This window comes from Natronococcus roseus (genome assembly GCF_043677095.1).
Taxonomy (GTDB): domain Archaea; phylum Halobacteriota; class Halobacteria; order Halobacteriales; family Natrialbaceae; genus Natronococcus; species Natronococcus roseus.
This window is the reverse complement of record NZ_JBHLJR010000004.1, coordinates 55,515-108,960: the sequence shown is the minus strand read 5'-3', so window position 1 is coordinate 108,960 and position 53,446 is coordinate 55,515. Positions and strand designations below refer to the sequence as shown.

The following is a 53,446-nucleotide window of genomic DNA, read 5'->3' as shown; positions in this document are numbered from 1 at the left end:
GCAGCCACACATCACCTCGAGGCCGTGGGCGCGGGCGGTGTGGATCATTCGCTTCGCCTCACGGAGGCCGCCACACTTCATCAGTTTGAGGTTCGCGATGTCACAGCGGTCGGCGATCTGCGGAACGTCCTCGACGGTGAGACAGGACTCGTCGGCGGCAATCGGCAGCGACGAGCGCTCGTAGACGAACCGCAGCCCCTCCGGGTCCTCGGCGGCGACTGGCTGTTCGACGAACTCGAGGTCGAACTCGGCGAGGCGGTCGATTTTCGACACCGCCTCGCGGGGCGTCCAGGCCTCGTTGGCGTCGACGAACAGGTCGACGTCGGGCGCGACCGAGCGGATCGTCCGGACGATCTCGACGTCGCGGTCGGTGCCGAGCTTGACCTTCAGGCGCCCGTGGCCGCGCTCGAGGGCCGTCTCGGTCTTCTCGCGCATCGTCTCCGGGTCGTCGAGCCCGATCGTGTAGGAGGTCTCGAGCGTTCGGTCGGGATCGAGTCCCCAATAGCGATAGAGGGGTTCTCCTAGGCGCTTGGCGGCGAGATCGTGGAGCGCGACGCTGACCGCACAGCGGGCCGCCGGATTTCGGTTGACGGTCTCGCGCATGCGGCGCTCGATCCGCTCGAGGGCGTGGGGGTCGCCGACATCCTCGACGACCGCGAGCAGCTCCGGCAGCACGGCGGCGACGGTGTCGGGCGTCTCGCCGTAGTGGGGGGAGGGGCCCGCGCCGCCGACGCCGACGGTGCCGTCAGCGTCTTCGATTCGAACGGTGACGACCTCAGCCTCGGTCGCCGTCCCACGGGAGATTCCAAAGGGGAACTCGAGGGGAAGACTGTGGCGTTCGAACGCGGTCTCGAGGCTCATTCGAGCAGTTCCTCCAGCAGGTCGTCCGTGCCGAACCGGATGACGTCGCTGGCGGGCGCGCCGAGCTCCTCGACGTACTCGTCGACGGCCCGTCTCGCCTCGTCGTCCGCGAGGTGGCTCGTGTTGAGCGCGCCCGCAGTGATCGTCGCGTCGGCGACCGGCTCGGCGAGGTCCTCGTAGAGGTCGACGTACGCCTGAATCGAGGGGAGCTCGAACGACTCGTAGCCGTGGATCGCCTCCTTGCCGGCCTCGTGACAGAGCACGAGCTGGTCGGCCATCGAGCCGTGGAGGATGCCGCAGGTGACCGCCGAGTACGCCGGGTGGACGATGCTCCCCTGGCCCTCGACGAAGAGGTAGTCGTGCTCGTCGCCCTTCTCGAGGATCATCTCCTCGACGGCGCCCGCGGTGAAGTCGGAGACGACGCGGTCGATCGGGTTCCCCCAGCCCTCGATCATGATCCCCGTCTGGCCCGTCGGGATCACAGCGGCGTCGTAGCCGGCCTCGCGGGCGTCGCGAGCGAGCTCCATCGAGACGGTCATCTTGCCGACCGAACAGTCGGTGCCGACGGTGAGGATGACCTCGGCGTCGACGTCCCCGGCGACGCCGTCGGCGACCGTCAGCTCGTCGTGGGGCTTCCGGACGTCCCAGAGCTCGCAGTCGTTCTCCTCGGCGAGCGCGGCGAACTCCTCGTCGTCCTCGAGGAAGAAGTGAAGTCCGGAGATGACGTCACAGCCGTTCTCGAGGGCCGTGCGAACGTCCCCGCGCCAGCTCTCGTCGAAGCCGCCGCCGATGGGGGCGATCCCGATCAGCAGGGCGTCGACGTCCCCGACATCGTCCATCCCCTCGACGATCGGGGCGTCCTGGACGTCTGACACGCGATCGGCGACGCGGTCGCCGGCGCTGTCGCGGTCGAGGACGGCCTCGACGTCGTAGTCGGCGTACCGTAGCACTCCCAGGGCCGTCTTGGCCCGGTCCGGGAACTTCTCGTGGGCGAGAATCGCGATCTGCATACGGAGCCATCTGACGAGCGATCACTTAACGGTAGACATCTCGTCGACGGACTGGCAGTCCGGTGACAGCACGCAGCGTGCGGACTCGGACGGATCGGCGTCTCATACGGTTTACTGTCCGTCAGTTCCGACGCAACCGCGACCCGGGCAGCGGTTGCGCCGGGAAATCGGTACAGCAATCCGCCTCAGTCGTCGGGACGACTCGAGGAGTCGGCGTCGACCCGCGTCGGTCGGCCCTCGCCAACCTCGAGGGGGAACGTCCGATCGCCGTCGGCGTCGGAATCGCCGGGGGCGAGTTCGGCCTCGACCTTCTCGACGAGCAGGTCGACGGCCATCCGATTCGCCCCCTCGGGGATGATGATGTCGGCGTTTTTCTTCGTCGGCGCGACGAACTGCTCGTGCATCGGCTTCACGGTCTCTAAGTACTGGTCGATGACGCCCTCGAGCCCCCGCCCGCGGTCGATGACGTCGCGCTCGATCCGCCGGAGGATGCGGACGTCGGCGTCGGTCATCACGTACACCTTCAGGTCGAGCATCTCGAGGACCTGCTCGTCGAACAGCGAGAGGATTCCCTCGAGGACGATCACGTCCGACGGCTCGACGGTGACGCGCTCGTCCTTTCGGTTGTGGACCTCGAAGTCGTACTGGGGCATCTCGACGGGCTGGCCCATCAACAGGCTGTCGAGTTGCTCGCGCAGTAGCTCCCACTCGAAGGCGTCGGGGTGGTCGTAGTTGACCTCGGCGCGCTCCTCGTAGTCGAGGTGGGAGAGGTCCTCGTAATAGTTGTCGAGCGGGATCCGCGTGACGGCCTCGCCGACCGTCTCGGCGACGGTCCGAGAAACCGTCGTCTTGCCGGCCCCCGTGCCGCCGGCGATACCGATGACGAACGACGGGATACTCATCACTCGATTCTCGGACGGCGCGCTAATGAATGCCCTGATGTTCGCCCGTTCGCGGGCTCGACAGGAGAGAGTAGTTCGTCGTTCAGAGTTCGCGTGAAACTCGCGTTCAGCACAGGTGAACGACGTATCAGCTCAGTCCGACCATCCCACCTGTGGTGGCGTGCGCTGTCGACCGAGCGAGCGAAAGCGAGGGCGGTCGACGATGCCGCGCGAGGGACGAACGAGCGAGGCGCGGCGCGTTGCGCCGCGAGAATGCGAACGGCGGCAGCCGTGAGCGCAGCGAGTGAGTCGGCTGGGGAGGGCGTGGCGATCCCCTGTGTTCGTGCGAGCAGGACTGTTACTCGTCGGTATTACCGCGAAAGCCCTGGCCCGCTCGAGGGCTGCGGCTCGCTGTGCTCCTCGGTCACGTTGCTCCCTGCGGTGCTTACTTCGCCTCGCTCCTCGAGCGGGCCAGCCCCTTTCAGTCCCACCCAGCAGTGGTCAGTTAGGGCTGCAGACTTGAGACCGAACGTTCCATCCGTACCTCTAGGTAGCAGTTCGGACAGTTCGGGCTGAATAGCAACAGCGTAACCAACCCGCTGTTAAATCACCGTCAGCGTCGTCGTCCAGAACGACCGGTAGGCGTCCTCGAGCGCCGGCTTCGGATCCCCCGTCGCGTCGACGGCGGCGGTCGCGGCCGGCTCGAGGTCGGCCTCCTCGACGAGTGTATCGACGACGCCGCGCTGGCCGACGACGTAGAGGCGGTCGGCGTCGCGCTCCGCGAGGGCGTCACGGCAGCGCTCGAGGTGGTCGTCGATCTGGTCGTCGCGAATGCGCTCGAAGCGGGCCTGCGAGAACCCACCCTTCGAGTGGTTGCCCTTGACGTCGCTGTCGAAGCCGCGGTAGTCAACCCGCTCGTCGTCCTCGTAGGTTCCGAGCGCGAACAGATCCGCGCGCACGAGCGCGAGCGCGTGGCGGCCGGTCGGCAGGAACCACTCCCGCTCGAGGTCGAAGCGGTCGTCCCAGGTCGCCTCGAGGGACGGCCGGACGGGCGGGTCCAGCGCGACCGAGACGAGGCCGGCGTCGTCGACACAGCACAGACAGGGCGCGGCGTCCTCGAGCAGCGCGACGCGTTCGCCGAGGACGTCCGAGAGATCCTCGCGGACGGAGCCGGGTATCTCCGCTTCGAGACTTGCGGTGAGCGCCCCCTCCGGAGCCGTTCGAAGCGAGCGCAGTCGTTCGAGGACGTCCTCGAGGCGGGCGCCGCGTAGGTCGACGCGCCGGCGAACGGTCGGCCCGCCGTCGTCGGCCTCGACGCGCTCGAGTTCGCCCTCGAGCTGGGCGATGCGGTCCTCGAGCCGGTTCTGTTGCTCCTCGGCTTCCTGACGGGCCGTCGCCGCGTCGGCTCGTCGTTCGGATTCGGCCTCGTAGCGCTCCCGCAGCCGCTCGTTTTCCTCCTCGAGTTCGTCGATGCGCGCCTTCAGGGGGGCGCGGCCGAGCAACTCGTCGAGCATCTGACCGAACACGCGAAGCGGGGGTACTTCTAGGTTCCGGCGTCGGGGTAGTCGTCGGTATCGGGGCCGGAGGGCTCCCAGCCGGCGAAGGAAAGCAGCTGTCGAGCCCGCTCGCGCCGTGCGAGCAACACCTCCTGCAACGAGGGCGGGCTCCGGACGTCGGTGTCCTCAAGCATCGACTGCGGGAGCGCGAGGGTGTTCGTCGGGACGGCCGAATCGCCGTGGACCGGGAAGTGCTGGGACTCGAGTTTCATCACCAGCGGGGCGTCGAGCCGTTCGACGCCCTCGCCGGTCGTGTACACTTCCTCGTTGAGGCGTTCGTGCTGTTCGTCGTGTATGAGGGCGTGTTGCCGGTCGGTCGGGGTCACGTAGAGGCGACCGAGGTAGTAGCTTCCGGAGAACACTTCGAACATGTCACTAGATATCATGGACCGAGGCGGTATAACTTTTCTGTGGGCTGTTTCGTGCGCGTAGTGCAATCGTCAACCGCTCGTTTCGGTCGGTCGGCGGTACCGTCGCGCGATTACAACAGTTCATAACGCCGACGATAAACACGACGAGAACGGCGTCTGACGGCGGTAACTCCCGACTGTCCGGCAGATGAACGGTTTGAACGATCCGGATGAAACCGGATCGTTTCGAGCCGTCGACGACGAGTCACCCGCTACGTACGACCGCTGCAACGCGACTAAAGCCAGTGTAAATCCACCGGGTCTTCCGAACGGCCGAACCGAGGGCGTAAACGGTTCCGAACGAAGGCCCGACTTTTTAGGCCGGTCGACGGTCGAACAGGGTAATGAACTCCACCCGGTCGGCCGCCCTCCTCGCTGCGGTCCTCCTCGTCGGGCTGACGGTCGCCCCCGTTGCCAGCGGGGCCTTCATGAGCGTCGGCGCCGACGATCGGTCGGACGAACAGGACGACGAGCAACACGATTCGGAAGTCGAACGCGGCGTCACCACGTTCATGCAGTCGAGCGCGACCGACACCTCGAGCACGGTCGAATCCGAGATGTTCGAAGCGAAGTACGAAACCGCCGACGACGACGCCCGGGAACGGCTCGTCGACGAGCGAGCGGACGGCCTGGAAGCGCAATTCGAGAGCCTCGAGCACGAGCGCGACGAACTCCGCGAACACGGCGACGAGCTCTCGACGCCACAGTACCAGGCCCGGATGACCCGGCTAACCGTCGAGATCGTGGCCCTGGAGCGGGCGATCGAGCAGACCATCCCGTTCGCGGACGACAAGGAGGTCGGCGTCGACCGCCTCGAGGCCCTCGAGGAGAACGTCGTCGACCTCGGCAGCGAACAGATCGCGGCCGTCGCGACGGAGCTGCTGGGCTTCGAGGGCTACCTCGAGGGAGAACCGATCGGTGACGACAGCGACGAGACGGACGCTGCGGACGGCGGGGGGTAACTGCGATCCGCGGGACCGAGCGACCCGCTGAGAAGACACGCTTTTCAGCGGCGCCACCCAAACGCTGCTACGAATGGACTCCGCCGCCCTGTTGGACCTCCTCGGGAACGAAAACCGGAGACGCATCCTCCGATTGCTCGCGCGAAAACCCTGCTACGTGACCGAGATCTCGGAGTACCTCGGCGTGAGTCCCAAGGCGGTGATTGAACACCTGCGCAAGCTCGAGGAGGCCGGCCTGATCGAGAGCCGGATCGACGACCAGCGCCGGAAGTACTTCCACATCGCCCGCAACCTTCGCCTCGAGGTAAGCCTCTCGCCGTACGGCTACGTGAGCAAGAGCGCCTACCCGGCGAACAGCAGCTTCGACATCGCGACCTGTCGCCACCTCGAGATCGACGTCTCCTGGGACGACACCGACGACCTGGAGGAACTCCTGGCGACCTTAGAGCAGCTCGAGCAGCTCGAAAACGAGCTGTCGCTGGCCCAGCGGTGGGTCCAGCGCCACGTCTGTGACGTGCTCGATCGGATCTCCGAGACGGTCGGCACCGGTCCCGAGAGCCGGATCTACGCCGACGTCCTCGCGAGCATTCGCTCCGAGCCCAAATCGGTCTCCGAGCTGGGCGAGGACGTCGACGCGCCCCGCGAGGTCGTCGCCGAGATCCTCGAGCTGATGGCCGACGAGGGGATGGTCCGACGGACGAGACGCGGCTGGGAGCTCGTTCCCGAGCCCGAGGAGTCCTGACGTCGGCTCACGGCTACCGACGTCGGCGCTCTCCGCTCCCGTGTAGTCGGTGGCCTTACTCGACAAGCAAGTCGTACAGCATTAGCGCTCCAGTGGCGAGGAAAACGACGCCGCCAGCGAGAGCGAACGTTCCGGCGTCGAGCAGCAGGTAGTACCCAGCAAAGCCGAGGACGATTACGGCCCCGATGGCCCGTGCGGTCCGGGTTCCCCAGGCGTCGACCAGCTGCCGTGTGAGCGTAGACACGATCGAACGATCTGTCATCGATCCACAAAATAGTTTCTAGCGGCTGAGCCGTACGTGATCAGCAGAACCGACTCGGACGATGTGGTCCCAGTAGCGAGCCGGGCTCCTCGACTGTCCCTATTCGATCTCCTGAAACAGCCCGTTTCGAAGGTCCCGGCCGAGGTAGTAGCCGACGAGACAGGCGACCAGCCCGGCCGTCACGCCGACGGCCAGCACCGCCCGTCCCGACCCGGCGACCGCGAGCACCGCGTTGCTCACCACCGCGGCGATCCCGCCGACCGAGGCGCCGGCCGTCCCCACCTCGAGGTAGCGCCGTTTCGACGTGGCGAGCCCGATCGCGAACGCGACGGCGAACATGCCGACGATCTGGCCGGCGATCGGAATCGTTAGCTCGCCGGCGAAGAAGCCGACCCCGACGGCGAGGACGAGCGCGAGAAACGCCTTGGGGGAGAACGCCGTTTCGAGCGAGGGGCGGGGAAGCGACGGCAGGCGCGACCGGAGCGAGGTGCCCTCGGTCGCGTTCGCCTCCGCTTCCGTCTCGGGCGAGGCCGCGGGGGGCGCGTCAGCGCTCGAGCCCGCGTCGACCTCCGCGTCGGAGCCCGAGAGCAGTCGCTCCGTCTCCTCGAGGAGCTCGTCGGTCGAACGCTCCCCGCGGTCGGCCTCGACGAACTCGTCCGAACGATCGCCCATACGTGAGTCGAAGCGTTCCGAGACCATGGCCTTTTCCCACGGTCGACGGGCGTTCTTTTTACCCTCCCCGACGTACTGGGTGGCAGTGACTACCGAGCTGATCGTCTTCGGGGTGATCTCGATCGCTCTCGGGGGAGGGTTGCTGTACGCCGGACGCCACCTCTACCCGCGGCTCGATCTCACCCGTGAGGCGCTGAGTACCGTCCGCCTGCTGACGGCGGTCATCGCCGGCGTGCTCCTCCTGATGGGGATGGGGCTCGTCGCGGTCGGTCTGGTTACCTAGACTCGACGCCGAAAGAGTGCCTTCAAGTCCGGCGCCGCGCAACGGAGAGGTATGAATCCAGGCGACCGCGTTCGCGTCGATCGCGCGGACCGCAGCTACGAGGGCGTCCTGTTGCCCTCGAGTACGGACGAGCAGCTCGTGGTGAAACTCGAGGGCGGCTACAACGTCGGAATCGACCGCGAGGACGCCGCGGTCGACGTGCTCGAGGAGGACGTCTACGAGATCGACGGCTCCAGTTCCGACGACGAGGGCGGGTCGGCGGTCGAGTTCGACGCCGAGCTGCCGACGATCGCGCTGATCTCGACGGGGGGAACGATCGCCTCGACGGTCGACTACCGCACCGGCGCGGTAACCGCGCAGTTCGACGCCGAGGACGTCCTGCGTGCGGTCCCCGACCTGGCGGGCCGGGCGAACTACAGGGGGAGAGTCGTCGCCAACATCCTCTCGGAGAACATGGAGCCACCGATCTGGCAGGACCTCGCCCGTGCGGTCCGCGAGGAGATTGAAGACGGCGCCGACGGCGTCGTCGTCATGCACGGCACCGACACGATGCAGTACTCCGCGTCGGCGCTCGCCTTTATGCTCGAGACGCCCGTCCCCATCGTCTTTACGGGCAGCCAGCGCTCGGCGGATCGGCCCTCCTCCGACAACGTGATGAACGCCGTCTGTGCCGTCGAGGCCGCCAAAAGCGACTGCGCGGAGGTTATGGTCTGTATGCACGCCTCCGAGAGCGACGACCGCTGTGCGCTCCACCGCGGGACTCGAGTGCGGAAGAACCACACCTCACGCCGGGACGCCTTCGAGACGATCGGTGCCGAGCCGCTGGGCGAGGTCGACTACGACTCCGAGGCGGTCTCGTTTCGCCGGGACTACCAGCGGCGAGACGAGAGCGAGGTGGACCTCGAGCTCGAGGCCGACCTGGAGGAAGACGTCGAACTGCTGAAGTTCACCCCCGGGATGGACCCGGCATTCCTCGACGTCGTCGAGGGAAGCGAGGGACTGGTCCTCGAGGGCACCGGACTCGGCCACGTCCACACCGATCTCATCCCCCGCATCGAGGAGCTGATCGAGGACGGCACGACGGTCGTCATGACCAGCCAGTGTCTCGAGGGACGGGTCTGTGACCGCGTCTACGACACGGGTCGGGACCTGCTCGAGGCCGGCGTGATCGAGGCCGGCGACACCCTGCCGGGAACGGCGAAGGTCAAGCTGATGTGGACACTCGCGAACGCCGACTCGGTCCCGGAGGCGATGGAGACGTCGCTGGCCGGCGAACTGCAGGAGCGGTCGACCCCCTGGGAGTGATCGAATGTCAGTCGGAATCACCATTCGGCGAGCGACGCACGACGACTACGAGGGCGTCAAGGCGTTCACCGAGGACCTTTGGGCGGATCGTGGCGGCGACTACATCCCCGAGATCTACCACGACTGGCTCGAGGACGGCGACGAGCGAAAGAAGACGTTCCTCGCCGACGCCGGCGACGAGGTCGCGGGGATCGTTCAGGCCGTGATGCTCTCGGACGACGAGGCCTGGTTCCAGGGGATGCGGGTCAACCCCGCCTACCAGCGCCAGGGGCTGAGCGGTCGGCTCAACGAGGCCTGCTTCGAGTGGGCCCGCGAGCAGGGGGCGACCGTCGGGCGGATTATGATCTTCTCGTGGAACGCCGCCTCCCTCGGAGCGGCACGAACGGGCGGGTTCGAGCCCCTGACCGAGTTTCGCTTCGCTCACCCCGAGCCCGATTCGGACGCCTCGAGTCCGGACTCGGTCTCGAGCGATCCCCGACGCGCCTGGCGCTACTGGACTCACAGCGACGCCCGCGACCACCTGCGGGGACTGGGTTTTGCCCCCGAGGAGTCGTGGGCGATGCGCGAACTTGCGCGAGAGGACTTCGAGCGTCTCGCCGACGAAACGGCCGTCTTCGCCGTCGAACGGGAGTCGGCCCCGGTTGGGGCGTCCTACCGCGCCCGAACGTACGACCGCGAGGGCGACGACGGCGAACCCGAAACGTGGGCCGAGTACGGGGTCGGCGTCTGGGACGACGTCGACGCCGCCCGGTCGCTGTTCGGCGCGATCGCCCGGGACGCCGCCGAACTCGGCGCGGACCGAACGCGGGTTCTGATCCCCGAAACCGCCGGGTACGTCAGCGACGCCTCCTACGCGGGCGCGGAGATCTCGGAGGAGCCGGACTTCGTGCTCGGGATCGAGCTCTGATACGGTCTACTGGAAGTCATCGCCGGTACAACCGCGACCGCCCTGCGGTTGTACCGGTAAATCGTTACCAGTAGTTGGTAGTACGATTTCTTTATTCAGAGGCACCCGTGAAACTCGCGTTACGTACAGCGAACTTTTTTACCGAGGGCATCGGCTGACGCCGAGGCGTCAGCCTCAACCCCCGGCAAAAAACTTCGATGAAAAAAGGCCGACGGCTCGCCCACGGGGCTCGCCGTCGGTGAAACGCCTCGCTTCGCTCGGCGTATTCCTCTCCGTTCCATACGCAGACGTAGTTACCGGAGCGCTCGAGCACCGGAACCGACGCCGATCCTCGAGCACCCCGTCTCAGTCGCCTTCGACCGTGAGCGACAGCCGGCGACGGTCCGTCTCGAACCCGTGTCGCTCGTAGACGGCGATCGCTCGCTCGTTGTCGACGTCGACCTCGAGGGAGAGTGCTTCGCAGCCGACCGCTCGAGCCCGCTCCACGGCGCGCTCGAGGAGGGCGTCGACGAGGCCCGTTCCGCGATAGGACTCGCGGACGTAGAGATCGCCGACCGTCAGCCGGTCGGGTCGGTCGAAAACGGCGGGGGACTCGTCGACGTCGGTAGTGACGAACCCCGCGAGGTCGCCGTCGCTATCGGGGCGAAACACCGGGTCGGTCGATCCGTCGGCGTCGAGTCCGTCGACGGCGATCCACGTCCGATGGCCGTCGGCCGCGAGTCGCTTGAGCCGGTATGCGACCTCCGCGGCGACGAGATCGACGTCGGCGGCGAGTGCGTGGCCCTCGACAATCGACTCGAGTTCGCGGCGGTACGGAAGCCACAGCTCTTCGACGTAGTGACGGACGGCCGCCTCGTCGGGTCGAAGGCGCCGGAACTCCATCAGCCGCCGCTGACCGGCGGGAACAGCGCTAGCTCGTCTCCCTCCTCGAGTTCGGTCTCGAGACCCTCCTCCTCGACTAAGACGTTCGTGCCGTTTCGTAACACGTTGATCTGGGAGCGCAGTTCGCCGTCCTCGAGGACGCGGTCCTCGAGTTCGGGGCGTCCCTCGAGGAGCTCCTCGAGGGCGTCGCCGACGGTGTCGCCGGCGTCGGCCTCGACCGCGACGTGTTTGTCGCCCGCTCGTTCGGCGAGATCCGCGAACAGCTTCCACTCGGTCATGGATGGCGCTATCCGCGCCGCGGGCAAGTAGCTACCGCTCCGGGAGCCGACGGAGGGCCTCCGGACGGCCGAGCACGTACGCGACGTCGCCGGCGGCGAGACGGAGATCGTCGGGCGGGAGCGCGACGGCGTCGTCACCGTCCCGGTCGACCGCGAGCACCAGCGCCGGCAGCGAGTCGACGGTCGTCCCGTCGAGGGAGCCGCCGGCGTCGACGGCCAGCGCGGTGACCGTCTCGTCGGCCGCACGGAGCGCGGACACCAGCTCCCGTTCCGCGTCGGGCGTTCCCGGAAGCGTGACGAGCCGGTACGGGCGGTCGGCGTCGAACGCGCCGACGTCGTCGGCGTCGACGGCGACGGTCGCCGCGTCGGCGGCCGTTCCCCGCAGTTCGCCGACCGCGAGCGGTCGGGCTCCGTCGTCGCTGGTCCAGATCTGGACGGCGTCGCCCGGGCTGGCGTCCGCAGCAGGATCCGCACGAACCGAGAGGGCGACGGTGCCGGGAGCCAGCGTCGGCCCGATTCCCGCCGGTCGGCTCCCCAGTCCGAGGTACTCGATCTCGCCGTCGGCCCCGAGCTCGACGTCGACGTGACCGATCCCGTAGTCGCGCTCGAGGCGCGCGGTCAGCCGAGCGCGTAGCTGTCCGACGGGCAGGTGTCGCGGGAAGAGAAACGTCTCGCCGGCGAGATCCGCCTTCGTCTCAGCGTCGACCGGATCGTAGCCATCGACGTCCTCGATCGTCTCCGGGAGCTCCACCGCGGTCACGCGGCCGGCCGAGCGGACGAGCTGTCCCACGTCGTCGATCGTCCGCGGCGCGGCGAGCGCGAACACGTCCCGGCCGAGGTAATCCCCGACCCGTCGCCCGCCGTCGGCGGCGATCGCGCTCGTCGCGAAGACGACGACGGTGTACACCGCGGTCTCGATCTCGAGCAGCGGCGTCGTCCCGATGATCGCGTCCTGGAGGGCGGTCTTCGTGTTCAACCAGATCGCGACGGCCGTGATACCGGCGAGGACGCCGACCCCCTCCGGAAGTTCGTCGGCGCTGTACCACCGGAAGGTCACGGCCGCGGCTGCCGCCGTTCCGGCCGCGAGGACGGTAAAGCCGAGTATCCTGCCCAGGACGTCGAGCAGCGAGTCGACGGCGGGGTCGGGCTGGGCGAGCTGCGCGACGAACGGATCGATCACGGGCGATCACCCCGCCGACGGTCGACCGTCGGGCGACTCATCGTCCGACCGCCTCCGCGAAGGCGTCGGTCGTCCCTTCGGGGCCGGCGACGAACGCCTCGTCGCCAGCTTCGAGTCGGTCCCCTCCCCCCGGAACGAACCGCCACCCCTGGCGACGGTCGTCGGGATCGACGTCCTGTCTGCGGACCGCGAGCACTCGAACGTCGGCGGGCGGATCGACGGGCACCGACTCCGCGGTCGCGCCCACGGTCAGTCGACGGATCGCGTACCCGGCGCGTTTGACCAGCGCGAACGCCTCGAAGTCCCGGTTAGTTCCCCGCGAGCGGACGATCAGTCGCGGCGTCTCCGTCTCGAGCAGCGGCTTCACGGCCGACCGGTCGACGGTCATCGTGACGAGGCCGACGCCGCCGGGGCTCGCGACGCTCGAGCCGCCCGGAGCCGGAGACGGGGAGTCAGTCGGTTCCCGCTCTGCGTCCGACGCGGCCGGCTCGACCCGGTTCGCATCGGATTCCGCCGATGACTCTCGGTCCGCCAGTGGCTCTCGGTCGTCCCGGTCGACCCGTGCGCTCAGTACTCTCCCCGCGATCGATCGGGAGTCCCCCTGTACGGTCACCCGATCCCCGCGTGCCAGCCCCGTCGGCACCAGCGTCGCGATCGACACCGCCCGCTTCCCCTCCGGCACGCGCCGCGAGAGCCCGCCGGCCGACGGCGCCGCGGCGATCGTCGCACGTCCTCGCTCGTCGATCGAGACGGTGACGTCCGCGAGCTCGTGGTCGGTTCGCAGGCGCTCCTCGAGGCGCACCTCGAGCTCCGACAGCGGAAGGTCGGCCGGGAGCCGCCAGGAGCCGGTCCGGAGCGTCCTGCGGAGATCGGCCGACAGCGGCGGATACCCCTCCATATCGCGGATCTCGCCGGTGGGCCGGATCGTAACCTGTCCGGCCGCGCCGACGAGCTCGATCACGTCGGCCGAAAGGGTTCGCTGACGCAGTCCGGACAGCGAGAGCCGTCGCGGCAGCTCGGCACCGAGTTTATCGCCCTCGTTGTGGGCGTACAGCGCGAGCATTAGAACGACCAGCACGGCGACCAGCAGCCGGGGGGATTGGGCGATGTCGGGCTCGACGAGCCCGAGCAGGCCGCCCTGGACGCTGGCGATCGAGAGCGCCAGCACGACCACACCGAATCCGGGCAGCGTAACGCCGGTCACGTAGCGAACGAGAAAGCCGAGCGCGCCGGAGACGAACGCGGGCACGATTCCGGTCAGGAGACCGAGGTAGAGACCGAGCAGTACTTCGACCGGCAACGTCATTATCGGCCGATCGGCCGGAACCGTTAAACAGCTACCGGCTCGCAAGGCTGCAGCCGGAACGAACTTGGGCCGCGGACGGGAACGAACGAGGAAGACGATGAGTTCAGATCCACAGCGCGTCGCGATCGCGTGCCAGGGCGGCGGCAGCCACACGGCGTTTACCGCCGGCGTCCTCTCTCGCCTACTCGAGGACGAGGCCCTCGCGGACGACGTCGAGATCGTCGGGTTCAGCGGGACCTCCGGCGGAGCCGTCTGCGCACTGCTCGCGTGGTACGGTCGCGAACACCCCGATCACGAGCCCGGAGCGCTGCTGGCCGACTACTGGGCGGACATGGCCGCCCGCGGACCGATCGACCGGCTGGCAAACGAGACGGTCCGCTGGACCGGCCGACTCCAGCGAATGGGCGTTCCAACCCCCGAGGTCAGCCCCTACCAGTCCCCCGCCGCGCTCTGGGGTCGCCGGGAGTTTCTCGGCCTGCTCGAGCGCCACGTGGACTTCGAGGGGATCCCCGAGCTGCTGGACGGGAGCGAACCGGCGCTGTTGATCAGCGCCGCCAACGTGCTCTCGGGCGAGTTCAAGCTCTTCCGCGAGGACGAGCTCTCGGCGGAGGCGGTCCTGGCGTCGGCCGCCATCCCCTACGCCTTCCCGGCCGAGGAAGTCGGTGGCGAGTACTACTGGGACGGCCTGTTCTCGAAGAACCCGCCGATCAAGGACTTCGTGAGCAACCGGGAGACGGCCGATCCCGACGAGATCTGGGTGATCAAGATCAACCCGCAGGAACGACCCCGCGTCCCGAAATCCCAGGAGGGGATCGCCGACCGGCGGAACGAACTCTCGGGTAACAAGTCCCTGAACAGTGAGGTGAGTTTCGTCGAACAGCTCAACGACTGGATCGAGGCGGGCTACCTCCCCGAGAAGTTCACCCACACCGAGATCGAACGCATCCGCTTTCGCCGGCCCGATCTGGGCTGGCGGACGAAGCTCGACCGGAGCCCGGACTTCCTCGAGGGGTTGTTCGAAGACGGCGAGGAGGCCGCGGCGGAGTTCCTCGCCGACCGGGAGGCGACCGCGAACGAAGAGGTTTAATCGGCCACGCCGCCGAGCGGGGGTATGGTCGGCGAACGAATCGTGGAGCGGCTGCCCGAAAACTGGCGCTGGGTCGTGACGACGCGGGCGGCCGTCGTCCTCGCCCTGCTCGTCGCCCTGCTCTCGGTTGCAACGGGGATCCTCAGGATCGATCAGCAGGCGGCGGACTTCGGCCCCTTCGCCTCCCACGTGCCGATCGTCGTCCAGAACGCGGTCGGCTTTACGGGAGCGCTGACCGGCTTTCTGATGCTGGCGAGCGCGCTCGCGCTCAGGCGGCGACTGCGCGCCGGCTGGTGGGCGACGATCCTGCTGTTGCCGCTGACGGCGATCCAGGGGTTGTTACAGGCGAGCCCGTACTCGCTGCCGCTGGTGGTGCTCTCGGTGTGTGCCCTCCCGACGCTGCTGCTCAGCCGACGACGGTTCGACCAGTCGCTCTCGCTGACGACGACCCAGTTAGCGGCTGGCGGCGCGCTCGTCGGCGTCCAGGGCTACGGCACCTTCGGCGCCTACGCGATGCGCGAGCAGTTCGACGGGATCGACCACCTGCTCGACGCCTTCTACTTCACGCTGATCACCTCGAGCACGGTCGGCTACGGCGACATCGGCCCGGAAACGGAGGTCGCGATCCTCTTTACGATGTCCGTCGTCGTGCTGGGCGTCGCCAGCTTCGGTATCGCCATCGGGGCGCTCGTCGGTCCCGCGATCCAGGCGCGCATCTCGAAGACCCTCGGAATTATGACCGATTCAGAACTCGAACTCCTCGAAGACCACATCCTCGTACTCGGCTACGGGGACCTGACCGAACCGATCGTCAACGAACTCCACGGTGCGGACCGACAGTTCCTGGTCGTCACGCGGGATCAGGAGGCCGCCAGCGCACTCTCCGACCGCGACATACGCGTGCTGACGGCCAATCCGAGCGACGAGGAACCCCTCCGCCGAGCGCAAATCGAGAACGCCCGGGCCGTCCTCGTCGCGACCGACGACGACGCCCAGGACGCGCTGGCGGTGCTGACCGCCCGAGAGCTGCGACCGGACGTCCGCATCGTTACCGCCGCGACCGACCGCGAAAACACCCGAAAACTCAAACGCGCCGGCGCTGACGACGTCATCAGCCTCTCGGAGCTGGGCGGCCACCTGCTCGTCCAGTCGGCGCTGGGAAAGGACGAGTCGCCGGTCGTCTCGCAATTGCTCGAGACGGAGTAACCCGTCCGCAGCGGCGTGACGCCACTCGACCCTCCGATTACAGCCAATCCCACCGCAAAAAATATAGTGTGCTGGAGGTGAGTGTATGAGTGCGGATATGACACAAATGATACGTGAACGAACCGTCAGCCGGCTCGGTGGTCCCGGTTCGAGACGAGGCGTACCGGATCGGTCGCCGCTCGAGCCGACGGAGGGAGCGTAGATGCTGCAGCTACTCGACGCCGCGTTCGTGCTCCAGGCGGAGGGCGAGGAGCTACCGATGGACGAGTCGACGTTCGTCCTCATCGCGCTGGCCGTCTCGCTCGTCTTCCTGGTGATCACGATCGGCGTCGCCTACTGGATCTACAAGGACGCCTCGAAACGGGAGAACAACGAACTCCTCTGGGCGCTCGGCACCGCCGGGCTGCTGTTCCTGTTCTTCCCGCTCGGTGTCGTCGCCGCGATCGCGTACTTCGTCGTCCGCGGCGAGAAGACACCCGAGGACGAGGGGGGACCGCAGCAGGCCGAACCCGCCGGCCAGGAGTGGTAGCGACCGGGAGCCGCTCCCTCGAGCCCGCGAGTCCGTCCTCGAGAGCCCGATACAGTTGGTATCGTCCCACGATTACCTCGATCTCGCCCGTCCGAAACAGTTGCGGGAGGAACAAGTCAGCCGTAGAAACTAGATAGTAATCGGACGGTCTCTCGTCGACACCCGTATGACGAAGTGGCGACGGCGTTCGGTGCTTGCGACCGGTGCAACGCTCACTGCAGGGGGGACCCTCGCGTCGATCGGTGCCGGGGAGGAGTCGACCGACGACGACCTGCCGGACCCGGACCGCGATCCGAACCCGGGGATGGACGAGGACTGGCCGTCGTTCGACGGCGACGCCGGGCACGCGAGGTACGTCTCCGACGGGACCGCGCTCGACGGCGACGCGCTCGAGGACGCCTGGTCGGTCGACGCCGGGTTCGGACGAGACGCCGGCGTGGCCGTCGCCGACGACGTCGTCTACGCGACGAACGCGAACGGAGTCATCGCGCTCGACGTCGCCGACGGGTCGATCATCTGGGAGAACACCGACATCGACGCGAACGCGCCGTCGGTCGTCGACGACACCGTCTACGTTACCGGCGACGAACTGTTCGCGCTCGACATCGCCGATGGGAGCATCCGGTGGCAGACCGAGTTCGAGCCCGAGGAGCCGATTCAGAGTCAGACCGTCGCGTACGGAGGCGTCTTCGTCGTCGGCGGCGGCACGCTGTACGCCCTCGAGACCGACGACGGCTCGGTGCGATGGGAGATCGACACGCTCACCGCTGAACAGCAACACGATGACGAGGGCGAGCAGGAGTACGACTTCCTCGATACGACCGCCGCGGCGAACGGCGTCGTCTACGCCGGCGCGGGGGATCTGGAAGGTGGTGCAACGGTTGCACTCGACCCCGATACGGGTGATGAGGTCTGGCGAGGGGATTCGAATTTTTACACCGGAGGCGCCCAGGCACGGGCGACGTCGACCGCCGTTGTTGTGAGCCGGGTCGATTTCTACGCCCGGGTGCTCCTCGACGCACAGACCGGCGAGCATATCGCGAAGGTGTCCGCGGAGGGGATCTCGGTGACGCTCGGCGAGGAGCGTTACCTCAGCGGGTACGAGGCCGACCAGCTCACAGGAAGCGCCTATCACGGCGACGAGGACGACTGGGGTGTCGACGTGTCTCGAAACGTCGGCCGCGCGATCATCGCCGGCGACACCGTCTACGTCTACTTCAGGGGGACGGATGCGACGTACGGAGAATACGACGGCGAACTCGTCGCCCTCGACAAGGACGACGGAAGCGAGCGCTGGGCGATCCAAGCCGGGGAGCTGCCGGTCGGCAACGTCCTGGGTATCAGCGACGGGACGCTCTACGTCGAACACGAGGACAGTCTCGTCGCACTTCGCGAGGAGGATGATGAGGACGAAGAGACCGGCGAGGACGACGAGGGTGACGAAGACGAGAGCGAAAACGGCGACGATGCCGAAGACGATAATGAAGACGACGGAGACGAGGACGAAAGTGAGGAAACGGCGGACGATGATCGCGGAGGTGGGGACGACGAGGATGACGACGACGGTGAGGAGGAGAGCGAAGACCAGAGGGATGACCACGGCGAGCAGTACGACGGAGATGAGGAGGGCGAAGCGGATGACAACGAAGGGACGGCCGACGACGAAGACGAGAGCGAAAACGGAGACGACGAGCAGTACGACGGAGATGAGTACGACGGAGATGAGGACGACTCGGATGACGACGGCGACGACGAGATAGACGACGAAAATGAGGACGATATCGACCATGAAGACGACACCGACGACTCTGAGGAGGACAATATCGGCGACGAAGACGACGGTGACGACGAGGACGGCGATATCGACGACGAAGGGACTGACTCGGTTCCCGGCTTTACGCCCGGTGCCGGCCTCGTCGGTGGCGCGTTAGGGCTCGAGTGGCTCCGACGGAAAGCGGGGACGAACGATACCGTAGACGAGCCAACGGAGGCTGCGGAGGACCGAGCGGAGTAACCCGCAAGTCGGATCGGTGATCCGCCAGCCGAACCGACGGACCTCGTCGAGTAGTCCAGATCCAATTTTGGGACGGTTGTTGTGCGATCAATTCAGTGATAACAACCCGGTAGTAATCCACACAGTCTGAGTTCCAGGCACGTATGACGTGGCGACGACGGTCAGTGCTGACGACGGGTGCAGCGTTCGCTGCCGGTGGCGTACTCTCCTCGGCCGTCTCCGGCGACGGCGAGGTCGACGATAACGACCTCCCGGACCCGAATATCGAACCGAATCCGGAGACGAACGCGGTATGGCCGTCGTTCGACGGCGACGCCGGCCACGCGAGGTACGCCGCAGATGCCCCCGAGTTCGATGGCGAGGCGCTCGAGGCGGTCTGGACGTTCGAACGCGCCACCGGAGAGGCGGCAGTCGCCGACGGCGTCGTCTACGCGTCGACTCCGGACGGAATCGTCGCGCTCGACGCCGCGGACGGCTCGACGATCTGGGAGACCACCGACGTCGACGCGAACAGGCCGTCGGTCGTCGGTGACACCGTCTACGTCGTCGATGACGAGCTGTACGCGCTCGACGCCGCCGACGGCGACGTCCGCTGGCAGACCGAGCTCGAGCCCGAGGACTCGTCCGGAACACAGACCGTCGCCTACGGGAGCGCGTTCGTCGTCGCCGACGGGACGCTGTACGCCCTCGATACCGACGACGGCTCGGTTCAGTGGGAACTCGAGTCGATCACCGCTGATACCCAAGAGTCGGACGACGAGGAGGCGGAGTTCGAGTTCAGGAGTACGACCGCCGCGGCGAACGGCGTCGTCTACGCGCTGGCGGCGGACGACGACGGCGGCGCGCGCCTCGCGCTCGACCCCGAAACGGGCGACGAGGTCTGGCGGGCCGAGTACACGCAGCACGACGGCTTCGGAATCCCGCGGGCACGAGCGACTACGACCGCCGTCGCTCTCGGCGGGGTAAGCCACTACGCGCGAGACGTCCTCGACGCACAGACCGGCGAAGACAAGGGGAAAGCGACGGCCGAGGGAATCGAACTCGTCCTCGGCGAGGCGATCTATATCGGCGGCTACTACGGCGACGCGCTGACCGCAACGTCAACTTCCGACGACGCTGACGATTGGGGCGTCGACGTGCTTCGAAACGTCAACAATGCGGCGGCCATCGGCGGTGATACCGTCTACCTGCACATCAACGACAACGCAGGGACCGGCGACACCGCAGATGCCGACGAGCTCGATCACTCGGAGTACCACGACGAACTCGTCGCCCTGAATAAGTACGACGGAAGCGAGCGGTGGACGATTTCGACCGACGAGCTTCCGATCGGCCACGTCGTGGCTATCGACGACGAGACCCTCTACGTCGAAGACGACGACCACGAGGGCGAGGGCCTCGTGGCACTTCGCGAGCAAACCGACGAAGACGGTGACAACGGCGACGAAGACGGTCAGCAGGAGGACGGCGATGGACGGGAAGACAGTGAGGACGAAGGCGAGGATGAGGGGGACGATACCGATGAGGACGAGCGGGAGGGACCGGAGGAAGACGGCGAAGGCGACGGAAACGATGGCGATGAAGACGAAGATGGCGACGGTGACGAAGACGAGCAAGACGACGGTAGCGAGGAGGATGGCAGCGGGGACGAACAGGATGAAGACGGCGAGGATACGGATGATGACGACCAGGGAGAGCTGGAAGACGATGACGAGGACGAAGGTGAAGCCGACGACGATGAAGAGCCGAACGGCGACGATCAAGAGGATGACGACGACGAGGAGAGCGGTGACGATGGAGACGAGGAAGACGAGCAGTACGGCGGGGAAGAAGGAGACGAGGACGAAGCCGAGCGTGATGACGACGTCGGCGACACCGGCGAGGACGACGGTATCGGCGAGGACGAAGACGATGAAACGGGCGAGGACGATCCGAACGGAGACGACGAAGTCGAAAGCGAGGACGAGCCGGACGCCGACGACGAAGACGATGAAGCCGATACGGACGACGATGACGACACGGACACCGAAACCGACGACGACTCCGACTCCGTCCCCGGGTTTACTACCGGTGCGGGTATCGCGGGCGGTGCGGTAGGGCTCGAGTGGCTCCGCCGACGAGCCGCGACCGACGCGTCGGCGGAGCCGGCGGACGAACCCGAAAGCTAACGAGTCCGTCGCGGTGCCGTCGATCCACTTCCCCGGACGGCTCGAGCGACGGACCCCAAAGTGATCGCCGTGTTACAATGGTTCAAGGAGAAAGCCCACGACTTCAGTCGTGGGATGAATCCGACGGGGGCCGAAACAACTCCGCCAGTTCGTTCCGTCGGTTGTGCTACCGAGTCCGGGGTAAGGATACACACCTCAGCAGGAGGGTAGATGAAGCCCGCTATCCCGGTCGGGGGTCGTATTGGCTCGGCCCACAACCCCACCGTCTCGGACGAGTGAGGAACCTCCCCGTCGTGGCTCTCCAGTCTGTGACTGGAACCCCACGACTTCAGTCGTGGGAGGAAGTCAGTCCGGCGCGCCCTCGAGGATCTCGACCCCGCTCGAGGCGCCGATGCGTTCGGCGCCAGCGTCGATCATCGCTATGGCCTCCTCGTAGCTGCCGACGCCGCCGCTTGCCTTGACTGGAAGAGACTCGCTCATGAGTTCGACGTCCGAGACCGTCGCGCCCCCCTCCGCGAAGCCCGTCGAGGTCTTGACCATCGCGGCATCGGCCTCGCGGGCGGCCTCGCAGGCGTTGCGTTTCTCGTCGTCGGTCAGCAGGGCCGTCTCGATGATCACCTTCACCGGGATCGGGACGGCCGCGACGAGTTCGGCGAGTTCGTTCTCGACGGCCTCAAGCCGGCCCGTTTTGACGTTGGCGACGTTGAGAACGACGTCGAGCTCGTCGGCGCCGGCCTTCCAGGCGAGGACGCCCTCGCGGCGTTTCACGTCGGGGGCGTTCTGGCCGTGGGGGAAGCCGATCACGGTCGCGACGGTGACCTCGGGTGCGTAGTCGACGGCGTGTTCGACGGCGTACGGTGGGATGCAGGCGTTCATCCCGTGGTCGGCGGCGGCGTCGAGGACGTCCTCGACGTCGGCGACGGTCGTCTCGGGGCCGAGGACGGTGTGATCGATCAGGGGAGCGAGTTCGTCGCGATCCATACCGGACCGACTCGCCGAACGGTCAAAAATCCGTCCGATCCCTTATTTGGGTCCGGGGGCTACTGGCCGCCATGGACGAGGAGCAACCCGACGTCGCCCCCGTCGTCGAGGCGACGGCCGACGATATCGCGACGATGGAGATCCGCGGCGCGGCAGCGATCGGGGACGCCGCGGCAGAGGCGCTCGCAACCCAGGCCGAGCGCTCCGACGCGTCGACCCCGGCGGCGTTTCGCGATCAGCTACGCGCCGCCGCTAGAGAGCTGTACGAGACCCGGCCGACCGCCGTGAGCCTCCCGAACGCCCTCCGGTACGTCCTGAGAGGGATCGAGGGCGAGACCGTCCCGGAGCTTCGGGAGTCGACGATCGGACAGGCTCGGGAGTTTCAGGCCGACCTCGAGCAGGCCCAGGAACGACTCGGCGAGGTCGGGGCGAACCGCTTGCGGGACGGCGACGTGGTGATGACCCACTGTCACTCGACCGACGCGCTGTCCTGCGTCGAGGCGGCGCTGGATGCGGGCAAACACGTCGAGGCGATCGTCAAGGAGACCCGACCGCGAAAGCAGGGCCACATCACGGCCGAACAGCTCCGGGAGTGGGACGTCCCGGTAACGCTGGTCGTCGACAACGCGGCTCGGCGCTACCTCGACGACGCGGACCACGTCCTGGTCGGGGCCGACAGCATCGCCGCCGACGGCAGCGTCATCAACAAGATCGGGACCAGCGGGCTGGCGGTCAACGCCCGCGAGCGCGGCGTTCCGGTGATGGTCGCCGCCCAGACGATCAAGCTCCACCCCGACACGATGACCGGCCACACCGTCGAGATCGAGATGCGCGACGAGAGCGAGGTGCTCTCGGAGACGGAGTACGCCGACATCACCGGCGGCGACCGTGCGGACGACGGTCTCACCGTCGAGAACCCCGCGTTCGACGTCACGCCGCCGCGTCACGTCGACGCGATCGTCACCGAACGGGGCCAGTTCCCGCCGGAAAGCATCGTCACGCTCATGCGGGAGCTGTTCGGCGAGACGACCGGCGAACCCTGGGAGGTGTAGCGGCGGCACGACGGCTCGAGCCGCGAACCCGTGGATCATCCAACAGACGTAACCTAACCCCGTCGGTACCGGTGGATATGAGCGACGAGATTCAGGTAGTCGACCCGGCGGCGATCGAGCCCACGGAGCCGGTATCGGGACTGCTCGAGCGAACCGTGATCCGCGCAGGCGGCCGCGGGTTAGTCGTGTTTCGCGTCGACGACGAAACCGCGCGATTCCGCCGGGAGGGGACGACGTACGGATGGGTCCGTGCGGGTCGCGGAACCGTCGCCCGTCCCGACGACGAACGGCCCGCCGAGCTGTCGGCCGGCGACTTTCTGGAGATTCCGGCGGACACAACTCGGCGGTACGTCGCCGAATCTACGTCTCTCGAGGTCCTCACGGTCGTGGACGACGAGCCGGAGCCAACGGGCACCGATTCCCGGATCGCCGTCGGCGAGGGACCCCTCTTGGTCGTCGGACCCGACGAACTCGAGCCGACCGTCGAGAGTCCGGAGCTAAGCCGAGAGACGCCGTTTCCCGACGAGGACGTCCTGCCGATGCGGGTCCGAGTCGCGGGCGGGGCGGCGGCGGGCTGGCACCACCACGGCGAGAACGTCTACTTCGGCTACGCCGTCGACGGCCCGAGCGAGACGGAGTACGGACCGAACGGCGAACGCGTCGCACGCATCGAACGCGGCGAGTGCTTTCACGTCCCACCGGGATTGATTCATCGGGATACGAACCCGACAGACGAGGCCCACACCGGAATCGTCTGGCTCTGCGGGGGGAAGCCGTGGGTCGTGAACGTCGACGGGCCCGGCGGTTCCGAAACGGTTTCGGCCGCCGAGAACCGGTAGCGACACCACCTTCGGGGCGGTCGGGATCGGAAGCGGTTAGTCGCTGCTGTGTTCCAACTCGAGTATGGTGCTTCCCGAGGGGTTCGCGCTCCCGCCCGCGCAGTTTCTCGTCCCGCTCGCGGTAGCGGCAGTCGCCGTCGCCGCGGCGCTGTGGTCGGCCGACCCACCCGTGACCGATCGGACGGTGCTCGCCTTCGTTCCCTGGATGCTGTTCGGCTCGAGCCTGCACGTCCTTCACCGGTTCGAGGCCTACCCCGACGACCTCGCCGTGCTGTTCGGAACGCCGAGCGTCTACGTGATAACGGGGACCGTCGCTGGCGCCGTCTGGCTCGGAGGGATCACGCTCGAGCGAACCGGAGCCGTCTCGAGCGAGCCCCCGGTCGCCGCCGTCGGCACGCTCGGCTTCGTCGGTGCTGCGGCGACCGCCGTCGGCGTCCAGGGCGGGTTCGGCGACGTCTTCTGGCCGCTGCTCTCGGTCGTCCTGACGGTACTGGTCACGGCCGGCGTCTGGGCCGCGCTCGGCCGGCGCTACGAGCGGGTCGCTGCCGTCACGGGCGCGACCGGCGCGCTGGTCGTCTTCGGCCATACCTTGGACGGGATCTCGACGGCGATCGGCTTCGACGTTCTCGGCGCCAGCGAGGAGGTTCCGCTCTCGCTTCTGATCCTCGAGGCCGGCCACGCCCTCCCGACGGCAGAGTACGTCGGGGGCGGCTGGCTGTTCGCCGTCGTCAAGATCGCGCTGGCGCTGGTCATCGTCGGCCTGTTCCGAGAGTACGTCGAGGACGCCCCGCGACAGGGTCGGGCGCTGCTCGCCCTCCTCGCCGCGGTCGGGCTCGGACCGGGCGCGCACAACGTGCTCCTGTTTCTCGTCACCTAGACTTTTTGCCCCCCGCGCCCTCTGTTGATAATCTGCTATGGTCACCGTCCTCACTGCGGGTCACGTCAACTGGGACGTGACGCTCCGTATCGATCGACTCCCGGTCGCCGACGGCGAGGCCTCGATCCGCTCCCAGCAACAGTCCGGTGGCGGCAGCGCGGCGAACGTCGCCGCGACGCTGGCCGGACTCGAGGTCGACGTCGGTCTCGTCGGCAGCGTCGGCGACGACGACAACGGACTGCTCGCCCGTCACGAACTCGAGGAGACCGGGGTCTCGATCGACGGCGTACGAATCGTCGAGGACGCCGAGACGGCCGTCAAGTACCTGCTGGTCGAGGACAGCGGCGAGGTCGCCGTCCTCGGCAACGACGGCGTCAACGAGGCAGTCGAGCCGGCCGACCTCGAGCCCGAGCGGATCCGGGCGGCGAGTCACGTCCACCTGACGAGCCAGCGTCCCGACACCGCCGCCGAAATCGCCTCCATCGCAAGCGAGGCCGGCGTCACCGTCAGCTTCGATCCCGGCCGTCGCCTGGGCGAGCGGGACTTCGGCGACGCCCTCGCGCTCGCGGACGTGATCTTCGTCAACGACCGCGAGGCCGAGGCGATGCTCGAGGCCGAGTACAGCGACTCGGCGTTCGACGATCGGTTCGTCGTCGTCAAACACGGCGCCGACGGGGCGTTGCTTCACACGCCCGACGGCGACCACGTTCATTCCGGGTTCGAGGTCGAGACGATCGACACCGCGGGCGCCGGCGACGCCTTCGCCGCCGGCTTCCTCGCGACGATGGTTGCTACCGGCGACGGCGAGTTCGACCCCGAGCGAGCACTCGAGTACGCGAACGCCTGCGGCGCGCTGACCGCCGGGCGGAAGGGGGCACGGAGCGTTCCGTCGGCCGCCGAGGTCGAGACGTTTCTCAGTGATCGCCACTGACGGGTTATTTTATATGATCGGGTATGATAGAACTCGGATAGGTGTCCGACACACGAATGACGAGTGTATGACGAACGGATGAGAGTGCCCACGTCCGGCGGTTCTCATCGAGTGCTTCCCGGCGGTACCTATTTGTCGAGTGCCGTTGGCCAGTGGTCTAGGGAGTCACGGCGACGTGACTGAGAGACATGAACGAACGAACGACACCCAACACCCCTGGATGTGGGTTCGGTCAGCGCGTCCAGTACGACCGAGACGACAACGAACCGCCGAGCATCGCTGTCGCGACGGCGCTCGCGACCTATCACGGTGAAGACGTCACCGACTCCAGCGTCCGGCTGTACGACTACATCGATCCCGAGGCGCTGGACTCGCTGTTCGTCCGCACCTACGGCGGCGGCGATCGATCGACCGGGACGGTCGTCTTCGACGTCGACGACGTCACCGTCACCGTCAGCCCGGAGCAGGTCGAGGTAACCGGGTAGGCCGACTGCGCGCTCGAGGGTCGACGGCGGCTCCGGGGGTGCTCTCGAGGCCGTGCCGGGCTCGAATCTTTTTTCTCGTCGCCCGCGGAACGCGAGCCTATGGCAACGCAGCCACACCTGCTGGTCGAGGAGGGAGACCTGACGGACGTCGCACTGATTCCGGGGGATCCGGGTCGCGTCGATCGGATCGCCGACCACTGCGACGAATCCGAAGTCGTCGCCGAAAACCGCGAGTACAAGGTCGTCAACGCCACCTACGGCGACCGGGAGCTGACGATCTGCTCGACGGGGATCGGCTGTCCCTCGGCGGCGATCGCGATCGAAGAGATGGCTAACGTCGGCGTCGAGACGTTCATCCGCGTCGGGACGACCGGTGCGCTCCAGTCCGACATCGAGATCGGCGACATGATCGTGGCGACCGGCGCCGCGAAAAACGAGGGCACCTCGAAGCGCTACGAGGACGCGGAGTACCCCGCCGTTCCCGATTACGAGGTGCTCTCCTCGCTGGTCGACTCGGCCGAAGCGAACGACGAGGACGTTCACGTTGGTCCGATCGTCTCGGACGACGCCTACTACGCCGAGACCGACGAACACGTCGCCGACTGGGAGAACGCTGCCTTGCTCTGCGTCGAGATGGAGGCCGCCGCCGTCTTCACGCTGGCTCGCCGACGCGGACTCCGCGCGGGCGCGATCTGTACCGTCGACGGCAACCTCGTCGAGGGCACCCAGAAGGGGACCGACACCGAGGACGACGAACTCCCCGAGAAGGCCAAGAACAACGTCGGCCGCGCGATCGACATCGCGCTCGAGGCGACGACGCAGCTCTGAGCCGTTCCTGGTGAAAAACTAACTCGTTAGGAGTCGTACCGGACGTATGGGTGAAACACTGTTCGAACTCGAGCACGCCTACGACCGCGGCGAGCTGGCCGCTATTTTCCGCGAGTTCGCCGTCGCGCTCGAGGCCGAGACCCCCGTCGAACTGCACAGCGGCGAGCGCCGGCTCACGATCGACGTCCCCGCGGACGTCGTCGCCGAGCTCGAGGGCGAACACGAGGACGGACGGACCGAACTCGAGTTCGAACTGGAGTGGGACGATCCGGACGGTTCCGGCATTCGCGTCACGGACGCCGGGGAAGGGGAGGGTGCCGAAGACGCCGAAACGACTGCCGTCGACGAGAGCACGAGTACGGGCGCCGACGAGACGAGCGATCGAGTCGAGACGAGTGAGTCTCCAGGCCGGCGAAGCCGATTCGAGGTGTACGAGGACCGCGCCGAGGAGTGGCGCTGGCGGCTCGTCCACTGGAACGGCAACGTGATCGGGGACAGCGGCGAGGGGTACGCCTCCCGGTCGAACGCCGAGCGGGCCGCGCGGGGCGTCATGCGAAACGCCCCGAGCGCGCGGATCGAGCGCCGGGACGAGTAGTTCGGGGACGGCTCAGCGCTCGAGCGTCTCCTCGAGTTTCAGGGTCTCACGACGAGTCGCCCGCTCGTACTCGAGCGACGGCGACGCGGTCTCGGGGATCGCCTCGTACTCCCGCAGGAAGTTGAGGACGCCGCGCTTGCCACCGAAGTCGCCCCGGTACCGCCAGAAGAGCCGCGGTACGGTCGTGACACCGTCATCGGGGTCGTAGCCGACGGTTTCCTCCAGGTGCCAGCGGATCGAGATGTCCAGTTCCTCGTCGACGTCGGCCGCCGAGTAGACGGCGATCGGCGGACAGTGGTCGCCGCCACGACTCAGCGCGAAGTGGATCCGCGGATCGCACTCCTCGAGTCGGAATCGGCGCTCAAACCGGGAGGGGAACGACCGCGGAACGTAGCCAAAGCCCCAGGGATGTTTCGATCGGCGGAGCATGCCGTGCTGGATATCGTTGAGGCTCAGCCAGACGCCGCCGACGGGGATTCGATCGCGGCCGAAGAACGTCCAGCGGTCGACGAGCCCGCCCTCGAGGAGTTCGGGCGACTCCTCGAGCAGCAGCTGCGCGTAGGCGTTGTAGCAGTTGAACCAGAACGCCAGTCGGCGCTCGCGACTCGAGAGCGCCCGCTCGAGCCGGGAGCGCTCGAGGGTCGCCAGGTGCGTTCGCAACCAGTCGTGGTCGCCCTCCGTTTTGACCGTGTAGAGAAGATCGGCCGACAGGGAGAGGGGATCGAGCTGGGTCGACATCCGAACTAGGCTAGGTGAACCAGCTTCTTGAAGGCGTGTTGCGACTGGCTACGACACTCCGGTCGTGGAACATGTCGGGTCCGCTTTTATCGTTGCGCCGACGGATACCTAATCGTGAACCGCAGCAAAGGGTATCTACTCGTTCTCGTCACGATATTCGCCTACCTCTCCTGGCAGCTCGTCGTTCCGTTCTTCCAGTACGTGTTGCTCGCGTTGCTGCTCGGCTTCGTCCTGTTCCCGCTTCAACAGCGACTCGAGGAGTACGTTCCGCCGGCGGTCGCCGCGCTCTCGCTCGTCTTACTGGCGATCGTCGGCTTCATCGTTCCGTTCGTGCTCGTCGCCGCGGTCGTCGCCGAGGACGCGGCGGAGCTGATCCAGGAGACCGATCCCGACGACCTCCAGATCGCCGAGATCGAGGCGCTGATCGAGGACGAAACCGGCATCGAGGTCGACATCGTCGGAACGGTCGCCGACTCCGCCCAACAGATCGGCTCGATCGCTCTCGAGCAGGCGACGGACTGGTTCGGCGCGCTCACCAGCGCGCTGATCGGGTTCGGGCTGGCGCTGTTTCTGCTGTTTTACCTGCTCAAGAGCGGCGACGACCTCATGGACTGGATCCGAGCGCGGACGCCCCTTCCCGACGACGTTCAGGACGACCTCTACGGCGATCTCAACGAGGTCACGTGGGCGGTGCTCGCGGGCCACGTTCTGATCGCGATCATCGAGGGCGTCATTGCGGGCCTCGGACTGTTCGCGGTCGGCATCCCCAACGCCGCGTTCTGGACGTTCATCATGGTGATCCTCTCGCTGGTGCCGCTGATCGGCGCGCCGTTCGTCTGGATCCCCGCCTCGCTGTACCTCTTTGCAACCGGCGAACCCGTCCTCGCCGCGGCGCTTGCCATCTACAGCGCGGTCATCGTCGGCATCTGTGACGACTACCTCCGACCGGTCGTCGTCGACCGCTACGCCGAGATCAGCCCCGCGGTGATCATCCTCGGCGTGCTTGGCGGGATCTACGCCTTCGGGGTCATGGGCGTGTTCTTCGGTCCCGTCGTCGTCGGCGCGTTCATCGCCGCCGTCAACGTCCTCGACGAGAACTACGACCGGCTCGGGGCGGAGTCGGGATCGAGGTAAGATCACGGAGCCGGCTACCGCGCTCGGCGCCGCATCGCCCTGTAACCGGCGTACGCGAGTCCGGCGAGCCCGGCTCCGAACGCCGCTCCGCTCGGCGTTCGCCCGCGCTGTCGCAGCCTGGTGTAGAAACTCGACTCGGCGACGTACCCCTCGTAATCCCCGCGCTCCTCGAGGTCACCCGCGGGCTCCTCGAGCCCGCTCTCGGCGTCCGGACGCGGGGGTTCGCCCTTTCGCTGCTGGGGGCCGAAGACGGTCTTCATCAGCGTATCCATCAGCTCCGGGGTGTACTTCCCGAGCAGCGTGAACCCTTTCCCGCCGCCGCCGACGGTGACCTCCCGCTGGGGGTGTTCCGCGGCGTGGAGGATCGCCCGCGCGACCGTGTCGGGCGCGTACACCGGCGCCGGTACCGTCGCCGCCTCGTCCATGTGGTTCTCCGCGTTTTGCGGGTAGGGCGTGTCGATCGCGCCCGGTTTGACCAGCGTTACGGTGATCGGTCGCCCCTCCTCCTCGAGCTCCATCCGCAGGGCGTCGGTGAAGGCCTTGACCGCCTGTTTCGACGCCGAGTAGCTGCCCTGCAGCATGATCGAGCGATCGGAGACGATGCTGCCGACGTTGATGATCGTCCCGCCCTCTTCGAGGACGTCGAGGGCTTCGAGCGAGCCGTACAGTAGCCCCCAGACGTTGGTATCGAACTGCTCGCGCATCTCCTCGACGGGAATCTCCTCGAGGCGGCCGTAGATCGAGACCGCGGCGCCGTTGATCCAGGTGTCGACCCCGCCGTAGGTCTCCTCGGCGACGCGGGTGATCTCGCGGACGTTCTCGCGGTCGCCGACGTCGGCGACGACAAAGGTGGCGTCGCCGCCGTCGGCCTCGATCCCCGCGACGGCCTCCCGGAGGACCTCCTCGCTACGGGCCGCCAGGACGACCCGCGCGCCCCGCCGGGCGGCCATCCGTGCGGTCGTCAGTCCGATTCCCGACGAGGCGCCGGTGATCACGATCACCTGCTCCTCGAGCGGTTTCGGCTCGGTCTCAGTCTCTCGTCCGCTGGTGAGTCGCTGGAACATCGCTATCGTCCCAACGGGGACGACGGGTTTGCGCTCGGGGCCTGTATGCGCGTGCACGGCGTCGCTCGAGCGCCGCCTCGGAGACGGACGCGAACGGCCCCGATCCGTCGGGCTTTTGGCTCGCGGGATCCGAACGGTAGTAACGACGATGGCCCGGTACCACATCGAGACGTACGGCTGCACGTCCAATCGCGGGGAAAGCCGCGAGATCGAGCGACGGCTCCGCGACGCGGGCCACCACCGGGTTGACGGCCCGGGCGAGGCCGACGTAGCCATCCTCAACACCTGCACGGTCGTCGAGAAAACCGAGCGCAACATGCTCCGCCGGGCCGACGAGTTGGCAGACGAGACCGCCGACCTCTACATCACGGGCTGTATGGCCCTGGCCCAGGGCGAGGAGTTCGCCGCGGCCGACGTCGACGGCCGAGTGCTCCACTGGGATGAAGTGCCGGAAGCGGTCACCAACGGCGAGTGTCCGACGACGACCCCCGACGCCGAGCCGATTCTGGACGGCGTCGTCGGCATCCTCCCGATCGCGCGGGGCTGTATGTCCGACTGCTCGTACTGTATCACAAAGCGCGCGACGGGCAAGATCGACTCCCCGAGCATCGAGGAGAACGTCGAGAAAGCCCGGGCGCTCATCCACGCCGGCGCGAAGGAACTTCGGATCACGGGCCAGGACACCGGCGTCTACGGCTGGGACGAGGGCGAGCGAAAGCTGCATCGCCTGCTCTCCGAGATCTGCGACCTCGAGGGCGACTTTCGCGTCCGCGTCGGAATGGCCAACCCGAAGGGCGTCCACGGCATCCGCGAGGAACTCGCCGCGGTCTTCGCCGCGAACGACGAGCTGTACGACTTCCTGCACGCGCCCGTCCAGTCCGGATCGGACGACGTGCTCGGCGACATGCGCCGCCAGCACCAGGTCGAAGAATACCTCGAGGTGATCGAGACCTTCGACGACCACCTCGACTACTGGACGCTGTCGACGGACTTCATCGTCGGGTTTCCGACCGAAACGGATCACGACCACGCCCAGTCGATGGCGCTGCTCCGCGAGACCCGCCCCGAGAAGGTAAACGTCACTCGCTTCTCGAAGCGCCCCGGTACTGATGCAGCCGAAATGAAGGGCCTCGGTGGGACGGTCAAGAAGGAACGGTCGAAGGAGATGAGCGCGGCCAAACGCGAGATCGTCGGCGAGGCCCACGCGTCGATGGTCGGCGAGGTCCGCGAGGACTGTCTCGTCGTCGAGGACGGAACTGCCGACTCGGTGAAGTGTCGCGATTCGGCGTACAGGCAGATTATCGTCCAGAACGCCAGCGACCACGGCATAGAACCCGGCGACTTCGTCGACCTCGAGGTCACGGCCCACGAGACGATGTACGCCTTCGGCAAGCCCGTATGAACCACTTCGACCCGTTCCGACCGTAACCTCCCGGGCGCCACCGGCACTTTTGCTGCACCCGTCCGTACCCGCAGGCGATGCTCGAACTCTACCAGCTCGAGGGCTGTCCGTACTGCGAGACCGTCGCCGACCGGCTCGACGAACTCGAGGTCGACTACGAGAGCGTCTGGGTCGAAGCGCTCCACTCCGAGCGCGACGAGGTAAAACGGGTCTCCGGCCAGCGGGGGGTTCCCGTGGTCGTCGACGACTCCTACGGCGTGACGATGGCCGAGTCCGAACGCATCCTGGAGTTCCTCGAGTCGACGTACGCCTGAACAGCAGCGCGAAGCGGGCGACCGCTACTCGCTCCCCTCGTCGAACTCGCCGGGATCCCGACCCGGGTCCTCGACGTTCGGCGCGCCGACCGCGAGGACGATCCCCTCCTCGTCGCCGACGTTGCGGTGGCCGTGGCCGACCTCGGGTCTGGCCAGCCAGAACGCGCCGGCCTCGACCTCGCGGCGCTCGGCGTCGCCGTCGCGGCCGAGAGTCAGCTCGAACTCCCCCTCGAGGGCGAAGTACAGCTCCTCCTGTTCGGCGTGGGCGTGGTACCGGATCTCCTCGCCGGGCTCGAAGTACCAGAGCTTGAGCTGGACGTGCTCGCTCGGGAGGAAGTCGTCGATCGCCCGCATCTGTAGGTCCGAGGGCACCTCGTCGATCTCCGAGAGGTCGGTCAGCGGGACGTCGTCGGTGTGTACCACCTCGTACTCCATAGCGTACTACGTCGAGGCGACGAGAGGGAAAAAGCGTCCGGTCGACCGGTCCGAGTTGCTGGTTCTCCGGAGTGCGAGCCCGTCATCTGGGGGAGGAGACCGGTCACTGATCGGGATCGACCGGCGCCGACCTCGACACGACGCCGATCTCGCCCGCGATCTCCTGGGGACCGGTCCGTCCGAGATCGACGCCGGCCTCCTCGAGACGGTTGACGATCTCGCGGGCGTACTCCGATCGGATGCGACCGTACGTGATCCGATCGGGTTCTGCGATCCACAGCGAGGCGACGACCTCGACGGTCTCGCCGAGGTCCGTAACCCGCACGATCGGCTCCGGGCGCTCGAGGACGTCCGGATGGTCGGCCGCCACCTCCGAGAGAATTCGGACGACGGCGTCGAGGTCGTCACCGTAGTCGACCCGCACGGGAACCGTCAGGCGGAGTCGACCGTTGAGCACGGTGTTGGTGACCGCGTTCGCGGTCAGTTCCGAGTTCGGGACCGCGATCACCTCGTTGTCGAAGGTTCGGACCCGCGTCGACCGGAACCTGATGTCCTTGATCACCCCTCCTTGTCGTTCCAGCGGATCCAGTCGCCGATGTTGAACGTCGGATCGGTGACGATGAAGACGCCACTGACCAGATTGCCGACCACGTTTCCGTGAGCAAAGCGAACGGAAGCCCGTCACGAGTGTGGCGAAGTAACGATGTTCTGGGCCGCGAACCCGAGCGCGACGGTAAACGCGGCGACGAGGATCGCGGCGCGCTCGAGGACGAAATCGAGGCCGGCCAGCGAGAGGCCGGCGACGACCGCGGCGAGGACGACGCCGACGGCGGCGACCCGTTCGATCCCCTCCCGGAGGGTACGCTCGGTTCCTCGAAGCTCGAGTGCGAGTCCGAGGACCGGAAGGGCGACGAACCGTCCGACGGCGTAGATCAGCGCGACCGTCACCAGAAACGTCGCGAAGTTGTCGAGCAGGATGAGGTATGCGCCGAGCAACTCCTCGATCGAACCCAGCTCCGGCACGGCGTCCAGGTTCGGTGCCGAGCCATACAAGGATTCGGCCAGCAGCCGCGGCGAGGTGGCGTCGGGGACGTCACAGCTCACTCGAAGACGACGGCACCGCCCCCGTCGGGGACGGTCGCGCCCTCCTGGGCGGCGAACGCCTCGTGAACGCGCTCGTAGGTGTCCTCGAGGGCCTCGACGATGACGGAGGTGTCGCCGATGACAGGCATGAAGTTGGTGTCGCCCTCCCAGCGCGGGACGACGTGGGTGTGGAGGTGGTCGTCGATCGAGCCGCCCGCGCCGTCGCCGAGGTTGAGTCCGGCGTTGAACCCGTCGGGGCCGAGTGCGGTCTCGAGAGCGTCGAAGGTACGCTGTTTCAGCCGGGCGTGATCGAGCAGCTGCTGGTCGTCGAGCTCGCCGTACGCTCCGGTGTGAGCGTAGGGGATGACCATCGCGTGGCCGGGGTTGTACGGGTAGTTGTTCAACAGGACGAAGGCGTGCTCGCTGCGCGCGACGACCAGGTTCTCCCTGTCGGCGTCCTCCTCCGGGAACGCACAGAACACGCAGCCGTCGTCGGGGTTTCGCTCGTCCCGTTCGACCCACTCGATCCGCCACGGTGCGAACACTTGGTTCATACCCCGGTACACTCGAGGGATCCCTATAGTCGGATCGAACGACAGCGGAGGACCGTTCGAGAAACGAACCACGGTAGGTCGGTTGTATGACGGAGCGTCGCGTCGGGTGGGAAACGTTTCGGAGAAGGAGCGATGAACGATATAAGCGGATTTGAGGGCTTGTCGGGAGCGAGATCCGGTTGGCGAACACGTCAGTATACTTCTCGAAACGATACAGAGGTTTAAGATGGTACTCCGAGAAGAACGAAGTAATGGCAACCACAGACGACTCCTTCAACGGGCTGACCGAGCACTGCGAGGACTGCGGCCTCGACACTCCACACGAGGTGTCGGTCCAGCTCAGAACCGAGAGCCGAAAGGAGGAGAACGCACAGTTCTCCCGGGAACCCTACCGCGTCGCCGAGTGCAAGCGCTGTGGTACTCGGACGAGCCAGCGGATGAACAACGCCTAGGGGTCGGTGACGATCAGGCAGTCGTCACTTCGCAGCCGTCCTCGGTGACGATGACCGTGTGTTCTTTCTGACTGACGAGACAGCCCTCGTCCTCTTTCAACACCGGATAGCCGTGGACGATGTCGTTTCGCTTGAGTCGGCGCAGCGCCATCTCCGGACGACTGGTCTCGAGCCAGCGGGTCGCGAACGGGAGCGTGCGGAACTCCTCGGTGATCTGCTCTAGGGCCTTGCGGGCGTCCCGGTTTCGAACCGATCCCTCGCGCTCGAGGGCGAAGATCTCCTCGCTGGCGCCCTCGGTGACCTTCCCGCCGCCGTCGGTCGCGAACGGCTCGATCGCGACGACGTCGCCGACCTCCAGGGTCGTCCCCTGCGAGACCGCGCGGTTCGGGATCGTCGGACTGGTGTGTTGCTCCCAGTGGCCCAGCCCGTGACCGGTGAGGTTGACGACGGGGTTGTAGCCGTAGCTGGTGATGACGTCCTCGATCTCCGCGCCGATCTCGCCGGTCTCGACGCCGGGCTCGATCATGTCGATCGCCGCCTCGAGGGCCTGCTCTGGCGCCTCGGCGAGCTCGGGGTTGCCCGAGTGATCGACGGTTATCGCGGTGTCGGCGAGCCAGCCGTCGATGCAGACGCCGATGTCGAGGTTGATCATCTCCTCGCCGAACGTCGACTCGTCGCCGATCGAGGGGGTTGCGTGGGCCGCCTCCTCGTCGATCGAGATGTTTACGGGAAACGCCGGCTTGGCGCCGAGTTCCCGGATGCGGTCCTCGGCGTACTCGGCGATCTTGAGGTGGCTCGCGCCGACCTCGACGCGGTCTGCGGTCTCTGCGCGCACCTGCGAGAGGATCTCCCCCGCTTCGCGGAGCTTCTCGTACTTCTCGGAGTCGAAGTCCACCTCGGATTCGGCCATGTACCCGAGTTACACCGGTCGGCAAAAAGAGGTTCCGTCTCCCGACGCTCGAGGGGCTACCGATCGGACGCCGACGACGCGATCCAGCGACACGCCGGACAGGTCTCGAGCCCCTGGACGTTCGAGAGGGTGGTCTCGCACTCCGGACACTGTCGAGCGCCGTGGTGGGGTGGCTTGAGCATCGATTCGGAACTCGGTACGACAATAAATAAAAGTACTTCACGACGATCGTCGAACTCGAGGCGGACGGATCGGGACCGTGCTATCGGTGAACGAGCCGTTACTCGGACAAACGACGCACAATCCCGTGAAACGGTCGTCGCGGCTTTGTCGCTCGGGGGCGTCCTCGCTCGTGGCGTGAGAGACGCCAGTTCGGGTGCCGCACGCGCCGACCGATTCCCTGGATCGACGGTCCGTACCCGGCGGACCGTCCACTCAGGGGTCGTTAGCGATCGGTCGCTCGAGCGGTCTGCATCCCGTCGCTGTTGTAGGCCGAGCCCAGCCGCCCCCGGGCGTCGACCGCGATGACGCCGGCGGTCGAGCCGGTGATCTCGGCGAACTCCTCGATCGCGAGCTCCGCGGCGGCGTCGGCGTCGAGGCCGCGCTCGACGTGGCCGGCGACCCGCCGCGAGAGCGTCACGCGTGCGATGTCCTCGCCGGCGCCGGTCGCGCTCACCGCCGCCGAGGGACAACAGTAGAAGCCGGAGCCGACCTGCGGGACGTCGCCGACGCGGCCGGCAAGCGCGAGCCAGCGCCCGCCCGTCGACGTCGCCGCGGCGAGGTGCTCGCCGTCGAAGGCGACCGCGCCGACCGTGTCGTGGTCCAGATCGGCGGTCGTCGGGTCGTTCGTCCCCTCCTCGTCGCGGCCGTCGGGATCCGTCCGGCCGTACCGTTCGCGGATCCACTCGAGTTCGCTCTCGGTACCGCCAGCGGGTGGCTCGAGGTCGGTCCACTTCTCGCGCGTGCGTTCCGACCAGAGGTCGACACCCGTCTCGACGCCGAACGCCTCGGCCAGCGAGACGGCGTGCTCGCCCGAGACGAACCCGTGGGGCGTCTCCTCCATAACGAGTCGGGCGACCTCGACGGCGTGTTCGACGTCGGGCATCGAGCAGGCCGCGCCGACGGCGCGGTCGTCGGTCATGATCCCCGCATCGGTTCGGATGCGGCCGTCGCTCTGGACCGCGCTGCCGACGCCCGCGTTGAACCGGGGCGAGGACTCGAGAACCCCGACCGCGGCCTCGACGGCGTCGACCGGGGTCGGTCGCTCGGCACCGGTTTCGGCCGCCCGCTCGAGTACCTGCCGTCTCCGTTCCGGTTCTTTTGGCGTGCTCCCGGCGCCGCCGTGGACGAGTAGCTGCATACCGATCTCTGGTGAGGCGAGCACGGTAACGGTTTCGTGACGGTCTGAAACCCTACACACTTACCAGCGGGGGCTGAGTAGCAACGTCGAGGATGACGTCGGCCCTCCTACTCGCCGGGTTCTGTGCCGCGATGACCGCAGTCGCCGTCGGTCGGCTACTGGCCGGCGACGAGCTGACCCCCTACCAGGGCGGGATCGCGCTCCTCGTACTCGGGATCACGTTACTGGCCGGTTCCTGGAGCGCGATCAGGATGGGGTGGTCGACGGAAACGGGACGAGCGCTGCTCGGGGCGAGCGGCGTCGCCGTCGCGGTTGTCGGTGCCGTCCTTCTCGCCCGGTACTGGGGAGCGGCGACCGACGGGGCGCGCGATCCCACGAGGTGATCGCCGTTCGTCGGAGACGGGTTCGACAGCCGACGAACGAGTGTGTAACGATCGAAACTGTGTTTTACCGGTATGAGGGGTGCTCGAGCGGATTTTTCGACGATCGGCTGCGGTCGACCGATTGACGGTGGAAATCGGACGCAACATCGGCGGAAATGGGAGCCCTTTTAGCCCCATCGGAGCACGGTACAGACGAGATGAGCTACGACAAGATCGAGGTCCCCGAGGAGGGGGAGAAGATCACGCTGAAGGAGGGAACCGACGACGAGCTGGAGGTCCCCGACAACCCGATCATCCCGATCATCTACGGTGACGGCGTCGGCAGCGACGTCGGCCCCGCCGCCCAGAAGGTCCTGGAGGCCGCCGCCGAGGCGACCGGTCGCGATATCAACTGGATGCGCGTCTACGCCGGCGAGTCCGCCCGCGAGAAGTACGACGAGAACCTGCCCGACGAGACCGTCGAGGCGATCAAGGAACACCGCGTCGCGATCAAGGGTCCGCTGACGACGCCCGTCGGCGCCGGCTTCCGCTCGCTGAACGTCGGCCTGCGCAAGCTGCTCGACCTCTACGCGAACGTCCGACCGACCTACCACCTCGACGGCGTCCCGTCGCCGGTCAAATCGCCCGAGCAGATGGATATGGTCACCTTCCGTGAGAACACGGAGGACGTCTACGCCGGCATCGAGTGGGAGGAAGGCACCGACGAGGTCGAGGAGGTAAAGGAGTTCGTCGAAGAGGAGATGGGCCAGACCGACATCATCCACGACGGTCCCGTCGGCATCGGCGTCAAGCCGATCACCGAGTTCGGGACGAAGCGCCTCGTCCGCCGTGCGATCGACTACGCCCTCGAGCACGACCGCGACTCGGTCACGCTGGTCCACAAGGGCAACATCATGAAGTTCACCGAGGGCCAGTTCCGCGACTGGGGCTACGAGGTCGCAGAAGAGGAGTACGGCGACGAGGTCATCACCGAGGACACCCTCTGGGAGGAGAACGACGGCGAGGTCGACGACGACACGCTCGTCGTCAACGACCGCATCGCCGACAACATGCTCCAGCAGATCCTCACCCGCACCGACGAGTACGACGTCATCGCGACGATGAACTTAAACGGCGACTACATGTCCGACGCCGCCGGCGCCCAGATCGGCGGACTCGGCATCGCGCCCGGTTCGAACTTCGGTGACGGCCGTCTGCTGGCCGAGCCCGTCCACGGCTCCGCGCCGAAGTACGAGGGCCAGGACAAGGTCAACCCGACCGCGATGATCCTCTCGGGCCGCATGATGCTCGAGTACCTCGGCTGGCACGACGCCGCTGACCTCGTTCGCGACGCCGTCGAGGAGACCATCTCCTCGGGCAAGGTCACCTACGACTTAGAGCGCCAGCTCGAGGACGCCGAGAAGCTCGCCACCAGCGAGTACGCCGACGAAGTTGTCAGCAACATTGAAAAACTGGCATAAAGCCAGTTTTTCAAGCAATCAGACACCAGCGGTGTCTGATGATATCGAGGAGCTGTCGTAGACAGCGTTTTGGTCTGCTTTTTTGGTCTGACGGTGCTCGACAAGCAGTTTAGGTAGGGGATAGCCTCCCCACGGCCGAATCGCCGGGGTACGCGGTTCCGTTTTAGAGACGGCATAGGGACGAATTTCAAAATTCAGGACGAGATATTCCTTACAGAAACCATATTAACTGGGTAGATACGTTCTACCACTCCGAAGATCGACCTCATATCTATCAGTTTCGTCGAGTATTACGAGGGATATAGAGAAGATTATGAAGTAGTGCCGAAGAGACGTCGGAACGAAGACATGGTACTCGAGGGAGCACACAGTCGGATCTCGATGGGGGAAGGCCACCGATCGGTCGGCACCAGCGAGGCCGAGCGAACCGTGGACAGCGCGTCCGAGCGACGAACGGGCACCGGAGTCGGGGGATCTCCGAGCCGGCTGCCGGCTCGAGGTGAGCCGTAGATGCGTCGGCGGAACTTGCTGGCGGTCGTTGGGGTCACTGCGGCCGGCGGCGCCGCTACCGCGTACGGGGTTTCTCAGCGCGACTCCGACGAGAACGGCGGGACCGGCGACGATGAAAACGAGTCGGACGGAAACGGGGACGACGAGTCGGGAAGCGAGGGGTCGAGCGACGAGTCGGCAGACGAGGAAGCCGACGACGAGCAGGCGGACGACCTCGAGGAACGCCTCGAGGGCAGCGAGGGGATGCTCGTCTTCACCTACGACGACAGCCCGATCGAGGACTACACGCTCACCTACCAGGTCCACCAGGAGTACGACGTTCCCGGCTGCGTCGCGGCCTGTCCCGGCTGGATGGAGGACGGCGGTGGCGACGAGTACCTCTCTCCGGACCAGCTTCGCGAGATGCACGACGACGGTTGGGGGGTAATGTCACACACCTACTACCACCGTGCGCTCGGTAAGATCCAGCTGACCGAGACGGCTCTGGAGGGGGACGACCGCATCTACGTCGAAGCGAACCGCCACGCGGACATCGAGGAGGATCCGCTGGTGATCTTCGACGACGAGAACAGAACGACCGCGACCGTCGCCGGCGGTGGGAGCGACTCCACCGGGGAGTACGTCGAACTCGCCGAACCGCTCGAGGAGACGATCGACGCCTCGGGCCACGTCAGGTATCCGGAGGAGTTCATGCAGAACATCCTCGACGAGACGGACGCACAGCTCGAGGAGTGGGGGCTCACGGTGCTCGGGTTCGTCTACACGTACACGCGATACCACGGGCTCATCGAGGATCTCGTTCGGGACCACTACGAGGCCGTCGCGAACCACCGCTTCGGCGGCGGCCACAACGAGATCGACGGCCTCGATCCGACGACGATGCAACGGATGTACATCGAAACCGATCGGGCAACCGAGGAGGAGATCGAGGAGTTCATGCAGACCGCCGCCGAGGACGACGTGCTCTCGATCGTCGGCGGCCACTCACAGTTCGAGACGATCACCGAGGAGCGACTTCGGTACACGATCGAGACCGCTCTCGAACACGACCTCGCGATCGTCACGATGGAGGAAGCGCTCGACGAACTCGAACTCCGTTAACACCGATTTCGGTTGTCAGTTTGGCTCGGCCGTGTCGAGGGATCAACGTCAGTTCTCTCGGTTTCGGCGGACGCTACGAGAGAGATGGTGAGGATTATAACGTAGCGCAGGTAAAAGTGTTCGAACAAGGATATGACACTCGAGAGGGTATGCAGTCGGATCTCGAGGGGGGAGCGCTACCGCTCGGTCAGGATCGACCGACTCGAGCGAACCGAGGACAGCACGAACGGGCGACCAACGGGTACCAGGACCGAAGCCGCCTCGAATCGGTGGTCGACTCGAGGTGGGGCGTAGATGCGCCGCCGGAACCTGCTGGCGGTCGTCGGGGTCACCGCGGCCGGCGGCGCCGCCACCGCGTACGGGGTCTCGCAGCGGGAGACGGGCGAGGACAGTGACAGCGGCGACGGCCGGAACGAGTCGAGCGGAAGCGAGGGGTCGAACGACGAGTCCGCGGACGATAAACGGGCGGACGACCTCGAGGAACGCCTCGAGGACAGCGAAGGGATGCTCGTTTTCACCTACGACGACAGCCCGATCGAGGACTACACGCTCACTTACCAGGTTCACCAGGAGTACGACGTTCCGGGCTGTCTCGCCGTCTGTCCCGGGCTGATGGAACAGGATTCTGACGCGTACCTCGAACCGGATCAGCTGGTCGAGATCTACGAGGCGGGGTGGACCGTCATGTCCCACACTTACGAACACCGGGCGCTGGGACACACTCCCCTAACCGGAACTGCAGACGAGGGCGACGACCGGGTCTCCGTCGAGTGGGGTCGACACGGCGAGTTCGAATCGGATCCACTCGTCGCGTTCGACGACGACGGCGCCTACAGCACGACGTCGGTCGCCGGCGGCGGCGGCACCGATTCGACCGATGCGTACGTCGATCTCGAGGAGCCGCTGACCGAAACGGTCAGCGCCGACGGCTATCTTAGACATCCGGAGGAGTTCATACAGGATATCCTCGATCGGACCGACGACCGACTCGCCGAGTGGGGGATCGACGTCACCGGGTTCGTCTATACGTACGACCGCTACCACGGCGTCGTCGAGGAAATCGTCCGCGATCAGTACGACGCCGTCGCGAACCATCGATACGGCGGCGGCCACAACGAGATCGACGGCCTCGACCCGACGACGATGCAACGGATGTACATCGAGACCGACAAGACGAGCGAGGACGACATCGACGAGTTCGTGCAAACCGCTGCGGACGAGCGGGTTCTCTCGATCGTCGGCGCCCACTCCCAGTTCGAAACGTTCACCGAGGACCGCCTCGAGTACACCATCGAAGCCGCCCTCGAGAACGATCTGGCGATCGTCACGCTCGACGAGGCGCTCGCGGAGCTGGGGCATCTGTAGCCTCGACGTCCGAGCGGACCGTAACGCTCTCGAGTCGCGTCGCCGTATCCGCCCGCCATGATCAAGACGCGCGTCGTCGACTCGGACGCCGATCGCGAGGACGCCCTCGCCGTTCGCCACGCGGTGTTCGTCGAGGAGCAGGGCGTCGACGAGGACCTCGAGTACGACGAACACGACGCCGACGCCGTCCACGTCGTCGCCTACGACGGGAGCGATCCCGTCGGCGCCGCACGGCTCCGGGAACTCGAGGCCGGCGTCGGCAAGGTCGAGCGGGTGGCCGTCATCGAACCGCGACGGGGTGAGGGGATCGGCCGGAAGCTGATGGCCGTCCTCGAGGAGCGGGCTCGAGCGGGCGGGTTCGACGAGCTGAAACTCCACTCCCAGACGCACGCGGCCGACTTCTACGCGGAGCTGGAGTACGACCGATACGGCGAGCCGTTCGAGGAGGCCGGCATTCCCCACGTGAAGATGCGAAAGGTGCTGTAGCTGCGATCTGACCCGTCGCTACCCCGAACGGGCGCGAAGTCGATCCCGAACCGCAGTCCAGAGGATCCCGACGATCGCCAGCGTCATCGCCACGGCGAAGGCGACGACGAACAGCGCGGTCGGATCGCCCGCCGACGCCGCCGGCAGCTCCTCGAGGACGAACTCGCCCGCCAGTACGACCGCGACCGCGAACAGGGCGAGTCCGCCGACGTTCTCGAGGACGGAGTTGGTCTCGCCGACGACGTCGGCGTCGTTCAGCAGAACGAGGATCACCGCGAGCGCGAAGGGGGTCCCGACGAGGCCGAAGGCGAGGACGAGTACGAGCAGTTCGAAGAAGGCCCCCTCGAGGAAGGCACCGATCGCTGAGGCGAGCGCGACGACGACGAGCGCGGTCCGGTAGCGCGGGTCCTCGACGGACTGTTCCCAGCCGAGCTTGTCGGCCAGCAGGTACGGCGGCACGATCGTGTTGCCCCCGAGCGTCGAAACCGCGGCACCCCACAGTCCCAGCAGGAACAGCCAGGTCGCGTACTCGCCCGCAACCGGGCCGAGCGCCTGCGCGGCCTGGATCTCGTCGAGGGTCGCGGGGTCGACGACTCCCGGCAGCACGCTCGCTGCGACCAGAAAGACCGCGAGGCTGAAGATTCCGAAGGCGACGAGCATCGAGCTGACGACGTCGAAGCGCGCGATCCCGCGATCGCCCTCGGTCCAGCCGCGGGCGCGCATCGTGTAGCTCTGCATCGTCAGCAGCGTGATGTGGACCGCACCGCCGAGGACGCCCGCGGCGACGACCGCCCCGCCGACGCCGGCCGGCATCGAGGGAACCAGTCCGGTCGCGGCCTCGGCCGGATCGATCGGGACGACGAACGCCGAGGCGACGAACGCGAGCACCACGAGCGAGACGAGCAGCTTCGCGCCGAGTTCCGCGACCCTGTAACCGCCACCTGCGAGTCCAAGCGCGAGAATCACCGCCCACGTCACGCCCCACAGTCGCGGGTCGGCCAGCGCGGCGATTCCCGCCGAGCCGACGATCGTCGCGCTGACGTCGGCCAGCGTCTTCATGATCACCAGCTGTGCGAGCCCCGCCGCGAGCACGACGTCGATCACGAGCACCCACGCCCAGAACGAGCCGAGGCGGTCCTCGACGACGGCGACGATTCCCGCCTCGGTGAGCAGGCCGAGCCGCATCGCGAGGTACTGGCCGAACGTTCCCAGGATCGCCGAGAGGACGACCACCCACAACAGGGTGTAGCCGAAGCTCGCGCCCGCGACGAGCAGGCTGACCATCGTCGCCGGCCCCGCGGCGATCGCGCCCGCGAGCCAGGTCGGCCCCAGCCGCTCGAGATAGCCGGTCACGCGTCCGATTCCCCAGCGATCCGACGATCGCGTCTCCGTTCCCATCGGTGTCCCTTTCGCCGAGGCGGGTATAACTCCGTGGTATTCGCCCGTTGAAGAACAAGAAGGACACTCGTCAGTCGTCGCTCGGAACGCGGTCCGTCGCGGACGCGTTCGACGCGAACGCCGCGGACGGCCGAGAAACGAACGCGAGCGCGAGGAGTCCGAAGGCGAACATCACCAGCGCGACCGGGCCGGCGACCTCACCGTAGCCGGCCTCGGGATCGATTCCGATCGGGGTCTGAACCGCGGCGAACACGAGGAACCACGCGCTCATCGCTGGCAGCACCGCCAGTTCGATGAACGCGCTCACCGGGGCGACGTGCGATGCGGCGATCTCGGCGAACACCTCGGCCTGAGCGTCGGCGCTCGCCCAGCCCGGGAGGGCGTTCGCGCCCGGCTCGGACCGGACGACGATCTCCTGGAGGAACCGGTAGCCGACGAAGATCCGGAGCGCGTCGGCCGCGACCGCCGTCGGGGTCGCCCCCAGATAGACGTACGAGAGGCCGCCGGCGACGAGTCCGGCGAAGACGGTCAGCTCGAGACTCGTGAGGTGGACGCGGGTCCCGACGGTTTCGGGAATCGAGAGCAGGTAGTACGCGCCGACGACGGCGACCGCCGCGGCCAGCGGCGGGTACCAGGCCCGTCGGATCGGCAGCGGTGCGTTGAGGGTTCGAGTCAGCCGTCCGAGCGCGTCGGAGCGATTCCAGAGTACAGCGTCGAGGCCGCGGTAGCGACCGGCGTTCGCGACGAACGCGAACGCGATCGGGACGGTAAACAGCGGCGAGGTCCGGATCATGCCGAGGTGAAACACCGGCAGGAAGTAGACGATGCCAAGCAGTGCAGCGGGTCGCGTCCAGAGCCCGAGGATCAGGCCGACGGCGGTGGCGATCTGGGCCGCCAGCGCGAGGACGGTCCAGAGCTCGGGAGCCGGGAGGACGACGGCCTCGAGCAGCGCCGCGAACCAGCCGAACGTTCCCTCCTCGATCGCCCGTTCGGAAACCCCGTACACCTCCGCGCCAGCGTCGGCGCCGATCCACTCCGGGTTCGGCCCGGTGGTGAACCAGCCGAGCTTCCACCAGCCGCCGAGCGTCAGTTCGTACAGCAGGAGGAACCCGGCGAAGACGCGCGCGAACGCGATCCACGGTCCCGCTCGATCGTCGGCAGTCGATTCGGTCTCGGTGTTTCGCATATTTAGCATTCAGTACCTAAAAATTAGTATTTCCTAATAATTTTATCGCCTTAGTTATTATAGCGCAGGCCGACTGAGAGCTGCTCCTCGAGCCTCGAGTGAAACTGGTGTCACCGCTGTCGAGCGGTATCGTCGGAGAACGAGCTGATCGGCCGTGTCTTCGCTACTCCTGCCAGGTCGGGTTCTCGCGGGGCGGGCTGAAGATGTCGACGCCGCGGACCGTCTCGTCACTGCGATTCTCGGCGGCGTGGGGCTGGTCGCCGGGGATCGCGTAGGAGTCGCCCGGGCCGCAGACGATCTCCTCCCCGTCGCTGTGGAAGGTCAGTTCGCCCTCGTAGATGAACCCCGTCTGTTCGTGGGGATGGCTGTGCTCCTCGACGGTCGCGCCGGGCTCGATCTCGAAGTGCTGGACGTTCATCTCCTCGGCGCCGGCCATGATCGCGAGGTGGACCCCGTCGGCGGCCTCCGAGGTCTCGCTGTCGGAAAGGGACACGCGTTCCATACGTCTCGAGAGGCGAGGGCGGAGCTAATAGTAGTACGCCTCAGGATCACTTTCACCGCGCGTGCCGAAGCTTGAACTACGGGGCCACCCCATCTCGAGCTAGCATGTACGCCGTCGTCGGCTGTAGCGACTGTTCGCACCTCTGGATGATCGAGGGGCGCTCCGAGACGACCCAGTGCCCCCGCTGCGGTTCCAGGAAGGCCTACGAGCGTCGCAAGAAGTTCGTCGAGACAGACGACGCCGACCACGCTCGCGACGTCCGCGCGTCGATGCTCGCGAACCGCCAGGGCGAGGGCGAGAGCTTCGCGAAGCTGGATTCCTTTTCCGATCTCGAGCAGGAGGTCGCAGACGGCGTCGTCGACGACGAGGAGTACCTCGAGGCGTCAGGGCTCGACACCGACGAACTCGAAGCGGCGGGCGAGCGCGACCCCCGCGGTTCGACGAACAGCGGCAGCAAGAAGGAAATCGTCGAGCGGGCTCTCGAGGACCTCGAGCGACCGACCGAGGACGAGGTCGTCGACTACGCGGGCGAACGGGGCGTATCAGCCGGCTACGTCGAGGACGCCCTCGAGAAACTCACCAGACGCGGCGAGGTCAGCGAGAGCCGAGGGCGGTACCGGCGTCTTTGAGCGCGGCGCCCTGCTCCACAGCCATGGCCCTCGAGCGGCAGTTCTTTGCACCCCCAGCCGGTACGAAACGGCAATGGACGAGACGGTCGACGTGCAGGCAGTGACGATCGGCGTCGGGACGGTGGTCGCGATCGCGGCGCTGGTCTACGGCGCCGCCGTCGGCGACTCGCTGCTCGGCGTCGACACCACGACACTCGCGGTCGGCGCGTTCGCCCTGACGTTCGGCGCCCTCGCGGTTCTCCACGGCGCGTACGGCCGACGGGACTTCGCCGCCGCCTACGGCGTCGCCGGGATCGGACTGGGCGTCGTCGCCGTCGCCTCGAGCGGGTTCGGGGTGCTCGGCGGCTACCTGCTGCTCGCCGTCGGCGGGGGGTACGTCGCGGTCGCGACAGTCCGAGCACGGGCCGACGCGCGGACGCTGCCGCAGTAGCGTTGTGAGACGAGTTTTCGGCGGGGCTCGCAGATCAGGGGCCGGTTCCAACCGTTTTGACCGTCCCCGAGAGAAGCATTGCCACTTCGTCCAGGTCGTCGGGATCGACCGCGACGACGTACTGGTGGTTCGCCTCGAGGATCGTGTCGGGCCTGGCGACGTGGCTGGCGTCCGCGTCGGTGATGACGAGACAGCCCTCGGGGAGGGGCGCGTCGGCGAGGGTCTCGCCGGCGAGCGGGGCGTCCTCCCCAACCTTTACGCGAACGATCTCGATGTCCCCGGTCAACGCGTTAAAGACGCGGGGCGCGTTGCCGACGATCTCGTTCGCGATGAGCCTCGCCCCGGCCGCCTCGGGGTAGACGACGCTGTCGACCAGTTCGCCGTACTCGTGTCTGGACTCGGTGTCGGTCCGCAGGATCGTGTAGATCGACTCGTTCATTCGCTGGGCCGCCAGGCAAACCGCCAGGTTCGTCGCGCCGTCCTCCGTCAGCGCGGCGATCGTCTCGCTCGCCGCCGGGTCGGCCTCTCGAAGCACGGGCGGCAGCGTCGCGTCGGCCTCGATCACGGTCGGAAAGTGTTCGTCGATCTCCGCACAGCGGGACGGATCCCGCTCGATGACGACGACCTCGTGGCCGTAGCCGTCGAGCAGTCGGCCCGCGCGGTAGCCGACGCGTCCGCCGCCGACGATGATTACGCGCAGCGAATCTGTAGACATGCGATCGATCGTTTCTACCCTTCGCGCTCGGCTTTCTTAGTGGTATGCCAACACGCATGTCAGTAGGGACGCTCTCAGTCGAGCGAAGCGACTCGAAAGACGGTTCACGCGGTGCGAAAACGGGTTCGATTCCCCTGGCGCTACCGCCCGAGGTCCTCGTGGGCGCTCGCAAGGTGGTTCGACGCCAGCGCCGCGAGCAAGGAGAGTTCGCCCGCCAGCGCGCCGACGGCGATGATCTCCGCCAGGGCGTCGGCGTTCGAGCCCGCGGGATCGCCCCCGCCCCGGAGCCCGAGAACGTCGAGGGCCTCCGACTGCGTGGGAAGTTTGGTGCCGCCGCCGACGGTGCCGACCTCGAGCGAGGCCAGCGAGACCGAAGCGTAGAGGTCGGTCGCGCCGTTCTCCGCGTTCCTGGTGTCCATCGTCGTGATCGCGTTCGCGCCCTCGACGACCTGTGCCTCGTCCTGACCCGTCGCGAGGAAGGCCGCGCCGACGACGTTCGCGGCGTGGGCGTTGAAGCCCAGGCTGCCGGCCTTCGCGCTCCCGACGAGGTTCTTCCGGGTGTTGGCCTCGACGATCGCCTCGGCGGTGGTGTGCAGGCGATCCTCGACGAGGTCGCCGGGGATCACGACGTCGGCCGTCACCGACCGTCCGCGGCCCTCGACGGCGTTGATCGCCGCGGGCTTCTTGTCCGAGCAGAGGTTCCCCGAGAGCGCGACGAGCGAGGCCGGCGTCTCCTCGGCGACGACCTCGCAGGCCGCCTCGGTCGCGATGGTGGCCATGTTCATCCCCATCGCGTCCTTCGTGTCGTAGGCGAAGCGCAGGTAGACCGAGTCGCCGACGACGTACGGTTCGGTTCCGACTAACTCGCCGTGGCTCGTCGTCGACTCCGCAGCCTCGCGAAGCGCCTCGAGATTGTCCTCGACCCACTCGACCGTCTCGGCGGCCTCGGCGACGCCGTCGACCCGAAACACGGGGGCGCGGGTCATCCCGTTCTTGGTGACCCGGGCGTCGGCGCCGTCCGCCGAGCGGATCACCGAGAGCCCGCGGTTGACCGACGCCAAGAGCGCGCCCTCGGTCGTCGCCAGCGGCAGGTAGTGGTCGCCGTCGGCCGCCCCGCCCGAGACGGAGACGGGCCCGACGATACCTAACGGAATCTGGGCCGCGCCGATCATGTTCTCGATGTTCGGTTCGGCTCGCTCGGCCGGGAACGCGTAGTCGCCGATCGTCTCGAGGTCGGCGTCGGTCTCGCGCTCGACGAGCAACCGGCGGGCTTCCGCGGCGGTGTCGAAGTCGGCCTCGGCCTCGAGTTCGTGGATGCGAAGCTCCCCCTCCTGGACCCTGTCGGCGAGGGACGCGGGATCTGTCATGGTGGGGCCAACACGCGGCCCGGTCCTAAGGATTGCTGATCGCCTCGACTACCGTCGGGACGCGGCGTCGTCGTTCCCGATCGACTCCCGGTAGGCCGCGCGGATCTCGCGCCGGCAGACGACCAGTAGCGCGATCCCCGCGGCGCCGAATAGGAGCAGTGACGGCGTTCCGGTCGGTGCCGCGACGAACCCGAGCGCGAACAGCCCCGCGAGGACGGCGGCGACTCCCAGCCTTGTCCGGGGTGCGACCTCGTCGTCCGTCAGCGCGAGGTACAGCTGTGGAAGGACGATCGCGACAGCGAACGCGAGTGCGGCGAGCGGGCCGTCGCCGACCGGGACGCCGAGCGTCCCCTCGAGAACCGCGAGTCCGGCGAGGGCGAGCACGAACACGCCGAAGGAGGCCAGGATCGCCCGGTTCTCGCGGCTCGACATGTGTGAGTCTTCATTTCCGGGATACTACTAGTTTCTGGCCCGATACGAGGGCGTTCGCGGGACGTCCTCGAGGCGGCGACCACTACCGTTTTGCTCCTCGCGTGTGGGATCTCACCTATGACCGAGGCTGCCGATCTGGTGGTGACGAACGCGCGGATCTACACGCTCGCGGGCGACGGCGACGACGAGGCCGAACCCGACCCGGAGGAGGCCCTGGCCGTCCGGGACGGCGAGGTCGTCCGCGTCGGCGATACGTACGAAATCGAGTTCCTCGAGGGCGTCGAGACCGAGCGGATCGACTGCGAGGGGCGGGTCGTGCTTCCGGGGTTTATCGACGCCCACACCCACGTCGAGAACGCGGGCCGATACCTGGTCCACGCCGACCTCTCGGGCGCCGACAACGCGGCGGACTGTCTGGATCGCCTCGACGAGCGGGCCGCGGAGACGGAATCCGGATGGGTGCAGGGCTTCGGCTACGACGAGAGCGAGTGGGACGGCGACGACGGCTACCTCACCCGCGAGCAGCTCGACGAGGTGAGCGAGGACCGTCCCGTCGTCGCCCTGCGGATCGACATGCACGCCGCGTCGCTGAACTCCGTTGCGCTTCGGGAACTCGAGGGTGAACTCCCCGGGGACGACGTTCGCCGCGCGGGCGGGGAGCCGACCGGGGTCGTCGTCGAGGACGCCGCCGAGCGGGTCCGCGAGCACATCGCCCCCGGCTACGACGAGACCCGGGAGCTGGTCACCGCGGGCCTCGAGCGCGCAGCCGAGAAGGGCGTGACGGCCGTCCACGACATGGTTCGCAACTCCCGCTCACCGCAAGTGTACCGCGACCTCGAAGCCGCGGGCGAGCTGCCGATCCGGGTGCGGATCAACTACTGGGCCGATCACCTCGAGAGTGCGATCGAGCTCGGGCTCGCGACGAACGCGGGCAGCGACCGAGTTGAGACGGGCGCGATCAAGACCTACACCGACGGCAGCATCGGCGCGCGGACAGCGAAGCTGTTCGACCCCTACGAGCCCGACGAGAGCGAGGCGGGGCCCGATTCCGGGGACGACGGGGAGTGGGTCATCACCCCCGACGAACTCGGGGGGATCGTCGCGCAGGCCGACGGCGCCGGCTTTCAGGTGACCGCCCACGCCATCGGTGACGAGGCGATCGAGGAGGCGCTGTCGGCCCTCGAGACGACCGCCGACCCCGCTGGTTCGCGCCACCGGATCGAACACCTCGAGCTGGCGACCGACGACCAACTCGAGCGACTCGCCGAGGCGGGAATCGTCGCCTCGATGCAGCCGAACTTCCACCAGTGGGCCGGCGAGGACGGGCTCTACGACCAGCGCCTCGGGCGGGAGCGACGGAACCGGACGAACCGCCTGCGCCGGGTCCTCGAGCACGGGATCCCCCTCGCCTTCGGATCCGACTGTATGCCGCTGGATCCACTGCTGGGGATCCACCACGCGGTGAACGCGTCGACCGACGCCCAGCGGCTCTCCGTTACCGAGGCGATCCGGGCGTACACCTCTGGAGCGGCCTACGCCGGCTTCGACGAGGACCGACTGGGAACGCTCGAGGTCGGCAAACGGGCCGACATCGTCGTGCTCGAGGACTCGCCGTGGACTCAGCCGGACCGGATCGACGGAATCGACGTGACGATGACGATAGTCGACGGCGAGGTCGTCTTCGAGCGCTAACGGGGACCGATCCGACGCTGCCGCTACGGGAGCCGTTGGGAGTCGACGACGCGCCGACCGATCGGTTCCGTCGGGAGCTATCGAATATATCGGTTGTCAGTCATGTTGTAAGGGTTAAGACGACAAGTCGTGTACATCCAATGACGGATGGTGGCACACGACACTGGTCCGGGGGCAGCCGCGGTAACGGCTGAGAGTGTCCGCCGAACGTACCACCTCGCCGAGCCGGTCCACGCCGTCGACGGCGTCTCGCTGTCGCTGGGCGAGGGGTCGTTCACGGCCGTTATGGGGCCGAGCGGCTCCGGAAAATCGACGCTGATGAACCTCGTCGGCTGTCTCGATACGCCCGACGAGGGACGGATCGAGGTCGACGGACACTCGGTCGGGGAACTGTCCGACACCGAACGGGCGCGGCTGCGGGGCACCGAGATCGGGTTCGTCTTCCAGACGTTCAACCTGATGCCGCGGCTGACCGCCGTCGAGAACGTACGGCTACCGATGGTGTTTCACGACGGCGTCGACGCCGATCGACGGGAACGGGCGCGAACTCTGCTCGAGCGAGTCGGTCTCGGCGACCGCCTCGAACACGAGCCGAGCGAGCTCTCGGGCGGACAGCGCCAACGGGTCGCCCTCGCGCGGGCGCTGGCCAACGAGCCGACGCTGGTACTGGCCGACGAGCCGACAGGGAACCTCGACACCGAGACCGAAGCCGAGATCATGGAGCTCCTGGTCGAGCTCAACGAGGCGGGCGCGACGATCCTGCTGGTCACCCACGAGCGGGCGGTCGCCGAGTACGCCGACCACGTCGTCCACCTGCTCGACGGCGAGATCGAGTCCCTCGAGCACCTGAGCGACGCCCGCGACGTGACGGCTCGCGAGCACGGGCGCGCCGCAGGGAGCGACGAACGCCAACCGACGGAGGGGGGTGAAGCGTGAACCTTCGGGAGAGCCTGCGGATCAGCTGGCGCTCGATCAGGGCCCACAAGCTGCGTTCGGCGCTGACGACCCTGGGCGTGATCATCGGCATCGCCGCCGTCATCACGTTCATGGTGCTCGGCGGCGGGTTCTCCGAGGACATCGTCGGTGACATCGAGGCCGAGCAGGAGCCCGCGATGACGGTCCAGACCCAGACCACGCCGGAGGACGGGTTCGGCGTCATGCTGGTCGAGACGCCGATCTACACCGAGAGCGACGTCGACGCGCTCGAGCAACGGGAGGGGGTCGAGTACGTCGCGCCACAGGGATCGCTCGACGTGGTCCAGACGACAGCCGACGACGAGCAACTGACCGGCGTCGTCGACACCCAGGCGACCACGGCCGATCGGTTCGAACACGCGACGTTCGTCGACGGCGGGCCGTTCGACGGCGCGGACGAGGCGGTCGTCAACGAGCAGGCCGGCCAGGCCTTCGAGGGGAACGTCTCGGCGGGTGACGAACTCGAGCTCACCTTCGAGGACGGCGAGACGACGACCGTGACGGTCGCCGGCGTCGTCGAGAGCGAACTCGGCGAGCAGACGCCGCCGCAGGCGTTCGTCCCCGCCGACGAACACTACACGACGACCGTCGAGACGCCCGACGGCGACGAGGAGCGGGCGTACCCGACCCTGCAGATCGGCGCCGCGGGGCTCGACGACGTCGACCCGGTTCAGGAGACCGCCGTCGACTACCTCGAGGACGACTCCCACGCCGCGGAGCTGAAAGGGGACGACGACGAGATCGCCGTCCAAACCGTCGAGGACGCCATCGAGCAGTTCGACGACCTCGTCGGACAGCTCACGGTCTTCATCGGTGCCGTCGCCGGGATCGCGCTCGTCGTCGGCTCGATCGGGATCGCCAACATCATGATCGTCAGCGTCACCGAGCGAACCCGGGAGATCGGGATCATGAAGGCCGTCGGCGCCACGAAGCGCGACGTTATGCAGCTGTTTCTCGTCGAGTCGGTCGTCCTCGGCGTGATCGGCGCGGTCGTCGGCGTCGCCGCCGGCCTCGGCTTCGGCTACCTCGGGGTGTGGCTGCTCGGCTGGCCGATGGTGTACCCCCTCGAGTGGGTCGCCATCGCCGTCGCCGTCGGGATCGGCGTGGGGGTCGTCTCCGGGCTCTACCCCGCCTGGCGGGGCGCGCGGGTCGATCCGATCGAGGCGTTACGCCACGAGTAGCGGCATCCGGGGGCGATCCCGGCGCCAACGTATCGGATTTCGAACCAGTATCGTTATTGTCATCTCGCGACGATACGGACGTATGTTCGGCCCACTGCTCGTCCTCGGCGGGCTCGTCGCCCTCGCGATCGGCTGTCTGAAACTCAGGCCGGCCTACCACGTCTACCGCGGCGAAACGGACGACGTCGTCGCGGTCGAGCGCGCCGAGGGCCCGGTCGAAGTAGCGGGAACCGCGACGTCGCTCGGCGACCCGCTTCGGGCACCGATCACGGGAACGGACGCGCTCGCCTACGAGTACGAGGTCGAGGAGTACCGCTCGAGCGGGAAGAACTCCTCGTGGAAGACCGTCGACGAGGGACAGGATGCGACGGCGTTCCGGCTCGAGGACGCGACCGCGAGCGTCCGGGTCGAGCCCGCGGGCGCCGAGCTGGCGCTGTCGACCGACACGACGATCGAGGTCGACGGCGGCGAGCCCGAACCCGGGCCGATTCGGGAGTTTCTCGCCCACGAGTCCGACCTCGAGTCCGAGAACACCTCGCTCGATCTGAAGGTGGTCGAGCTCGCGACCGGAAACGACCGCAGGTACCACGAGCGTCGACTCGATCCCGGCGGCGAGGCGTACGTGTTCGGCCAGTCGAGCTACGACGTCGACGCCCGCGAGACGATGCGTGACGTGAGCGCGGTCGTGAGCGACGGCGACGGAACGCCGGCGTTCGTCGTCTCGAACGCCGGCCAGGAGGGGACGGCGCGGCTGCTCGTGAGGCGACAGCTGCCCTGGCTGGCCGGCGGTCTGCTCGCGATCGGCGTCGGCGTCTGGCTGTTGCCCTCGTCGGGGCTGTTCTGAGCGACGGGGCGACGCTGCGTCGATCCCGGCGGCGCCACCGACGCTTTTGTCCACGCCCCTCGTCGGGCCGTCCATGGACACGGGACTGTTGACGACGAGCACCGACGAGCTCTCGGAGGCCGACATCGCCGTTCGCGCCGAGGAACTGGGATACGACGACGTCTGGCTGCCCGAACTGTGGGGCGAGAGCGGCGTCGTCCGGGCGACCGAGATCGCGACTCGGACCGACGAGCTCGGGATCGGATCGGCGATCCT

The 53,446-nt window shown here is 67.2% G+C and carries 61 protein-coding genes and 1 pseudogene (2 of these 62 only partly in view); 34 read left to right on the top strand and 28 right to left on the bottom strand.

The window, feature by feature from the left end:
• The 5 genes from ACFEMD_RS11570 to ACFEMD_RS11550 form a co-directional block, all read right to left on the bottom strand.
• Nucleotides 1–861, bottom strand: partial view of a dipeptide epimerase gene (locus tag ACFEMD_RS11570; RefSeq protein WP_394741155.1) — the 5' portion only. 180 nt of this gene lie to the left of the window's left edge; only the first 861 of its 1,041 coding nucleotides appear in the window; the start codon lies at nucleotides 859–861; its stop codon lies beyond the left edge, outside the window.
• Nucleotides 858–1,871 carry a DUF1611 domain-containing protein gene (locus tag ACFEMD_RS11565; RefSeq protein WP_394741154.1) on the bottom strand — a complete coding sequence of 338 codons (1,014 nt, stop codon included), beginning with the start codon at nucleotides 1,869–1,871 and terminating at the stop codon, nucleotides 858–860. The genes ACFEMD_RS11570 and ACFEMD_RS11565 overlap by 4 nt, the downstream gene beginning before the upstream one ends.
• Before the next feature lie 185 nt (nucleotides 1,872–2,056).
• Nucleotides 2,057–2,773 (bottom strand): uridine kinase, encoded by a 717-nt coding sequence (gene udk / locus ACFEMD_RS11560; RefSeq protein WP_394741153.1) that lies wholly within the window; start codon nucleotides 2,771–2,773, stop codon nucleotides 2,057–2,059.
• A 581-nt stretch (nucleotides 2,774–3,354) separates the two neighbouring features.
• Nucleotides 3,355–4,266 (bottom strand): Vms1/Ankzf1 family peptidyl-tRNA hydrolase, encoded by a 912-nt coding sequence (locus tag ACFEMD_RS11555; RefSeq protein WP_394741152.1) that lies wholly within the window; start codon nucleotides 4,264–4,266, stop codon nucleotides 3,355–3,357.
• A gap of 29 nt (nucleotides 4,267–4,295) precedes the next feature.
• Nucleotides 4,296–4,679, bottom strand: a complete 384-nt coding sequence (locus ACFEMD_RS11550) for a DUF5802 family protein (RefSeq protein WP_394741151.1) — start codon at nucleotides 4,677–4,679, stop codon at nucleotides 4,296–4,298.
• A gap of 383 nt (nucleotides 4,680–5,062) precedes the next feature.
• On the opposite strand from ACFEMD_RS11550, the gene ACFEMD_RS11545 reads away from it, so the two are divergent.
• Nucleotides 5,063–5,680, top strand: coding sequence for a hypothetical protein (locus tag ACFEMD_RS11545; protein WP_394741150.1), 618 nt, complete (start codon nucleotides 5,063–5,065; stop codon nucleotides 5,678–5,680).
• Between the two features lie 73 nt (nucleotides 5,681–5,753).
• Nucleotides 5,754–6,422, top strand: a complete 669-nt coding sequence (locus ACFEMD_RS11540) for an ArsR/SmtB family transcription factor (protein WP_005554232.1) — start codon at nucleotides 5,754–5,756, stop codon at nucleotides 6,420–6,422.
• A gap of 55 nt (nucleotides 6,423–6,477) precedes the next feature.
• Here ACFEMD_RS11540 and ACFEMD_RS11535 read toward each other — a convergent pair whose 3' ends face one another.
• Nucleotides 6,478–6,666, bottom strand: a complete 189-nt coding sequence (locus ACFEMD_RS11535; RefSeq protein WP_394741149.1) for a hypothetical protein — start codon at nucleotides 6,664–6,666, stop codon at nucleotides 6,478–6,480.
• 117 nt (nucleotides 6,667–6,783) lie between these two features.
• Nucleotides 6,784–7,356, bottom strand: a complete 573-nt coding sequence (locus ACFEMD_RS11530) for a DUF456 domain-containing protein (protein ID WP_394741148.1) — start codon at nucleotides 7,354–7,356, stop codon at nucleotides 6,784–6,786.
• A gap of 85 nt (nucleotides 7,357–7,441) precedes the next feature.
• Here ACFEMD_RS11530 and ACFEMD_RS11525 point away from each other — a divergent pair, with 85 nt between their 5' ends.
• The 3 genes from ACFEMD_RS11525 to ACFEMD_RS11515 are packed head-to-tail and all read left to right on the top strand — an operon-like array spanning nucleotide 7,442 to nucleotide 9,851.
• Nucleotides 7,442–7,639: a hypothetical protein gene (locus ACFEMD_RS11525; RefSeq protein ID WP_005554237.1), complete on the top strand. Its 198-nt coding sequence runs from the start codon at nucleotides 7,442–7,444 to the stop codon at nucleotides 7,637–7,639.
• 51 nt (nucleotides 7,640–7,690) lie between these two features.
• The gene (gatD, locus tag ACFEMD_RS11520; protein ID WP_394741147.1) at nucleotides 7,691–8,944 is read left to right on the top strand and encodes a Glu-tRNA(Gln) amidotransferase subunit GatD; all 1,254 of its coding nucleotides are present in this window, start codon (nucleotides 7,691–7,693) and stop codon (nucleotides 8,942–8,944) included.
• A gap of 4 nt (nucleotides 8,945–8,948) precedes the next feature.
• Nucleotides 8,949–9,851, top strand: a complete 903-nt coding sequence (locus ACFEMD_RS11515) for a GNAT family N-acetyltransferase (protein ID WP_394741146.1) — start codon at nucleotides 8,949–8,951, stop codon at nucleotides 9,849–9,851.
• Between the two features lie 345 nt (nucleotides 9,852–10,196).
• Here the strand turns inward: ACFEMD_RS11515 and ACFEMD_RS11510 are convergent, their stop codons facing one another.
• The 4 genes from ACFEMD_RS11510 to ACFEMD_RS11495 are packed head-to-tail and all read right to left on the bottom strand — an operon-like array spanning nucleotide 10,197 to nucleotide 13,497.
• A complete protein-coding gene (locus ACFEMD_RS11510; RefSeq protein ID WP_394741145.1) occupies nucleotides 10,197–10,733 on the bottom strand; it encodes a GNAT family N-acetyltransferase in 537 nt (178 codons plus the stop codon).
• A complete protein-coding gene (locus ACFEMD_RS11505; protein ID WP_005554241.1) occupies nucleotides 10,733–11,011 on the bottom strand; it encodes a ubiquitin-like small modifier protein 1 in 279 nt (92 codons plus the stop codon). The genes ACFEMD_RS11510 and ACFEMD_RS11505 overlap by 1 nt, the downstream gene beginning before the upstream one ends.
• A 31-nt stretch (nucleotides 11,012–11,042) precedes the next feature.
• On the bottom strand, nucleotides 11,043–12,191 hold the full coding sequence (locus tag ACFEMD_RS11500; RefSeq protein WP_394741144.1) for a TrkA C-terminal domain-containing protein: 1,149 nt from the start codon (nucleotides 12,189–12,191) through the stop codon (nucleotides 11,043–11,045).
• A 37-nt stretch (nucleotides 12,192–12,228) separates the two neighbouring features.
• A complete protein-coding gene (locus ACFEMD_RS11495) occupies nucleotides 12,229–13,497 on the bottom strand; it encodes a TrkA C-terminal domain-containing protein (RefSeq protein WP_394741143.1) in 1,269 nt (422 codons plus the stop codon).
• A gap of 97 nt (nucleotides 13,498–13,594) precedes the next feature.
• On the opposite strand from ACFEMD_RS11495, the gene ACFEMD_RS11490 reads away from it, so the two are divergent.
• From ACFEMD_RS11490 to ACFEMD_RS11470, 5 genes are all read left to right on the top strand, one after another.
• Nucleotides 13,595–14,584 (top strand): patatin-like phospholipase family protein, encoded by a 990-nt coding sequence (locus ACFEMD_RS11490; RefSeq protein ID WP_394741142.1) that lies wholly within the window; start codon nucleotides 13,595–13,597, stop codon nucleotides 14,582–14,584.
• A 24-nt stretch (nucleotides 14,585–14,608) separates the two neighbouring features.
• Nucleotides 14,609–15,790 (top strand): NAD-binding protein, encoded by a 1,182-nt coding sequence (locus ACFEMD_RS11485; RefSeq protein WP_394741141.1) that lies wholly within the window; start codon nucleotides 14,609–14,611, stop codon nucleotides 15,788–15,790.
• Between the two features lie 202 nt (nucleotides 15,791–15,992).
• Nucleotides 15,993–16,319 (top strand): hypothetical protein, encoded by a 327-nt coding sequence (locus tag ACFEMD_RS11480; protein ID WP_394741140.1) that lies wholly within the window; start codon nucleotides 15,993–15,995, stop codon nucleotides 16,317–16,319.
• A gap of 166 nt (nucleotides 16,320–16,485) precedes the next feature.
• On the top strand, nucleotides 16,486–18,333 hold the full coding sequence (locus ACFEMD_RS11475) for a PQQ-like beta-propeller repeat protein (protein WP_394741139.1): 1,848 nt from the start codon (nucleotides 16,486–16,488) through the stop codon (nucleotides 18,331–18,333).
• A 143-nt stretch (nucleotides 18,334–18,476) separates the two neighbouring features.
• Nucleotides 18,477–20,501: an outer membrane protein assembly factor BamB family protein gene (locus ACFEMD_RS11470; protein WP_394741138.1), complete on the top strand. Its 2,025-nt coding sequence runs from the start codon at nucleotides 18,477–18,479 to the stop codon at nucleotides 20,499–20,501.
• A gap of 345 nt (nucleotides 20,502–20,846) precedes the next feature.
• Here ACFEMD_RS11470 and deoC read toward each other — a convergent pair whose 3' ends face one another.
• Entirely contained in the window at nucleotides 20,847–21,482 is a 636-nt protein-coding gene (gene deoC / locus ACFEMD_RS11465) for a deoxyribose-phosphate aldolase (RefSeq protein ID WP_394741137.1), read from the bottom strand.
• A 71-nt stretch (nucleotides 21,483–21,553) separates the two neighbouring features.
• Here deoC and ACFEMD_RS11460 point away from each other — a divergent pair, with 71 nt between their 5' ends.
• From ACFEMD_RS11460 to ACFEMD_RS11430, 7 genes are all read left to right on the top strand, one after another.
• Nucleotides 21,554–22,534, top strand: coding sequence for a ribose 1,5-bisphosphate isomerase (locus ACFEMD_RS11460; protein ID WP_394741136.1), 981 nt, complete (start codon nucleotides 21,554–21,556; stop codon nucleotides 22,532–22,534).
• Between the two features lie 77 nt (nucleotides 22,535–22,611).
• Entirely contained in the window at nucleotides 22,612–23,373 is a 762-nt protein-coding gene (locus ACFEMD_RS11455; RefSeq protein WP_394741135.1) for a cupin domain-containing protein, read from the top strand.
• Nucleotides 23,374–23,437: 64 nt separating this feature from the next.
• The gene (locus ACFEMD_RS11450) at nucleotides 23,438–24,250 is read left to right on the top strand and encodes a DUF63 family protein (protein WP_394741134.1); all 813 of its coding nucleotides are present in this window, start codon (nucleotides 23,438–23,440) and stop codon (nucleotides 24,248–24,250) included.
• Between the two features lie 37 nt (nucleotides 24,251–24,287).
• On the top strand, nucleotides 24,288–25,181 hold the full coding sequence (locus ACFEMD_RS11445) for a carbohydrate kinase family protein (protein ID WP_394741133.1): 894 nt from the start codon (nucleotides 24,288–24,290) through the stop codon (nucleotides 25,179–25,181).
• 188 nt (nucleotides 25,182–25,369) lie between these two features.
• A complete protein-coding gene (locus tag ACFEMD_RS11440; protein ID WP_394741132.1) occupies nucleotides 25,370–25,666 on the top strand; it encodes a HalOD1 output domain-containing protein in 297 nt (98 codons plus the stop codon).
• A 99-nt stretch (nucleotides 25,667–25,765) separates the two neighbouring features.
• Nucleotides 25,766–26,494: a nucleoside phosphorylase gene (locus ACFEMD_RS11435; RefSeq protein WP_394741131.1), complete on the top strand. Its 729-nt coding sequence runs from the start codon at nucleotides 25,766–25,768 to the stop codon at nucleotides 26,492–26,494.
• A gap of 46 nt (nucleotides 26,495–26,540) precedes the next feature.
• Nucleotides 26,541–27,089, top strand: a complete 549-nt coding sequence (locus ACFEMD_RS11430; RefSeq protein ID WP_394741130.1) for an amphi-Trp domain-containing protein — start codon at nucleotides 26,541–26,543, stop codon at nucleotides 27,087–27,089.
• 12 nt (nucleotides 27,090–27,101) lie between these two features.
• Here ACFEMD_RS11430 and ACFEMD_RS11425 read toward each other — a convergent pair whose 3' ends face one another.
• Nucleotides 27,102–27,827 carry a DUF547 domain-containing protein gene (locus ACFEMD_RS11425; RefSeq protein ID WP_394741129.1) on the bottom strand — a complete coding sequence of 242 codons (726 nt, stop codon included), beginning with the start codon at nucleotides 27,825–27,827 and terminating at the stop codon, nucleotides 27,102–27,104.
• A 114-nt stretch (nucleotides 27,828–27,941) separates the two neighbouring features.
• Here ACFEMD_RS11425 and ACFEMD_RS11420 point away from each other — a divergent pair, with 114 nt between their 5' ends.
• On the top strand, nucleotides 27,942–28,961 hold the full coding sequence (locus tag ACFEMD_RS11420; protein WP_394741128.1) for an AI-2E family transporter: 1,020 nt from the start codon (nucleotides 27,942–27,944) through the stop codon (nucleotides 28,959–28,961).
• A 14-nt stretch (nucleotides 28,962–28,975) separates the two neighbouring features.
• Here ACFEMD_RS11420 and ACFEMD_RS11415 read toward each other — a convergent pair whose 3' ends face one another.
• A complete protein-coding gene (locus tag ACFEMD_RS11415; RefSeq protein ID WP_394741639.1) occupies nucleotides 28,976–30,025 on the bottom strand; it encodes an SDR family oxidoreductase in 1,050 nt (349 codons plus the stop codon).
• Between the two features lie 148 nt (nucleotides 30,026–30,173).
• On the opposite strand from ACFEMD_RS11415, the gene ACFEMD_RS11410 reads away from it, so the two are divergent.
• Both ACFEMD_RS11410 and ACFEMD_RS11405 read left to right on the top strand, forming a co-directional pair.
• Entirely contained in the window at nucleotides 30,174–31,427 is a 1,254-nt protein-coding gene (locus ACFEMD_RS11410; RefSeq protein WP_394741127.1) for a tRNA (N(6)-L-threonylcarbamoyladenosine(37)-C(2))-methylthiotransferase, read from the top strand.
• 77 nt (nucleotides 31,428–31,504) lie between these two features.
• Nucleotides 31,505–31,741 (top strand): glutathione S-transferase N-terminal domain-containing protein, encoded by a 237-nt coding sequence (locus ACFEMD_RS11405; RefSeq protein ID WP_394741126.1) that lies wholly within the window; start codon nucleotides 31,505–31,507, stop codon nucleotides 31,739–31,741.
• A 24-nt stretch (nucleotides 31,742–31,765) separates the two neighbouring features.
• Here the strand turns inward: ACFEMD_RS11405 and ACFEMD_RS11400 are convergent, their stop codons facing one another.
• The 5 genes and pseudogenes from ACFEMD_RS11400 to ACFEMD_RS11380 all read right to left on the bottom strand — a co-directional run bounded on the left by ACFEMD_RS11400 (nucleotide 31,766) and on the right by ACFEMD_RS11380 (nucleotide 33,813).
• On the bottom strand, nucleotides 31,766–32,176 hold the full coding sequence (locus tag ACFEMD_RS11400; RefSeq protein WP_394741125.1) for a cupin domain-containing protein: 411 nt from the start codon (nucleotides 32,174–32,176) through the stop codon (nucleotides 31,766–31,768).
• A gap of 103 nt (nucleotides 32,177–32,279) precedes the next feature.
• Complete coding sequence (locus ACFEMD_RS11395) at nucleotides 32,280–32,600, bottom strand: hypothetical protein (RefSeq protein WP_394741638.1); 321 nt, start codon at nucleotides 32,598–32,600, stop codon at nucleotides 32,280–32,282.
• Between the two features lie 93 nt (nucleotides 32,601–32,693).
• A pseudogene (locus ACFEMD_RS11390) lies at nucleotides 32,694–32,827 on the bottom strand (mechanosensitive ion channel domain-containing protein); the annotation flags it as partial.
• A 30-nt stretch (nucleotides 32,828–32,857) separates the two neighbouring features.
• Nucleotides 32,858–33,280 carry a hypothetical protein gene (locus tag ACFEMD_RS11385; protein ID WP_394741124.1) on the bottom strand — a complete coding sequence of 141 codons (423 nt, stop codon included), beginning with the start codon at nucleotides 33,278–33,280 and terminating at the stop codon, nucleotides 32,858–32,860.
• Complete coding sequence (locus ACFEMD_RS11380) at nucleotides 33,277–33,813, bottom strand: HIT family protein (RefSeq protein ID WP_394741123.1); 537 nt, start codon at nucleotides 33,811–33,813, stop codon at nucleotides 33,277–33,279. The genes ACFEMD_RS11385 and ACFEMD_RS11380 overlap by 4 nt, the downstream gene beginning before the upstream one ends.
• Nucleotides 33,814–34,064: 251 nt before the next feature.
• Here ACFEMD_RS11380 and ACFEMD_RS11375 point away from each other — a divergent pair, with 251 nt between their 5' ends.
• The gene (locus ACFEMD_RS11375; RefSeq protein WP_278290227.1) at nucleotides 34,065–34,265 is read left to right on the top strand and encodes a DUF7835 family putative zinc beta-ribbon protein; all 201 of its coding nucleotides are present in this window, start codon (nucleotides 34,065–34,067) and stop codon (nucleotides 34,263–34,265) included.
• 13 nt (nucleotides 34,266–34,278) lie between these two features.
• On the opposite strand, the gene map is transcribed toward ACFEMD_RS11375, so the two are convergent.
• The 3 genes from map to ACFEMD_RS11360 all read right to left on the bottom strand — a co-directional run bounded on the left by map (nucleotide 34,279) and on the right by ACFEMD_RS11360 (nucleotide 36,535).
• Nucleotides 34,279–35,175, bottom strand: coding sequence for a type II methionyl aminopeptidase (gene map, locus ACFEMD_RS11370; RefSeq protein ID WP_394741122.1), 897 nt, complete (start codon nucleotides 35,173–35,175; stop codon nucleotides 34,279–34,281).
• A 56-nt stretch (nucleotides 35,176–35,231) separates the two neighbouring features.
• On the bottom strand, nucleotides 35,232–35,357 hold the full coding sequence (locus ACFEMD_RS11365) for a hypothetical protein (RefSeq protein WP_293030238.1): 126 nt from the start codon (nucleotides 35,355–35,357) through the stop codon (nucleotides 35,232–35,234).
• Nucleotides 35,358–35,620: 263 nt separating this feature from the next.
• Nucleotides 35,621–36,535: an isoaspartyl peptidase/L-asparaginase gene (locus ACFEMD_RS11360; protein ID WP_394741121.1), complete on the bottom strand. Its 915-nt coding sequence runs from the start codon at nucleotides 36,533–36,535 to the stop codon at nucleotides 35,621–35,623.
• Nucleotides 36,536–36,627: 92 nt separating this feature from the next.
• Here ACFEMD_RS11360 and ACFEMD_RS11355 point away from each other — a divergent pair, with 92 nt between their 5' ends.
• The 6 genes from ACFEMD_RS11355 (at nucleotide 36,628) to ACFEMD_RS11330 (ending at nucleotide 41,840) form a co-directional block, all read left to right on the top strand.
• On the top strand, nucleotides 36,628–36,918 hold the full coding sequence (locus tag ACFEMD_RS11355) for a hypothetical protein (RefSeq protein ID WP_394741120.1): 291 nt from the start codon (nucleotides 36,628–36,630) through the stop codon (nucleotides 36,916–36,918).
• A gap of 197 nt (nucleotides 36,919–37,115) precedes the next feature.
• On the top strand, nucleotides 37,116–38,378 hold the full coding sequence (gene icd, locus ACFEMD_RS11350) for an isocitrate dehydrogenase (NADP(+)) (protein ID WP_394741119.1): 1,263 nt from the start codon (nucleotides 37,116–37,118) through the stop codon (nucleotides 38,376–38,378).
• 348 nt (nucleotides 38,379–38,726) lie between these two features.
• On the top strand, nucleotides 38,727–38,888 hold the full coding sequence (locus ACFEMD_RS11345) for a hypothetical protein (RefSeq protein WP_394741118.1): 162 nt from the start codon (nucleotides 38,727–38,729) through the stop codon (nucleotides 38,886–38,888).
• Nucleotides 38,889–39,989, top strand: coding sequence for a polysaccharide deacetylase family protein (locus ACFEMD_RS11340; RefSeq protein ID WP_394741117.1), 1,101 nt, complete (start codon nucleotides 38,889–38,891; stop codon nucleotides 39,987–39,989).
• 294 nt (nucleotides 39,990–40,283) lie between these two features.
• A complete protein-coding gene (locus ACFEMD_RS11335; RefSeq protein ID WP_394741116.1) occupies nucleotides 40,284–41,354 on the top strand; it encodes a polysaccharide deacetylase family protein in 1,071 nt (356 codons plus the stop codon).
• Between the two features lie 57 nt (nucleotides 41,355–41,411).
• Nucleotides 41,412–41,840, top strand: coding sequence for a GNAT family N-acetyltransferase (locus ACFEMD_RS11330; RefSeq protein WP_394741115.1), 429 nt, complete (start codon nucleotides 41,412–41,414; stop codon nucleotides 41,838–41,840).
• Nucleotides 41,841–41,858: 18 nt separating this feature from the next.
• Here the strand turns inward: ACFEMD_RS11330 and ACFEMD_RS11325 are convergent, their stop codons facing one another.
• From ACFEMD_RS11325 to ACFEMD_RS11315, 3 genes are all read right to left on the bottom strand, one after another.
• Nucleotides 41,859–43,238 carry an NRAMP family divalent metal transporter gene (locus tag ACFEMD_RS11325; protein ID WP_394741114.1) on the bottom strand — a complete coding sequence of 460 codons (1,380 nt, stop codon included), beginning with the start codon at nucleotides 43,236–43,238 and terminating at the stop codon, nucleotides 41,859–41,861.
• A 70-nt stretch (nucleotides 43,239–43,308) separates the two neighbouring features.
• Nucleotides 43,309–44,424 (bottom strand): DoxX family protein, encoded by a 1,116-nt coding sequence (locus ACFEMD_RS11320; protein ID WP_394741113.1) that lies wholly within the window; start codon nucleotides 44,422–44,424, stop codon nucleotides 43,309–43,311.
• Nucleotides 44,425–44,587: 163 nt separating this feature from the next.
• On the bottom strand, nucleotides 44,588–44,926 hold the full coding sequence (locus ACFEMD_RS11315) for a cupin domain-containing protein (protein ID WP_394741112.1): 339 nt from the start codon (nucleotides 44,924–44,926) through the stop codon (nucleotides 44,588–44,590).
• 104 nt (nucleotides 44,927–45,030) lie between these two features.
• Between ACFEMD_RS11315 and ACFEMD_RS11310 the strand changes: the two genes are divergently transcribed.
• Together ACFEMD_RS11310 and ACFEMD_RS11305 are read left to right on the top strand one after the other, a co-directional pair.
• Complete coding sequence (locus tag ACFEMD_RS11310; protein WP_394741111.1) at nucleotides 45,031–45,555, top strand: DUF5817 domain-containing protein; 525 nt, start codon at nucleotides 45,031–45,033, stop codon at nucleotides 45,553–45,555.
• Nucleotides 45,556–45,628: 73 nt separating this feature from the next.
• Nucleotides 45,629–45,985, top strand: coding sequence for a hypothetical protein (locus ACFEMD_RS11305; RefSeq protein ID WP_394741110.1), 357 nt, complete (start codon nucleotides 45,629–45,631; stop codon nucleotides 45,983–45,985).
• Nucleotides 45,986–46,019: 34 nt separating this feature from the next.
• Here the strand turns inward: ACFEMD_RS11305 and ACFEMD_RS11300 are convergent, their stop codons facing one another.
• The 3 genes from ACFEMD_RS11300 to ACFEMD_RS11290 form a co-directional block, all read right to left on the bottom strand.
• Nucleotides 46,020–46,700 (bottom strand): potassium channel family protein, encoded by a 681-nt coding sequence (locus ACFEMD_RS11300; RefSeq protein WP_394741109.1) that lies wholly within the window; start codon nucleotides 46,698–46,700, stop codon nucleotides 46,020–46,022.
• A 140-nt stretch (nucleotides 46,701–46,840) separates the two neighbouring features.
• Complete coding sequence (gene hmgA, locus ACFEMD_RS11295; protein WP_394741108.1) at nucleotides 46,841–48,067, bottom strand: hydroxymethylglutaryl-CoA reductase (NADPH); 1,227 nt, start codon at nucleotides 48,065–48,067, stop codon at nucleotides 46,841–46,843.
• A 48-nt stretch (nucleotides 48,068–48,115) separates the two neighbouring features.
• Nucleotides 48,116–48,499, bottom strand: coding sequence for a hypothetical protein (locus ACFEMD_RS11290; RefSeq protein WP_394741107.1), 384 nt, complete (start codon nucleotides 48,497–48,499; stop codon nucleotides 48,116–48,118).
• A 117-nt stretch (nucleotides 48,500–48,616) separates the two neighbouring features.
• Here ACFEMD_RS11290 and ACFEMD_RS11285 point away from each other — a divergent pair, with 117 nt between their 5' ends.
• The 5 genes from ACFEMD_RS11285 to ACFEMD_RS11265 form a co-directional block, all read left to right on the top strand.
• Complete coding sequence (locus ACFEMD_RS11285) at nucleotides 48,617–50,191, top strand: amidohydrolase (protein WP_394741106.1); 1,575 nt, start codon at nucleotides 48,617–48,619, stop codon at nucleotides 50,189–50,191.
• A 147-nt stretch (nucleotides 50,192–50,338) separates the two neighbouring features.
• Entirely contained in the window at nucleotides 50,339–51,127 is a 789-nt protein-coding gene (locus ACFEMD_RS11280; protein ID WP_394741105.1) for an ABC transporter ATP-binding protein, read from the top strand.
• Nucleotides 51,124–52,347 (top strand): ABC transporter permease, encoded by a 1,224-nt coding sequence (locus tag ACFEMD_RS11275; protein WP_394741104.1) that lies wholly within the window; start codon nucleotides 51,124–51,126, stop codon nucleotides 52,345–52,347. The genes ACFEMD_RS11280 and ACFEMD_RS11275 overlap by 4 nt, the downstream gene beginning before the upstream one ends.
• An 82-nt stretch (nucleotides 52,348–52,429) precedes the next feature.
• Nucleotides 52,430–53,191, top strand: a complete 762-nt coding sequence (locus tag ACFEMD_RS11270) for an E3 ubiquitin ligase (RefSeq protein WP_394741103.1) — start codon at nucleotides 52,430–52,432, stop codon at nucleotides 53,189–53,191.
• 73 nt (nucleotides 53,192–53,264) lie between these two features.
• Nucleotides 53,265–53,446: the 5' end (the start) of an LLM class flavin-dependent oxidoreductase gene (locus ACFEMD_RS11265; RefSeq protein WP_394741102.1), read on the top strand. The gene runs 796 nt beyond the window's last position; 182 of the gene's 978 nt are visible here — the first part of the coding sequence; it begins with the start codon at nucleotides 53,265–53,267; its stop codon lies off the right edge, out of view.

Bases quoted from the DNA above. Each gene is read 5' to 3' on its own strand.
- ACFEMD_RS11565 (WP_394741154.1), bottom strand. From the start codon at position 1,871: ATGCAGATCGCGATTCTCGCCCACGAGAAGTTCCCGGACCGGGCCAAG.
- udk (WP_394741153.1), bottom strand. From the start codon at position 2,773: ATGAGTATCCCGTCGTTCGTCATCGGTATCGCCGGCGGCACGGGGGCC.
- ACFEMD_RS11555 (WP_394741152.1), bottom strand. From the start codon at position 4,266: ATGCTCGACGAGTTGCTCGGCCGCGCCCCCCTGAAGGCGCGCATCGAC.
- ACFEMD_RS11550 (WP_394741151.1), bottom strand. From the start codon at position 4,679: ATGTTCGAAGTGTTCTCCGGAAGCTACTACCTCGGTCGCCTCTACGTG.
- ACFEMD_RS11545 (WP_394741150.1), top strand. From the start codon at position 5,063: ATGAACTCCACCCGGTCGGCCGCCCTCCTCGCTGCGGTCCTCCTCGTC.
- ACFEMD_RS11540 (WP_005554232.1), top strand. From the start codon at position 5,754: ATGGACTCCGCCGCCCTGTTGGACCTCCTCGGGAACGAAAACCGGAGA.
- ACFEMD_RS11530 (WP_394741148.1), bottom strand. From the start codon at position 7,356: ATGGGCGATCGTTCGGACGAGTTCGTCGAGGCCGACCGCGGGGAGCGT.
- gatD (WP_394741147.1), top strand. From the start codon at position 7,691: ATGAATCCAGGCGACCGCGTTCGCGTCGATCGCGCGGACCGCAGCTAC.
- ACFEMD_RS11515 (WP_394741146.1), top strand. From the start codon at position 8,949: ATGTCAGTCGGAATCACCATTCGGCGAGCGACGCACGACGACTACGAG.
- ACFEMD_RS11510 (WP_394741145.1), bottom strand. From the start codon at position 10,733: ATGGAGTTCCGGCGCCTTCGACCCGACGAGGCGGCCGTCCGTCACTAC.
- ACFEMD_RS11505 (WP_005554241.1), bottom strand. From the start codon at position 11,011: ATGACCGAGTGGAAGCTGTTCGCGGATCTCGCCGAACGAGCGGGCGAC.
- ACFEMD_RS11495 (WP_394741143.1), bottom strand. From the start codon at position 13,497: ATGACGTTGCCGGTCGAAGTACTGCTCGGTCTCTACCTCGGTCTCCTG.
- ACFEMD_RS11490 (WP_394741142.1), top strand. From the start codon at position 13,595: ATGAGTTCAGATCCACAGCGCGTCGCGATCGCGTGCCAGGGCGGCGGC.
- ACFEMD_RS11485 (WP_394741141.1), top strand. From the start codon at position 14,609: ATGGTCGGCGAACGAATCGTGGAGCGGCTGCCCGAAAACTGGCGCTGG.
- ACFEMD_RS11480 (WP_394741140.1), top strand. From the start codon at position 15,993: ATGCTGCAGCTACTCGACGCCGCGTTCGTGCTCCAGGCGGAGGGCGAG.
- ACFEMD_RS11475 (WP_394741139.1), top strand. From the start codon at position 16,486: ATGACGAAGTGGCGACGGCGTTCGGTGCTTGCGACCGGTGCAACGCTC.
- ACFEMD_RS11470 (WP_394741138.1), top strand. From the start codon at position 18,477: ATGACGTGGCGACGACGGTCAGTGCTGACGACGGGTGCAGCGTTCGCT.
- deoC (WP_394741137.1), bottom strand. From the start codon at position 21,482: ATGGATCGCGACGAACTCGCTCCCCTGATCGATCACACCGTCCTCGGC.
- ACFEMD_RS11460 (WP_394741136.1), top strand. From the start codon at position 21,554: ATGGACGAGGAGCAACCCGACGTCGCCCCCGTCGTCGAGGCGACGGCC.
- ACFEMD_RS11455 (WP_394741135.1), top strand. From the start codon at position 22,612: ATGAGCGACGAGATTCAGGTAGTCGACCCGGCGGCGATCGAGCCCACG.
- ACFEMD_RS11450 (WP_394741134.1), top strand. From the start codon at position 23,438: ATGGTGCTTCCCGAGGGGTTCGCGCTCCCGCCCGCGCAGTTTCTCGTC.
- ACFEMD_RS11445 (WP_394741133.1), top strand. From the start codon at position 24,288: ATGGTCACCGTCCTCACTGCGGGTCACGTCAACTGGGACGTGACGCTC.
- ACFEMD_RS11440 (WP_394741132.1), top strand. From the start codon at position 25,370: ATGAACGAACGAACGACACCCAACACCCCTGGATGTGGGTTCGGTCAG.
- ACFEMD_RS11435 (WP_394741131.1), top strand. From the start codon at position 25,766: ATGGCAACGCAGCCACACCTGCTGGTCGAGGAGGGAGACCTGACGGAC.
- ACFEMD_RS11430 (WP_394741130.1), top strand. From the start codon at position 26,541: ATGGGTGAAACACTGTTCGAACTCGAGCACGCCTACGACCGCGGCGAG.
- ACFEMD_RS11425 (WP_394741129.1), bottom strand. From the start codon at position 27,827: ATGTCGACCCAGCTCGATCCCCTCTCCCTGTCGGCCGATCTTCTCTAC.
- ACFEMD_RS11415 (WP_394741639.1), bottom strand. From the start codon at position 30,025: ATGTTCCAGCGACTCACCAGCGGACGAGAGACTGAGACCGAGCCGAAA.
- ACFEMD_RS11410 (WP_394741127.1), top strand. From the start codon at position 30,174: ATGGCCCGGTACCACATCGAGACGTACGGCTGCACGTCCAATCGCGGG.
- ACFEMD_RS11405 (WP_394741126.1), top strand. From the start codon at position 31,505: ATGCTCGAACTCTACCAGCTCGAGGGCTGTCCGTACTGCGAGACCGTC.
- ACFEMD_RS11400 (WP_394741125.1), bottom strand. From the start codon at position 32,176: ATGGAGTACGAGGTGGTACACACCGACGACGTCCCGCTGACCGACCTC.
- ACFEMD_RS11380 (WP_394741123.1), bottom strand. From the start codon at position 33,813: ATGAACCAAGTGTTCGCACCGTGGCGGATCGAGTGGGTCGAACGGGAC.
- ACFEMD_RS11375 (WP_278290227.1), top strand. From the start codon at position 34,065: ATGGCAACCACAGACGACTCCTTCAACGGGCTGACCGAGCACTGCGAG.
- map (WP_394741122.1), bottom strand. From the start codon at position 35,175: ATGGCCGAATCCGAGGTGGACTTCGACTCCGAGAAGTACGAGAAGCTC.
- ACFEMD_RS11365 (WP_293030238.1), bottom strand. From the start codon at position 35,357: ATGCTCAAGCCACCCCACCACGGCGCTCGACAGTGTCCGGAGTGCGAG.
- ACFEMD_RS11360 (WP_394741121.1), bottom strand. From the start codon at position 36,535: ATGCAGCTACTCGTCCACGGCGGCGCCGGGAGCACGCCAAAAGAACCG.
- ACFEMD_RS11355 (WP_394741120.1), top strand. From the start codon at position 36,628: ATGACGTCGGCCCTCCTACTCGCCGGGTTCTGTGCCGCGATGACCGCA.
- icd (WP_394741119.1), top strand. From the start codon at position 37,116: ATGAGCTACGACAAGATCGAGGTCCCCGAGGAGGGGGAGAAGATCACG.
- ACFEMD_RS11345 (WP_394741118.1), top strand. From the start codon at position 38,727: ATGGTACTCGAGGGAGCACACAGTCGGATCTCGATGGGGGAAGGCCAC.
- ACFEMD_RS11340 (WP_394741117.1), top strand. From the start codon at position 38,889: ATGCGTCGGCGGAACTTGCTGGCGGTCGTTGGGGTCACTGCGGCCGGC.
- ACFEMD_RS11335 (WP_394741116.1), top strand. From the start codon at position 40,284: ATGCGCCGCCGGAACCTGCTGGCGGTCGTCGGGGTCACCGCGGCCGGC.
- ACFEMD_RS11330 (WP_394741115.1), top strand. From the start codon at position 41,412: ATGATCAAGACGCGCGTCGTCGACTCGGACGCCGATCGCGAGGACGCC.
- ACFEMD_RS11325 (WP_394741114.1), bottom strand. From the start codon at position 43,238: ATGGGAACGGAGACGCGATCGTCGGATCGCTGGGGAATCGGACGCGTG.
- ACFEMD_RS11320 (WP_394741113.1), bottom strand. From the start codon at position 44,424: ATGCGAAACACCGAGACCGAATCGACTGCCGACGATCGAGCGGGACCG.
- ACFEMD_RS11315 (WP_394741112.1), bottom strand. From the start codon at position 44,926: ATGGAACGCGTGTCCCTTTCCGACAGCGAGACCTCGGAGGCCGCCGAC.
- ACFEMD_RS11310 (WP_394741111.1), top strand. From the start codon at position 45,031: ATGTACGCCGTCGTCGGCTGTAGCGACTGTTCGCACCTCTGGATGATC.
- ACFEMD_RS11305 (WP_394741110.1), top strand. From the start codon at position 45,629: ATGGACGAGACGGTCGACGTGCAGGCAGTGACGATCGGCGTCGGGACG.
- ACFEMD_RS11300 (WP_394741109.1), bottom strand. From the start codon at position 46,700: ATGTCTACAGATTCGCTGCGCGTAATCATCGTCGGCGGCGGACGCGTC.
- hmgA (WP_394741108.1), bottom strand. From the start codon at position 48,067: ATGACAGATCCCGCGTCCCTCGCCGACAGGGTCCAGGAGGGGGAGCTT.
- ACFEMD_RS11290 (WP_394741107.1), bottom strand. From the start codon at position 48,499: ATGTCGAGCCGCGAGAACCGGGCGATCCTGGCCTCCTTCGGCGTGTTC.
- ACFEMD_RS11285 (WP_394741106.1), top strand. From the start codon at position 48,617: ATGACCGAGGCTGCCGATCTGGTGGTGACGAACGCGCGGATCTACACG.
- ACFEMD_RS11280 (WP_394741105.1), top strand. From the start codon at position 50,339: ATGGTGGCACACGACACTGGTCCGGGGGCAGCCGCGGTAACGGCTGAG.
- ACFEMD_RS11270 (WP_394741103.1), top strand. From the start codon at position 52,430: ATGTTCGGCCCACTGCTCGTCCTCGGCGGGCTCGTCGCCCTCGCGATC.